General features: G+C 67.6%; 40 protein-coding genes and 1 tRNA gene (1 of these 41 running past the window's edge). 25 read left to right on the top strand and 16 right to left on the bottom strand.

The features are described 5' to 3' along the window. Nucleotides 1-159 precede the first annotated feature (159 nt). From HXX10_RS00005 to HXX10_RS00020, 4 genes are all read left to right on the top strand, one after another. Nucleotides 160-236 (top strand) — tRNA-Met (locus tag HXX10_RS00005). A 516-nt stretch (nucleotides 237-752) separates the two neighbouring features. Then, nucleotides 753-2,960 (top strand): DNA methyltransferase, encoded by a 2,208-nt coding sequence (locus tag HXX10_RS00010; protein ID WP_296519286.1) that lies wholly within the window; start codon nucleotides 753-755, stop codon nucleotides 2,958-2,960. Continuing rightward, entirely contained in the window at nucleotides 2,957-5,431 is a 2,475-nt protein-coding gene (locus tag HXX10_RS00015; RefSeq protein WP_296519287.1) for a DEAD/DEAH box helicase family protein, read from the top strand. Before HXX10_RS00010 ends, HXX10_RS00015 begins: the two co-directional genes overlap by 4 nt. Before the next feature lie 241 nt (nucleotides 5,432-5,672). Continuing rightward, nucleotides 5,673-6,035 carry a hypothetical protein gene (locus tag HXX10_RS00020; RefSeq protein ID WP_296519288.1) on the top strand — a complete coding sequence of 121 codons (363 nt, stop codon included), beginning with the start codon at nucleotides 5,673-5,675 and terminating at the stop codon, nucleotides 6,033-6,035. 408 nt (nucleotides 6,036-6,443) lie between these two features. On the opposite strand, the gene HXX10_RS00025 is transcribed toward HXX10_RS00020, so the two are convergent. Both HXX10_RS00025 and HXX10_RS00030 read right to left on the bottom strand, forming a co-directional pair. Continuing rightward, a complete protein-coding gene (locus tag HXX10_RS00025; protein ID WP_296519289.1) occupies nucleotides 6,444-7,310 on the bottom strand; it encodes a class I SAM-dependent methyltransferase in 867 nt (288 codons plus the stop codon). 33 nt (nucleotides 7,311-7,343) lie between these two features. Then, on the bottom strand, nucleotides 7,344-8,291 hold the full coding sequence (locus HXX10_RS00030; RefSeq protein WP_296519290.1) for a cytochrome c: 948 nt from the start codon (nucleotides 8,289-8,291) through the stop codon (nucleotides 7,344-7,346). Nucleotides 8,292-8,398: 107 nt separating this feature from the next. On the opposite strand from HXX10_RS00030, the gene HXX10_RS00035 reads away from it, so the two are divergent. Further along, complete coding sequence (locus tag HXX10_RS00035; protein WP_296519291.1) at nucleotides 8,399-9,277, top strand: LysR family transcriptional regulator; 879 nt, start codon at nucleotides 8,399-8,401, stop codon at nucleotides 9,275-9,277. A gap of 195 nt (nucleotides 9,278-9,472) precedes the next feature. On the opposite strand, the gene HXX10_RS00040 is transcribed toward HXX10_RS00035, so the two are convergent. From HXX10_RS00040 to HXX10_RS00050, 3 genes are all read right to left on the bottom strand, one after another. Then, nucleotides 9,473-10,432 (bottom strand): DUF2778 domain-containing protein, encoded by a 960-nt coding sequence (locus HXX10_RS00040; RefSeq protein ID WP_296519292.1) that lies wholly within the window; start codon nucleotides 10,430-10,432, stop codon nucleotides 9,473-9,475. 244 nt (nucleotides 10,433-10,676) lie between these two features. Next, nucleotides 10,677-12,230 (bottom strand): UxaA family hydrolase, encoded by a 1,554-nt coding sequence (locus tag HXX10_RS00045; protein ID WP_296519293.1) that lies wholly within the window; start codon nucleotides 12,228-12,230, stop codon nucleotides 10,677-10,679. Between the two features lie 68 nt (nucleotides 12,231-12,298). After that, nucleotides 12,299-12,973: a GntR family transcriptional regulator gene (locus HXX10_RS00050; protein WP_296519294.1), complete on the bottom strand. Its 675-nt coding sequence runs from the start codon at nucleotides 12,971-12,973 to the stop codon at nucleotides 12,299-12,301. 365 nt (nucleotides 12,974-13,338) lie between these two features. On the opposite strand from HXX10_RS00050, the gene HXX10_RS00055 reads away from it, so the two are divergent. Continuing rightward, complete coding sequence (locus HXX10_RS00055) at nucleotides 13,339-14,280, top strand: tripartite tricarboxylate transporter substrate-binding protein (RefSeq protein WP_296519295.1); 942 nt, start codon at nucleotides 13,339-13,341, stop codon at nucleotides 14,278-14,280. Between the two features lie 327 nt (nucleotides 14,281-14,607). Further along, a complete protein-coding gene (locus HXX10_RS00060) occupies nucleotides 14,608-15,408 on the top strand; it encodes an outer membrane beta-barrel protein (RefSeq protein WP_296519296.1) in 801 nt (266 codons plus the stop codon). Between the two features lie 129 nt (nucleotides 15,409-15,537). Here the strand turns inward: HXX10_RS00060 and HXX10_RS00065 are convergent, their stop codons facing one another. The 8 genes from HXX10_RS00065 to HXX10_RS00100 form a co-directional block, all read right to left on the bottom strand. Continuing rightward, nucleotides 15,538-16,995 (bottom strand): AMP-binding protein, encoded by a 1,458-nt coding sequence (locus tag HXX10_RS00065; RefSeq protein ID WP_296519297.1) that lies wholly within the window; start codon nucleotides 16,993-16,995, stop codon nucleotides 15,538-15,540. 30 nt (nucleotides 16,996-17,025) lie between these two features. Beyond that, nucleotides 17,026-17,826 (bottom strand): hypothetical protein, encoded by an 801-nt coding sequence (locus tag HXX10_RS00070; protein WP_296519298.1) that lies wholly within the window; start codon nucleotides 17,824-17,826, stop codon nucleotides 17,026-17,028. 20 nt (nucleotides 17,827-17,846) lie between these two features. Continuing rightward, on the bottom strand, nucleotides 17,847-19,154 hold the full coding sequence (locus tag HXX10_RS00075) for a hypothetical protein (RefSeq protein ID WP_296519299.1): 1,308 nt from the start codon (nucleotides 19,152-19,154) through the stop codon (nucleotides 17,847-17,849). After that, a complete protein-coding gene (locus HXX10_RS00080; protein WP_296519300.1) occupies nucleotides 19,151-20,242 on the bottom strand; it encodes a DUF3419 family protein in 1,092 nt (363 codons plus the stop codon). Before HXX10_RS00080 ends, HXX10_RS00075 begins: the two co-directional genes overlap by 4 nt. Continuing rightward, nucleotides 20,235-22,841 (bottom strand): PEP/pyruvate-binding domain-containing protein, encoded by a 2,607-nt coding sequence (locus tag HXX10_RS00085; RefSeq protein ID WP_296519301.1) that lies wholly within the window; start codon nucleotides 22,839-22,841, stop codon nucleotides 20,235-20,237. The genes HXX10_RS00080 and HXX10_RS00085 overlap by 8 nt, the downstream gene beginning before the upstream one ends. A gap of 2 nt (nucleotides 22,842-22,843) precedes the next feature. Further along, nucleotides 22,844-23,779: a UbiA family prenyltransferase gene (locus HXX10_RS00090; protein ID WP_296519302.1), complete on the bottom strand. Its 936-nt coding sequence runs from the start codon at nucleotides 23,777-23,779 to the stop codon at nucleotides 22,844-22,846. Continuing rightward, nucleotides 23,779-25,050: a hypothetical protein gene (locus HXX10_RS00095; RefSeq protein WP_296519303.1), complete on the bottom strand. Its 1,272-nt coding sequence runs from the start codon at nucleotides 25,048-25,050 to the stop codon at nucleotides 23,779-23,781. The genes HXX10_RS00090 and HXX10_RS00095 overlap by 1 nt, the downstream gene beginning before the upstream one ends. A 141-nt stretch (nucleotides 25,051-25,191) precedes the next feature. Further along, the gene (locus tag HXX10_RS00100) at nucleotides 25,192-26,073 is read right to left on the bottom strand and encodes a GntR family transcriptional regulator (RefSeq protein ID WP_296519304.1); all 882 of its coding nucleotides are present in this window, start codon (nucleotides 26,071-26,073) and stop codon (nucleotides 25,192-25,194) included. 231 nt (nucleotides 26,074-26,304) lie between these two features. On the opposite strand from HXX10_RS00100, the gene HXX10_RS00105 reads away from it, so the two are divergent. After that, nucleotides 26,305-27,375 (top strand): isocitrate/isopropylmalate dehydrogenase family protein, encoded by a 1,071-nt coding sequence (locus HXX10_RS00105; protein WP_296519305.1) that lies wholly within the window; start codon nucleotides 26,305-26,307, stop codon nucleotides 27,373-27,375. Between the two features lie 13 nt (nucleotides 27,376-27,388). Here the strand turns inward: HXX10_RS00105 and HXX10_RS00110 are convergent, their stop codons facing one another. Then, entirely contained in the window at nucleotides 27,389-28,024 is a 636-nt protein-coding gene (locus tag HXX10_RS00110; protein ID WP_296519306.1) for an NrsF family protein, read from the bottom strand. A 523-nt stretch (nucleotides 28,025-28,547) separates the two neighbouring features. Between HXX10_RS00110 and HXX10_RS00115 the strand changes: the two genes are divergently transcribed. The 6 genes from HXX10_RS00115 to HXX10_RS00140 all read left to right on the top strand — a co-directional run bounded on the left by HXX10_RS00115 (nucleotide 28,548) and on the right by HXX10_RS00140 (nucleotide 36,841). After that, complete coding sequence (locus HXX10_RS00115) at nucleotides 28,548-29,300, top strand: chlorite dismutase family protein (protein ID WP_296519307.1); 753 nt, start codon at nucleotides 28,548-28,550, stop codon at nucleotides 29,298-29,300. Nucleotides 29,301-29,657: 357 nt separating this feature from the next. Next, on the top strand, nucleotides 29,658-32,459 hold the full coding sequence (locus tag HXX10_RS00120; protein WP_296519308.1) for a molybdopterin-dependent oxidoreductase: 2,802 nt from the start codon (nucleotides 29,658-29,660) through the stop codon (nucleotides 32,457-32,459). Between the two features lie 77 nt (nucleotides 32,460-32,536). Then, nucleotides 32,537-33,559 (top strand): 4Fe-4S dicluster domain-containing protein, encoded by a 1,023-nt coding sequence (locus HXX10_RS00125; RefSeq protein ID WP_296519309.1) that lies wholly within the window; start codon nucleotides 32,537-32,539, stop codon nucleotides 33,557-33,559. 52 nt (nucleotides 33,560-33,611) lie between these two features. After that, nucleotides 33,612-34,316, top strand: a complete 705-nt coding sequence (locus tag HXX10_RS00130) for a cytochrome c family protein (RefSeq protein WP_296519310.1) — start codon at nucleotides 33,612-33,614, stop codon at nucleotides 34,314-34,316. Nucleotides 34,317-34,341: 25 nt separating this feature from the next. Continuing rightward, on the top strand, nucleotides 34,342-34,998 hold the full coding sequence (locus tag HXX10_RS00135) for a molecular chaperone TorD family protein (RefSeq protein ID WP_296519311.1): 657 nt from the start codon (nucleotides 34,342-34,344) through the stop codon (nucleotides 34,996-34,998). A 28-nt stretch (nucleotides 34,999-35,026) separates the two neighbouring features. Then, entirely contained in the window at nucleotides 35,027-36,841 is a 1,815-nt protein-coding gene (locus tag HXX10_RS00140; RefSeq protein WP_296519312.1) for a NapC/NirT family cytochrome c, read from the top strand. Between the two features lie 6 nt (nucleotides 36,842-36,847). Here HXX10_RS00140 and HXX10_RS00145 read toward each other — a convergent pair whose 3' ends face one another. After that, nucleotides 36,848-37,954 carry a helix-turn-helix domain-containing protein gene (locus tag HXX10_RS00145; RefSeq protein ID WP_367141913.1) on the bottom strand — a complete coding sequence of 369 codons (1,107 nt, stop codon included), beginning with the start codon at nucleotides 37,952-37,954 and terminating at the stop codon, nucleotides 36,848-36,850. A gap of 264 nt (nucleotides 37,955-38,218) precedes the next feature. Here HXX10_RS00145 and HXX10_RS00150 point away from each other — a divergent pair, with 264 nt between their 5' ends. Both HXX10_RS00150 and HXX10_RS00155 read left to right on the top strand, forming a co-directional pair. After that, entirely contained in the window at nucleotides 38,219-42,379 is a 4,161-nt protein-coding gene (locus HXX10_RS00150) for an autotransporter domain-containing protein (RefSeq protein WP_296519314.1), read from the top strand. A gap of 219 nt (nucleotides 42,380-42,598) precedes the next feature. Next, complete coding sequence (locus HXX10_RS00155) at nucleotides 42,599-44,650, top strand: autotransporter domain-containing protein (RefSeq protein ID WP_296519315.1); 2,052 nt, start codon at nucleotides 42,599-42,601, stop codon at nucleotides 44,648-44,650. Between the two features lie 395 nt (nucleotides 44,651-45,045). Here the strand turns inward: HXX10_RS00155 and HXX10_RS00160 are convergent, their stop codons facing one another. Continuing rightward, nucleotides 45,046-45,576, bottom strand: coding sequence for a hypothetical protein (locus HXX10_RS00160; protein ID WP_296519316.1), 531 nt, complete (start codon nucleotides 45,574-45,576; stop codon nucleotides 45,046-45,048). Between the two features lie 697 nt (nucleotides 45,577-46,273). On the opposite strand from HXX10_RS00160, the gene HXX10_RS00165 reads away from it, so the two are divergent. The 9 genes from HXX10_RS00165 to HXX10_RS00205 form a co-directional block, all read left to right on the top strand. After that, on the top strand, nucleotides 46,274-50,473 hold the full coding sequence (locus tag HXX10_RS00165; RefSeq protein WP_296519317.1) for a Pls/PosA family non-ribosomal peptide synthetase: 4,200 nt from the start codon (nucleotides 46,274-46,276) through the stop codon (nucleotides 50,471-50,473). Between the two features lie 4 nt (nucleotides 50,474-50,477). Continuing rightward, on the top strand, nucleotides 50,478-50,972 hold the full coding sequence (locus HXX10_RS00170; protein ID WP_296519318.1) for a GNAT family N-acetyltransferase: 495 nt from the start codon (nucleotides 50,478-50,480) through the stop codon (nucleotides 50,970-50,972). A 16-nt stretch (nucleotides 50,973-50,988) separates the two neighbouring features. After that, on the top strand, nucleotides 50,989-51,639 hold the full coding sequence (locus tag HXX10_RS00175; RefSeq protein WP_296519319.1) for a 4'-phosphopantetheinyl transferase: 651 nt from the start codon (nucleotides 50,989-50,991) through the stop codon (nucleotides 51,637-51,639). Next, entirely contained in the window at nucleotides 51,636-52,667 is a 1,032-nt protein-coding gene (locus HXX10_RS00180; protein WP_296519320.1) for a histone deacetylase family protein, read from the top strand. Before HXX10_RS00175 ends, HXX10_RS00180 begins: the two co-directional genes overlap by 4 nt. Nucleotides 52,668-52,727: 60 nt before the next feature. Then, nucleotides 52,728-53,312: an ANTAR domain-containing response regulator gene (locus HXX10_RS00185; protein WP_296519321.1), complete on the top strand. Its 585-nt coding sequence runs from the start codon at nucleotides 52,728-52,730 to the stop codon at nucleotides 53,310-53,312. Continuing rightward, the gene (locus HXX10_RS00190; protein WP_296519322.1) at nucleotides 53,312-54,346 is read left to right on the top strand and encodes a CmpA/NrtA family ABC transporter substrate-binding protein; all 1,035 of its coding nucleotides are present in this window, start codon (nucleotides 53,312-53,314) and stop codon (nucleotides 54,344-54,346) included. The genes HXX10_RS00185 and HXX10_RS00190 overlap by 1 nt, the downstream gene beginning before the upstream one ends. 315 nt (nucleotides 54,347-54,661) lie before the next feature. After that, a complete protein-coding gene (locus HXX10_RS00195; protein WP_296519323.1) occupies nucleotides 54,662-55,969 on the top strand; it encodes a CmpA/NrtA family ABC transporter substrate-binding protein in 1,308 nt (435 codons plus the stop codon). A gap of 164 nt (nucleotides 55,970-56,133) precedes the next feature. Beyond that, the gene (gene ntrB, locus HXX10_RS00200; protein ID WP_296519676.1) at nucleotides 56,134-57,030 is read left to right on the top strand and encodes a nitrate ABC transporter permease; all 897 of its coding nucleotides are present in this window, start codon (nucleotides 56,134-56,136) and stop codon (nucleotides 57,028-57,030) included. Nucleotides 57,031-57,040: 10 nt separating this feature from the next. Then, nucleotides 57,041-57,671: the 5' portion of an ABC transporter ATP-binding protein gene (locus tag HXX10_RS00205; protein WP_296519324.1), read on the top strand. It continues 164 nt past the right edge of the window; only the first 631 of its 795 coding nucleotides appear in the window; its start codon is at nucleotides 57,041-57,043; its stop codon lies beyond the right edge, outside the window.

Consider the following 57,671-nt stretch of genomic DNA (forward strand, 5'->3'; position numbering starts at 1 on the left):
GCCGCGGTCCACATCGCCGCGACCGTCTGCTACTGGTTATGAGTCCGGACCCTAAATCATTGCCCGACCGGGGCTGGCGTCCGGTCCGGACGATGTGCTATGGAGCCGTCCCCGATGCCTCGCACGAGGCGCGGGACGGCCGGCCATATCGGCTGTCGGGGCGGAGTAGCTCAGCTGGTTAGAGCAGCGGAATCATAATCCGCGTGTCGGGGGTTCGAGTCCCTCCTCCGCTACCATTAACGAAATCAATGACTTAGCCAGTTTCGACCCGCTACCATCGATCCCCCACGCTGAAGTGCGCATGACCGATTGGCTAATCCTGCGGGAGCCTCGAGATAGAATAGCCCCGCGGCTGGCGGCTCGGCGACTGGCTTCGGGAGACCTCCGGCATCGCGATCGAAACGAGGGCGACGGCGGCGAGTTTGTGCATTAAATGCACTGTCACCGTAATCCCTTGGAGTCCTTTCGGTTAGGATCATCCGCGATATCGAAGGCGACCTGAAATGCTGCGTGCGCATGCGAACCAGGTTATATCGTTCGGCAGCGTCGATCTCGACCTGTCTGCGCGTGAACCCACAACACACATGGCAACGAGGGCTGCGGTGTCAAGGTGATAGAATAGATCCGTGACGACACAGCGGGGGCTTGTGATCAAAATGCACAATAAAAGCCAATAAAAACGCGACGTGTACCGAGTATAAAGTAGTTAAGCACAACCAGTCGACATCCCGCTCAACGAGTCAATAAACCCTATGGCCAGAATTGAAGAGCTCGTGGCTCAAATCGGCAACGAGCATCTCCGCAAGGAGATCGCTGCTGAGGTTCGCGAGCTAAAGCGATCCAAGAAGTTCGGTCTCGTTTTCGAGGAACATCTCCCCGAGACCGTCCGCCTCCCGAACCTTCCAATTGGCGAGGGCGATCTCGTTGCCCGAAAGCGGGAGCGCGGGAACCAGCTCTGGCACATCAAGGGCATCCGGCGCGGTATTGCCACACTGGAAAGCGCCGTCGAAGGTCCATCACCCGTCACGCAGGAAGCCCCGGTTTCCGACCTCGTTGCGGTTCGCCGGTTCGGCGATCCGATCTATCCGATGCTGACGCCCATTGATCGCGTGGGACGTGGCGGACCCGAGAAGCCGTGGCACACACTGATCAACGCGGAAAATTACCACGCGTTACAGCTTCTCCTCTACTGCTACGAGCGCCAAGTCGATGTCATCTACATCGACCCGCCCTATAATTCCGGTGCGCGCGACTGGAAATACAACAACGATTATGTCGATCAGGCAGACTCGTTCCGCCATTCTAAATGGCTCGCAATGATGAAAAAAAGGCTGCTTTTGGCGAAGCGGCTTCTGAAATCGGACGGCGTTCTAATAATCACGATCGACGAAAATGAGCTTCACCATCTAGGCATGCTTCTTGAAGACGTCATTGGAAGCCACCTTCGGCGAATGGTGACGATAGTTATTAATCCAAAGGGGGCGGGCCGCTATAACTTCGCCCGGATGGAAGAGCATGCGGTCTTTTGCATTCCGAGTAGCAATCAGTCGGTCGTCAACGCCAATTTTCTTCGGGACCTGGCCCGGATCGGTGTCACCGAGGAAGTGATCGCTGAGGAGCAAGACGAGGACCAGGAGGAGGAGGAAGACGAGGACGAGGACGAGGGGACGAGCGAGGCCGACGACAAGAGCACGGAAGTCGAGATCTCGGCTTTGCGTGCCGATCTTCCCTTCCCTCCCGAGGACATCGAACTCTGGACCCTTCGCCACGCGCGTCGACGTGGCAATCAGTCGAGTTACCGGCATCAGCGTTGGCGGCAATTCTACCCGATCTTCATCGACCCTGAGACTAGGACGGTGAAGGATGTTGGAGATCCGATACCCCTTGGCCAAGATCCTAGCTTCGCCAACAGGAATGGCTACACCGCGATTTGGCCAATTGATGCTGATGGAAATCAACGGTGCTGGCGGTTTAGTTCGCCTTCAATGCGAGCGGCGCTTTCTGAAAAGCGCGTAGCTGTTGGTCGGAAAAACCAGGTTACGGGAAGTTGGACGATAAATGTTTGGTATAGAAAAACCAACACTAAGCTGGTGAAAACAGTCTGGTGGCATTCGCGCCATGACGCAGGCACACATGGCACATCAATGCTTCACCAACTTCTTGGTCGACGCGACGCCTTTCCCTTTGCCAAGTCCCTATATGCCGTTCGCGACACGTTGTTGACCGTGATCGGCGACCGGCCGAACGCTCTAGTGCTGGATTTCTTTGCCGGCTCCGGCACCACCTTGCACGCGACCGCTCTCATTAATGCGCAGCTTGGCGGCTTCCGCCGCTGTATCCTGGTATCAAACAACGAGCCCGGCGAGGTAGTCGCGACGCGACTCATGAAGCAGGGTCACTTCCCTGGAGATCCGGAGTTTGAACGGGTCGGCATTTGCCAGAGTGTCACTTGGCCTCGATGCAAAGCGGCTGTTACCGGCACCCGGCCAGACGGTACAGCTCTGCCGGGTGCTTATCTCGATATTGAGGGCCACGCCAAGCAGCTTCGCATTGTGGGCGGCTTCGAGGAGAACGTCGAATACTTCCGGCTCGATTTCATCAATCCGGACGACGTGGCGCGCGGGGAAGCGTTCAAGGCAATCCTTCCGATCTTGTGGATGATGGCTGGGGCGACAGGGGAACGCGCGGATTCCAAGGGCACCAGCTCATGGTTTATCCCGAAGCACTCCCCCTTTGCCGTGCTCATCAAGGAGAAGAAATTCCGGGAGTTCAGGGAGAAGCTCCGAGAGAGGCCCGACATCAACATGGTGTTCCTGGTGACAGACAGCGACGAGAACTTTGCGCTGATGCGGCGAGCCATCGGCGTGCGCTACACATGTTTTCAGCTATACAAGAGCTATCTCGAAAACTTCCGCCTCAACAGCCAAAACTCCTTCGCACCTGAGGCGCCGAAGTCATGAGATACGAACTCAAGACGTTCCAGACCGAGGCCGCCCGAAGCATCCTCAACAAACTTGCCCAGGCCCGTCCGGGTGTGACGGAAGGCGAGTTGGAGGCGATCACTCTCAGCGCGCCTACAGGCTCTGGGAAAACCATAACTGTAGCGGCCGTGATCGATTGGTTGTTCGGCGGTGCTGACGGCATCGTAGCGCGCCCTCAAACAACCTTCCTGTGGCTATCGGACTCGCCCGAACTCAACGCGCAGAGCAAGGCCAAGCTCATGGCCGCGTGCGACAATGTCCCGTTCCACAAACTCATCACAGTGGACAGCGAGAGCTTCAACGAACTCCGCTTGCAGCCGGGGCATGTGTATTTCATCAATACGCAGTTGCTCGGCCGCGACAAGATTTTGACCAAGCAGGGAGACCGCAAAAACGTCACTTTCTGGCAAACGATCGCCAACACTGTCGCCGCCGCTCCCCAGGATTTCGTGGTGATCATCGACGAGGCGCATCGCGGCGCCGGCGTTGCCGAGCGTCAGCGAAAGCCGATCATGCAGAAATTCATCACTGGGTCCGACGAGGACGGGTTGCTGCCAGTTCCCCTGGTTCTCGGCATGAGTGCCACTCCGCAGCGGTTCACCGAGCTTCTCGGGAATACCAGCCGCACGCAGCGGCCCGTCTCGATCCCGCCGGATGCCGTGCAGCGGAGCGGGTTACTAAAGGATCTGATCGTCGTAACTTCCCCTGCAGCGGCGGCGCAAAGCGACCTGACGCTTCTTGAAAATGCGGCGGCACGCTGGAAGGATTTTCGTAACAGGTGGGCTGCCTATTGCACGCGGGAACGCGAGAAGGAACTAGTAAGTCCGGTTTTGGTTGTTCAGGTGGTAGATGGGGGCGACAATATTCTCACCCGCACCCCGCTGGATGACGTGGTGCGGGTCATTGAGCGTCAGATCGGCCAACTCGGGCCGCATGAAATTGTACACTGCTTCCAAAACCGAGAGGATATCCAGTATAGCGGCCGGATCATCCGCCGGATGGATGCCTCCCGGATTCAGGGTGCCGCAGACGTTAAGGTGGTCTTCTTCAAGACGGCTCTGACGACGGGCTGGGACTGCCCACGCGCTGAAGTGATGATGAGCTTTCGCCGCGCGCAGGACCCGACCAGCATTGCCCAGCTTGTCGGACGCATGATTCGCACGCCTCTCGCGCGGCGAATCGAAAGCGATGAGGTTCTCAACACGGTTGAGCTCTTCCTCCCGCATTACGATTCCCAGACACTTGAGGATGTCCTTGCCCGGTTGCGCAGTCCGGATGAGCACGACGGCACGCCGAGCAATGTCACAACGAAGGCCGTGGAGTATCCCCGCAATCCGGCGTTCGAGGCCGTGTTCAGCCATCTGGCGATGCTCAAGAACTACAGCATCGCCCGTGCCCCAAAAATGAGCGAGATCAAGCGCGCCCTTCGCCTTGCTGGATTACTGGTTCACGATGGTCTCGACGAGGACGCGGATGAGCGGCTTCGTTCCGAGTTCGCTGAGGCACTGAAGAGCCTCAGGGATGATTACGCCACAAGTGATCCGGGTTGGGATCGGACGGTCCGCGAGGGCGGCGAGATTGACGTGGACGTGACTGCCGTCGAGATCGGCGCGATGAACGTGACCGGTCACCGAACGGCCAGAATGGTTCTGTCCGCCGAGAACATCGAGCAGCTTTTCGACGAAGCGGGCCGCGTTCTGGCGGCTGGCGAGGGACTGCATCGGACCTATTGGAAGCGATATCACGACCGGGCGAAGCCTAACGAGGCTAAGCTTGAGCTCTTTGCCATACTCCAGAAAGAGCAGACCGATGGGACCATGAAACGCCTTGCACGGATGGCTTTCGATACGATGTGGGAGGCCAATAAGCAGGCTATCAACAGGCTGCCAGCCTCGCAGCGCGCTCGCTATAAACATCTCATTCAGACAAGCGGGAAAGCGGAAGCGCAGGACTGGGAATTGCCGGATGTCATCGTCGAGATGCCGGGCTCGGCCGTGTGGACCAAGCACCTCTTCGCGGACGGCAAGGGTGAGTTTTCCGCGACCCTAAACACGTGGGAGGCCGGTTTTCTGGCATGGGCGATGAGGCAAGAGGGGTTTGTCTGCTGGCTTCGGAACCTGCCGCGCCGGGATTGGGCTTTTTGTGTGCCGTATGAGCATGGCGGCGAGAAGCCCTTCTATCCGGATTTCGTCATCGTTCGTCAGATTGGAGCTTCCTATCTGGTCGATTTGCTCGAGCCGCACGACGACAGCCGTTTGGACACATGGGCCAAGACAAAGGGGTTGGCGAAATTTGCCGAGGAGCATCACCTCGAATTTGGGCGCCTCATGGTCGGCCGCAAAAAAGATGGCACGATTCAGTTGGTAGATGTCTCAAACGCTAGAACGCGGGCACAGGCTTTGCGAATGGCATCGCCTGCGGATCTGGAGGCACTATTTAGCGCAGCATGACGTTATTCAATCGTAGACATAGTCTATGCGGGCACGCTGCGACATTGCCGCGACCTTGCTGACGGCGCCGGTTGCCGAGGCCCTCGCCCTGCAGCACCCGCTGGCCGACGACGCGCTCCGGATCGTCGCGACGCGGGCGAACAGAAGGACGAGGCACCGGCGCCGTGATCGGAGCGCGACGACGTTGGCTAGCCCGGCGCGGCGGCCTAGGATCGACGCCCGCAACTCCGAGTCGACCGCAATGGGTGTCCGCGACCGCATCCCGCGCATGAAAGCGCGTGCCTTCGACCTCGCCGAGGACCGGGCGCGGCAAGAGTGGGCGCGCGCCGTCGTCGGCCGCTGGAACGCCGGGCTCGCCAGTGACGAGTTGCCGCTGTGGTCGCCTAGCCTCCGGGCCGCGCTGCTCGCCGGCATGCCCTTCCTCGAAGTGCTGTGCCCAGCCTGCGTCACCATCGGCGCCGTCGACCTCCGGCGCGTCGACCGACACCCCGAGGCGGCGGTCGCCAGCCTCGTCTTCGGCCTCACCTGTTCGCGGTGCGGACCGTCCGCCCCGATGCCGCGGCTGGTCGGCCTGCATGCGCTGCCGGCTTCGCGGCGGGCTTGAGGGGCTGGTGGCTAGATTCTGACGCTTGATACACGTTTCGCGGTCCCGCAGCCCGAGAGGCCAGGCCCGTTTCGGTTTAGGCGACCCTGCAACAGAATGGGAACGGACGGTGGGGGGATCGGATGTAGCGGACCTCCGCTACCATCAATAAATCAATCACTTGGCGGATTCTTGGGCCCACTGCCGTCGATCCGGCTGCTTGCCGCCCTTGGCCCGCCACGCCACTGAGCGCCGGCGGCGCGTTCCGAGCCGCTGTTGTGCGGCGACCGAGCGGCGAGGGACCGCACCGAAGCGGGGCAGCCGCACCCGACGGGCGTGCCGCCCTGACGGCCTGCCGCCGGACCGGGGTGAAAAGAGCCCCGTGAAGCAAGCTGCAGTCCGGGTCTGCCCCGAAGCGGATCTCCGCGGCTACGGTCGGCGCCCGATTGTCAGCAGCAATTCGTTCGGACCCTCCCATCCGTCGGGTGTGGCGAAGGCGTCGAGCCTGTCCTCGATCTCCGCCCAGGCGGCCCGTTTGCGGGACTCGTCCAGCCGGTCGAGGATTTGCAGGATTGGGCTGGCCGACATGCGGATGAAATCGAGATAGTCGCCGACGCACGGCAGCCGGAACGGGGCATTGAGCCGCGTGGTGGCAACCAGGGAAAATCCGGCTTGACGAAACAGCGCGTCAGTCAGTCCCGCCTTGCCGAGGCTGAGCAGACCGCCGGGCTGGTCGGGGTCGCGCAATGGCAGGCCGGCATGCGCGAGAGCGACGGCCATGAGGATACTCACGCACGGGTTTTTCTCGGGAGTCGAGAACACCACGGTGCAGGCCCGGCCGCCCGGCTTCAGCAGGCGGAACATCTCGCCGAGTCCGCGCGCCGGATCCGGGAAGAACATCAGACCCAGTCGGCAGATCGCCGCATCGAAGTGGGCCGGCAGGCCGCCCAGATCTTCTCCATCGGCGGCCCGAGCCTCGACATTGCGGATGCCCGCGCGCCGCAGTCGATCGTCAGCCAGTGCCAGGATGGCCGGCGAGAGGTCGGTGGCCAGCACGAACCCGGTCGGGCCGACGCGCTCTGCAATGTCGAGCGTCTGATCGCCGGCACCGGCGGCCACGTCGAGCACGCGCATTCCCGGTCCGACCTCGGCCATGGCCAGCATGGCGTCCGTCGCGCCGCGCAGCCAGCCGCGGATGATGTTGCTCTGATCGCTCCACCCCTGGGCGGACCTGTCCCAATGCCCGCGCGTCGCGTCCTTGAACTGCCGTGGATCAAATGGTGATGCCGTATTCATGATGTTTTGCTCGGCCGGAGTGTCGGGTGGGCGCTATTCTGCGGGCGGTACCGTGCGAAGCCACGCCACGATCGCCTGCACGTCCTCTTCGTGAAGGCCGGCATACCAGGCGTACCCCATCGGAGGTTTCAGCACCCGTCCGTCCCATCCGAGTCCCTGGGTCATCGCGCGCTTGATGTCGGCATCGCTCCGCCCACCGATACCCTTGCTCGTGTGCGACGTGATGTTCGGAGCCGTCGACCCCTGCCAGTCGGCGGCGAAGCCCTGAACGAGGTCCGGCCCGAACTTGCGCCCGCCCTTGCCGAGGCCTGTCGCATAGTCGGAGATGCCGCGCGCCCAGGCGGAATGGCACTCCATGCAATGCCCGATGGTGACGAGATAGGCGCCGCGCTTCACCGGATCTCGCAGGCTGTCCTCGGAGAATCCAGCCTCGGCGTCCGGATAGGCGTCGCGGTGCACCGGAGCTTTGTATTCAGGGACACGCACGGCGTTGCGCACCGGCTTCACGGTGCGCAAATACGCGACGATGGCGTCGAGATCGCGGGGCAGCAGGGCCTTGTAAAAGCCTGCAGGCATCACGGCCGCAAGCGGTGCGCCCGGCAGCCGCGCATGCGCAGGGCGTGCTCCTGCCGTGAGCGCCTGCTTGATGTCGTCGTCGCTCCAGGCGCCGATGCCGGTCTCGGGATCGGGCGTGATGTTCGACGCGGTGACATTGAACGCCGGCGTCGTGAACGACAGCCCGCCACCGGCCAGTTCCTTCTCCTCGACGGCGCGGCCGTCGGCGGTCTTGGGCGTGTGGCAATTGGCGCAGGCCAGGATCGTGTTGACCAGATAGCTGCCGCGCTCGAGAAGCGTCTCGGCGCGACCGGGTCCGGGGCATGCGGCCGTCGCGGCGATGACCACCGCGACGAGCATCGACGCTGCCCGGGGCTGGCCGCCTGTGGGCGACTCGAGGGCAATGGTCTCGATTGCTCGTTGCATGGGGGTGACGGCTCCTCGCCTTGCCTGTCGCGACGTGTACGCGACGGCGAGGGCATGCGGCAGCAGCGAGATTGCGGTCGGGGGCCTCGGAATTGCATAATCCCCGAATGTTGGATTGGGACGATCTCAAATACTTGCTCGCGGTCGCTCGCCATGGCAGCACGATCGCCGCCGGAAAGGCGCTTCGCACCAGCCAGTCGACGGTGTCACGCCGGCTGGCCGATCTGGAGAAGACGATCGGGCACAAGCTGGTGATGCGGACGGCCACCGGATATCGCCTGACCGACACCGGACAGCAGTTGCGGCCGTTCGCGGAACGGGTCGAAGCCGCGGTCGAGGATTTCCAGCGGCAGATCGGCCAGCGCGATCGGCCCGGGATCATCCGGGTGACCTGCCCCGAACCGATCGTGCAGCGCATGATGCCGCTGATCGATCGATTCCACGCGCGTCACCCGATGCTTCGCGTCGAGTTTGTCATGAGCGACCGCTATCTCGACTTGGCCAAGGGCGAAGCCGACGTGTCCTTTCGGTCCGGCGATACGGATGACGAACTGGTCGGCCGGAAGATCGCCGATTCGATCTGGGCCGTTTATGCGAGCCGCGAATACATCCTTCGTCACGGCAGACCGGAGAGTGTCGCCGAGATGTCGCGCCATGCGCTCGTATGTCTGGACGAGACGATGAGCAAGCATCGGGTGGCGCAGTGGCTGACACAGGTTGCGCCGGATGCGCGCATCGCGGCCCGCAACAACAGCGTTCTCGGACTGATGTACGGGGTGAAGTCGGGTGTCGGCATCGGTCCGCTGCCGACCGCAATCGCGGACGGAGAGCCGGATCTCGTCCGGGTGCTCGGGCCGATCCCGGAATTGGCCAGGAGCTGGCGTCTGCTCACGCATCCCGATCTGCGCCGGACGCCGCCTGTTGCCGCGTTCTTCGATTTCATGGCGACCGAGCGCGATGCGCTCAAGTCGATCCTCACAGGTTGAGGGAAATCGGGCGAGTGTCCGGGCTCGGCCCTGATCACGTCCCGTGGGGTGGTGTAGCCGGCGGCCTGTCACCGCTGGTGCCGGCGTTGGCCGGGCAGGTCAGGCTGCGGCGCGCACGCCTGCCGCCCAATGCTCGCGATCAGGGGCGTCCCGAGACACCGAAAGCCTGAGAGCCGTCGCCCGAACCGGCGTGCCTCACTGCCCGGCGGAGGCGTAACGATCGCTGCCGTCGTCGCGCGCGAACAGCTTCTTGACCGTGTCGGTCAGCCACCCCGAACCGGAAGCGACCTTGGGGCCGGGCGGGCTGTCGAGGCGATCGACCACCACCATGCGGGTGACCTCGCCCCTCTGGAACGCCGCCAGGAAGGCCGGATAGTCGTTGAACGACACGCAGCCGTTCGAATCGCCGTTCGGGCCGAGCATGTAGGAGTGCGCCAGGATGCCGGCGCGGCCGTGCATCTTGCTGTGGTCGACCGGGTTGAGGCGGATGGCGCGAACCCCGTGAAAAAGCTGCTCGCGCATCGTGAGCTTGTAGACGTTCGGCGGCGTTGCACCATGCATCCGCACATGCACATGGCGCGGATCGTCCATCAGGCTGCCGAGGCCGGAATGGGCCTCGAGCTTGCGCCCGTTCGGCAGATACACGACGCGGGCCGAGATGTCGTAGATCGCGGTGCGGCCGTCGTCCTCCTCCGGGACGGCGACGGGGTCCGGGCGCGCCTGTCCAGGACGGATGTGCTTCTTGGGCGCCGCCGCGGTCGTGGCTGGTGCTGCGTCCGGCAGCCGGCCCATCGGACGGGCGGCCTTCTGGACGTTTCGATCCGACGGCAGCCTGACGCTGCCGGTGATGCCCCGTGGGCGGGATCCGAAACGGTCTTCGAAGCCGGCCGCGGGCTCGTCGAGCGAGCCGAAGCGTTCATGGAAGGATGCGGTCTGCCAGGTGGCCGGGGAGTCGCCCTGGAGATCCTGCGTCTCGAGCCCGATCTGCGGGTCGAGGCTCGCCACGCGGACACCGAGCGGGGATGCGCCGATCGGCGCGCGCAGCCGGAAGATGTCCGGGTGGATGGTCCCGAAAACCGAGAGGCGCGGCTCGGCGCCCAACCCGGCGTCGGCCGGAGTCGCCTGCGTCACCACCGATTTGAGGACGAACCCCATGGCCAGCGCCGCGATCCCGATGGGAATCGCGCGAACTCCAACACGAACCAATGCTTCCCCCACCCGTATTCGCCACCCGTGGTGAGGTCTCCACCGGCGACACGCGTCCCCCGACGCACCGTCACACTAAGCCTGCCGAATGCGGCAAGGTTGAGTCGTCCGGAGGGTCGTTTGCGGACCTTGGGGTTCCTGCGTATCAACCAAAGGTTGCCGCGCCGCTTCTTCGCCCCGTCAGTTCAGGTTCTCAGTTGAAGACCCCGGCCTGCCAGGGCACGAACTCGTTGTCGCCGACACCCAGCAGCTCGCTTTTGGTCCTCTGGCCCGAGGCGACCCGCAGGAACTGCTCGAAGATCGTCCGGCCCATCGACTCGATGGACTCCGAGCCGTCCAGGATCGTGCCGCAGTTGATGTCCATGTCGTCCGCGAGACGCGTGAACATCGGCGTGTTGGTGGCGAGCTTGACGGTCGGGGCCGGCACCGAGCCGAAGCACGAGCCGCGGCCGGTCGTGAAGGCGATCAGGTTGGCGCCGCCCGCCACCTGGCCGGTCACCGAGATCGGATCGAAGCTCGGCGTGTCCATGAAGACCAGTCCGCTGGCCCGCACCGGCTCGGCATAGCGATAGACCGCCATCAGCGGACCGGTGCCGCCCTTCATCGACGAGCCGAGCGACTTCTCCAGGATGTTGGCGAGGCCGCCGGCGGCATTGCCCTGGGTCACCCGCCCGTTGATCTGGGTGTCGCGCCCGACCGAGTACTCCTCCTTCCACCACCGGATCCGATCGATGAGCTGCTCGCCGATCTCCCGCGAGGCGGCCCGCCGGGTCAGGATGTGCTCGACGCCGTAGATCTCGGCCGTCTCCGACAGGATGCCGGTGCCGCCGTGGCGCGCCAGGATGTCCACCGCGGCCCCGAGCGCCGGGTTTGCCGTGATCGACGAGAAGCCGTCCGATCCGCCACACTGCAGGCCGACGACGATGTGGCTGGCCGACACGGGCCGGCGGGTGATGCTGTTCACCTCGGGCAGCATCTCGCGGACCGCGGCAATGCCGGCCTCGATCGATTTTTTCGTGCCGCCCTGGTCCTGCATCACCAGGGCGTGCAGCAGCGGGCCTTCGGTGAGCCGCTCGTCGGCGAACAATTCGACGATCGGATTGCGCTCGCAGCCGAGCCCTACCACCACGGCGGCCGCCATGTTGGGATGGCGGATGTAGCCGCCGAGCGTCCGGCGGAGAATCGCCATCGGCTCGCCGGTCATTTCCATCGAGCAGCCGAGGCCGTGGGTGAGCGCGACGACGCCGTCGATGTTGGGGAACGCCGCCAGCCGCTCCGGCGTGAACCAGTCGGCGACCCGCTTGGCCACGGTGGCCGAGCAGTTCACCGTGGAGACGACCCCGATATAGTTGCGGGTGGCGACGCGGCCGTCCGGGCGGATAATCCCCTGGAAGGTCGCGCGCTCGGCCTCCGGCACCATGTCGACCGGGCAATAGTCGCGCCCATGCGCGTAGTCGCGTGAAAACTCCCGGAACGCGATGTTGTGGCTGTGGACATAGGTGCCGGCCGGGATGTCGGCGGCGGCGAAGCCGATCACCACATTGTACTTGAGGAACGGCTCGCCGGCCCGCACCGCGCGCAACGCGACCTTGTGGCCGGCCGGAACGTCGCTTGCCGTCACCGCATCGCCGGCTCCGATCGGCGTGCCGGCCGGAACGGCGCTGCGGGCGACCGCCACGTTGTCATCGGGGTGAAGCCGGATGAAGGGGCCGAACGTCTGCTTCTGCGACGTCTCGATGCGCGCCATGTCATGGGTCTCCGATCAGGGTGGCGCGCGGCGCGCCGCGGCTCGCGGCCGTGCAGAGAACGGCCTGCTCACGCGAGGCCCCGCCGCTTCAGCGCCGCGACATAGGCGGTCCGGGCCGGGATCAGGTGCCTGCGGCAGAGCGCGACCAGGCCGTCGCGGTCGCCGGCGCGCAGCGCCGCGATCATGGCCAGATGCTCGTCGCGTGCCTGGGCGAGCAGCGCCGGATCGGCCGCCGTGATGGAGCGGATGCCGTGCACCTTCTGCTCGAAGCCGCGAATGGCATCGGCGAGATGCGGATTGCCGCAGCTCGCGAACAGCATGTCGTGGAAGGCGATGTTGGCACGGAACGCTTTTCGCGGGTCGCCGGCCGCGACGGCGGCGGAATGCTGCGTCTGGATGTCCATCAGGCGCGCGATCAGGTCGGGCGCGGCCGGCAGCGGAATCTGCTCCGCGGCGAGCGTCTCCAGCACCTCCCGCACCGAATAGATCTGCTCGACATCGGCGGCGCCGAGCATGCGCACGACCGCGCCCTTGTTGGGCACACGATCCACCAGCCCGATGCGCTCGAGGGTCAGGATGGCGTCGCGGGCGACGTGCCGCTTGACGCTCCAGCGAAGCGCCACCTCCTCCTCGACGAGCCGTTCGCGGGGCAGCAGATAGCCCAGCACGATCTCCTCTTCGAGGATGTCCGCAAGGGGACGCTGCTGGTCCTTCTCGGCCGTCGCGGCAGGGGTGGACGTCATCAGAATCTCCGTCACCAAGATTGTTGACAATATTGGTGGGAAGTCAATACTGACCTCGCTGGGGGTTGCAGCATGGCTACGTCCTTCGGACGCAGGCGCATTCGCGCGGGGGCTGGCGACGCGATCGTCGGCGGCCTCGCCGAGGATGTCGCCGCTGCGCGCCGTGAGGCCGGCGGCCCTTTGGCTCGTTCCACCATCGGCATCGTCGATACCGACATCACGGCGTCGCGGACATAAGTCGCGGAACAGCGGCGCCTCGCTCGCGATCTCGACACGACCGGAGACCACCCCCAGGCACAGCGTTCCTGCAATTGCGCGAACAGTCGGAGGCTTTGATGTCCAGGCTTGCTTTCGCAGTACTTTGCATGTTGGCAGCGACGACCGCCACGGCGTTCGGCCAGGCCTATCCGTCGCGTCCGATCACCATCGTGGTTCCGTTCTCGGCCGGCGGACCGACCGACACCATCGCCCGCATCTTCGCCGAGCGCATGCGGGTGACGCTCGGCCAGCCCGTGATCGTCGAGAACACCACCGGGGCCGGCGGCTCGATCGGTGTCACCCGCGTGGTGCGGGCGACCGGCGACGGCTACACGTTCGGCATCGGCCATGTCGGCACGCATGTGATCAACGGGGCGATCTACAATCTGCCCTTCGATCTGGTGAAGGACCTCGAGCCGATCGCCGTCATCGCCTCCAACCCGCAGATCCTGGTCGGGCGAAAGACGCTGCCGGCCCAGAACCTGGCCGAGCTGCTGGTGTGGATGAAGGCCAACTCGGGCAAGATCACCTTCGGTACCTCGGGCGCCGGCACACCGTCGCATGTCAGCAGCCTGGCCCTGCAGAGCCGGCTCGGCGTGCAGGGGCAGATCATTCCGTATCGCGGCAGCGGGCCGGCCTTGCAGGACGTGATGGCCGGGCAGATCGACGTGCTGTTCGAGCAGGCGGCCAACGCCGTGCCGCAGGTGATGGGCGGCACCGTCCGGGCCTTCGCCGTGACCTCCAACGAGCGGCTGCCGGCGACCCCGCAGGTTCCGACCACCGACGAGGCCGGCCTGCCGGGCTTCTACATGTCGATCTGGCACGCCTTCTGGGCCCCGAAGGGCACCCCCAAGGAGGCGATCGCCAAGCTCGCCGCCGCCGTGCAGGCCGCCTTGAAGGAGCCGGAGACGAAGAGGCGTCTCGGCGAGCTCGGCCAGGCGATTCCGGACGCCTCGCTGCAGACCGCGGAGGGCCTCGGCGCCTACCACAAGGCGGAGATCGACAAGTGGTGGCCGCTGGTCAAGGCCGCCGACATCAAGATGGACTGACCAAGCACTTAGACGACGGTCGCGGCGTCCGACGGGGCCGCCGGTTTGCGGGCCTTGCGCCCGGCCGTCTCGTCTCTCGATTCGATGGTCGGGTGGCATGGGGCGGCCGGCTCGGGCGCATTGCGGGCGGCGCGTGCGCCGGCGGATCTGTCGCGGGCCTCGGTCGGGAGTAGGCCAATCGCCAAAGCGGAATAGTAGGGTTGGGTGGAGGGTTGGTGGCCCTGCAACCCGGGATCTTGGCGAGTGTGGCAAAAATACAACCAAAAGTTTGGCGGCTCGATTACATTAGGCCACACTTGGACGTGGGGAAATTCACAGGGGGGTCCCATGAAGAAGCTGCTGTTGGGAAGTGTGGCGTTACTGGCCTGTGCGACGGCGGCTTCGGCTGCGGACATGCCCGTGAAAGCGCCGCCCGTTGTCGTGCCGGTTCCGGTTGCGACCTGGACGGGCTGCTTTATCGGTGGCCACTTCGGCGGCGGTATCGCTCGCGCCGAGTCGACCAATGTGGGCGTGCTGAACAGCACCAGCTTCCCGTATGGCTCCTCGTACACCGAGGACAAGCTCGGCGTGATCGGCGGCGGCCAGATCGGTTGCGACTACCAGTTCGCGCCGAACTGGGTCATCGGCGCGGCGGCCGATTTCTCGTGGAGCGGCGTCGACGGTGACGCCACCGTCCTGAGCCCGATCGCCCCGGCCCGCATCGTGGCCTATCACACCGATCGTCTCGACTGGTTCACCACGGCGACGGCCCGCCTCGGCTGGACGTCGAACGACTTCATGCTCTACGTGAAGGGCGGCGCGGCCTGGACCCGAGACGTTACCTCGAGCGCGACCTATGTGGGAAACACGCTGTCGACGGCCTCCGGGTTCACCGAGAACCGTCAGGGCTGGGTGGTCGGCGCCGGTATCGAGCAGCGGTTCCTGCAGAACTGGTCGTTCACGCTCGAGTACAACTACCTCGACTTCGGCACCAAGACCGCAGATTCGTTGGTCTCCTTCAGCACCAGCACCCAGATTCCGGTCGGCAGCGTCCTGCAGCGCGACGTGGATCTGACGGCTCACCTCGTCAAGGTCGGTGTGAACTACCGCTTCAACTTCTTCGGCGCTCCGGTCGTGGCGCGGTACTGATCGGCCGCACCGACTACGAATGCCCCTCTGACATGGCCCCGGAGCTCGTCTCCGGGGCCATGGTTGTTTCGCTGTGCGGGTTTGCGACTCGCGAGGACCGGCCATCGGGTCCGTCGCGAACACCTTCGGCTACGCGTCCATCAGTCTGGTGAGGGCGGCGTAGTCCGGCTTCGACCGGTGTCGGCGGTCGAGCGGGATCGCGGCGAGCGGCCGCACCGCGATGCCGAGCGTCGCGAGCCGGTTCGCAAAATCGTCGCCGAGCCGCGGCGCCGCCCCCTCGACGAACAGCACGACGCGATCCTGCACTGCCACCACGGCGGCGCCCGTGACGCCCGGCTGCAGGCGCGCCGCCGTCTCGATGGCGAAGGGGTGCAGGCCGGGACGTGACGCCGCCAGCCGCCCGAGCAGCCAGAGACGGCCTTGCTGGTCGAGCCGCCCGGCGTCGCCGGTGCGATGGAAGATGCGGCCGTCGCGGCGCAGCTTGGTGACGGCGTCCTGCGCGCGATCCATGTAGGTCTCGTTGACGTGCGGACCGGCGACCAGGATCTCGCCGTCCTCGATCAGCACGGTCGCCTCCGGCACCGGCGCGCCGACCGGCAGGCCGCCGCCGCGCGCCGCCTCCTGCCAGTCTGTTTCGGACAGCGCCTCGGCCTCGACGTGGCTGATCGGCTCCGCCTCGGTCGAGCCGTACACGATGGTGAGACCGGTACCGGGGTTTCTTGTCAGGAACGCGCGGGCGACGTCGGGATAGACCGGTCCGCCGCCGGTGAGCACGCGCCGCACCGGCGTGGTGAGTCCGTCTTGCGCAAGGCGTGCCGTGATCACGGGCGGCACCAGCAGGCGGGTGACGCCCATGGCCCGCGCCTGACGGGAGATGGTCTCGCCGCTCACCCTGTCGTGCCGGCGCAGGTCCCAGCCCGGCATCACCACCGTGGTGCCGTGGCCCAGGCAGGTGAGCACGAAGGCCGGGAAGGCGACCAGGTCGGTCTCGTGTTCGTCCTGCGGCGCGATCAGCGAGGCCAGCGCCTCGTGCTGGGCCAGCAGCAGGCCGTGGCTGCGCACCATGCCCTTGGGCTTGCCGGTCGTACCACTGGTGAACGAGATCAGCGCCGGATCGGCTGCCGCCACGGTGGGAGAGGGCGCCGCGTCGGCGTCACCGACCGAGCGGGGAGACAGGCCGAGCGGAATTTTTCGCGTTTCAGGAAACAGCCATGACAGCAGCCGGATCGGCCGGTCGGCCAGCAGCGCCTTCGGCGCGGCCGCGGCCGCGGCATGGCGGAACCCGGCGAGACCCATGGCCGCCTCGGGCAGCACTGCGACGGCGCCGAGTCGCCAAAGTGCCGCGAGCGATGCGTAGAGCGCGATGCCGGGCCACACGGCGACCAGCACGTGGTCGCCTTTGCCGATCCCCTTCGCCGCCCATGCGGCGGCGAGTTCTTCGGCGCGCTTCGATAGACCGGAATAGGTGATCGTGCTGCCGTCGCGCTCGACGATGGCAGTTCGGTCCGGATGCTCCGCCGTTCGCTGCGAAAAGTGGTCGAGCAGCGTCACGTTTCGGCATCCCGGCTCGTGTTTGATTGGCGTCATGGCGAGAATCGCTTCAAACCGAGCACGGTTTCAGAGACGCCTTCCCATCAGGGCGTAGCGGCGGATCGGCCGTCCGCCGAACTTCTTGCTCTGCGACGCCGAGGCGATGCCGTCGCGCATCAGCGCGTGAACGACCTCGGAGAAACCCGCCTCGGCCGCGGTGGCGTGGACGATGTCGGCCATCCGCCGGCCGATGCCCGGCAGCAGCCCCGCATAGGTCTTCAGCACCACGGCGCCTTGGCGGAGTGGATCCGGGAACGCCAGCGTGAAGCCGACCGGGCGGCCGCCGGCATCGCGTGCCGCCAGCACGAAGCGCGGATCCGCCTTGGCGAGGGCCGGCCGATAGGCGGCGACGAAATGCTCGCGTGGGATCGGCCGGAAGAAGGCCGTCCTGGCGAAGGCCGCCATGACGACCCCATGCGCGTCGGCGAGCAACATTTCAGAATCGCGGCCGTCCCACGCCGTCACGGTGACGTCCTGCGGGCCGACGGTCGTAAAACCGCGCGAGCCGGGCGCGGCGACGGCGGACGAATGCGTCTCGGCGATGTCGAAACCGGCCGCGAGATAGGCCTCGAGATCATACGGCCCGGTCTTCGGTTCACCGAAAAAGGCCGGGCTGCCGTCGCTCCAGATCACGACGCGATAGGAGCCCCAGGTGTCGCCCGCCATCGGCCCGACGATCGCCTCGAAGCCGCGGTGCCGGGCCTCGGCTTTCGCCTCGCTCAGATAGGCTTCCCCGGCGGCGGCGTCGGCAAAGACAGGGCTGGCGATCGCCGCGGTTCGGCGGCTGTTCCACGGCAGGGTTTCCGAGATCGCGATGTCCTGTGTCATCACCAAGACTCCTGACTGCGTCATCCGCCCCGACAGGCGATTGCGTAGGCGACTGCGGGAATCGCAAGCGCCAGCGCCGTGAACAGCGGGCCGCGGCGATAGGGCAGGATCGGCCGCCAGGCGGCGCCGAACGCACAGGCCGCGATGGTCAGCGCCGCCGTCACGGCCGCTTCGGCCCGCCCGGCCCACAGGATGTCGGCGCCGTCGCCCGAAATGATCCAGCGTTGCACCAGAAAGGTCGCCACCGAGATTGCGGCGGCGGCGGCGAGCCGTCGGTCGAGCGCCCTGGTCTGCAGGCACAGCACGGCGAGGCCGGCGAGCACGCCCGCAAACGTGATGGTGTAGAACTCGGTGCCGAGCTTTCCGGTGATGCCGGCCACCGTCAGCCAGAACACGCCGATCAGGCAGACGACGGCGACGAAGTCGAGATCGTCGAGCTCGGGGTTCTGGGCGTCGCGGCGCGAGAAGACGTGCGCGACGAAGGCGGCGACCGGCAGGATGGCGTGGCGTGGCGCCGTCATGCCGGCGGTGAGAAACAGGCACACGGCGGTCGAGCGCAGCGCATGCGGCGTCATGCCGACGAAGCGTGCGGAAAGCTGCGCCACCGCCATGGATCCGACGAAGGCGGCGGCGAGCAGCGCCAGCAGCAGCGGGTCGGCGTCGCCGTTGAAGGTGAGGAGCGCGTGGATGCCGAGCGGCACGAAGATGTTGTCGAGCCCCTTCCACGACTCCGCCTCGACCTGCGCCGCGAAGGCCGCCACCACGGTCGCCAGCAGCACGGTGTTGAGGCGCGGTACGTCGGTCGCCGTGATCAGGATCGTCACCGCCACCATCCAGGTGACGACGAAGAAGACGGCCGTGCCCTCGATGCTCTTGATGCGGTCGCCGGAGCCAAAGCGGCGCCGGCCATAGGCGGTGCCGATCACGGCGGCGGCGGCGTCCGACAGCGTCAGCACGGCGATCGGCAGCACGTAGAGGGCAGGGCTCCCGGGTGCGCGCACGAACAGCACGGCGACCGACAGCAGGAACAAGAGGTCGCCCCACGAGCGCCGCTCGACCGAATGCACCGAGGCGCCGGCGCCGCGGCTGCCCCAGGGCGAGCGCAGGATCATGAGCGCGACCAGCGCCAGCGCGGCGAAGATGAAGAAAGAGGCGCGGTCGAGCACCAGCGGCAGCAGCATCGCGTGCACGCCGACGCCGACATGCACGAGCTTGCGCTGCGCCTCCGCCGGCCAGCCGAACTTGAGCCCGGCGATGCGCACGCCGTAGGCCATGCCGAACAGCGCTGCGACCGAGGCGATGGCAATCAGGATGCCGAGCGTCGTCACGTCACGTCCTCGATGACCAGATCGGCGTAGAAGAACGCCTTGTCGGCGGCGGCGAGCCGCGCTTCGAGCTCGGCGTTCCGGCGCACTGCGCTCGCGTGAACGGCCGGCACCCTGCGCGGTGCCATCATGTTCCAGTAGACCAGCCGCGCGCCGGGATTCGAAAGGCTCAGCAGCCGCCCGTAGCAGGCCGAAAACTCGTCCGCCGCCATATACTCGAACACATCCGACAGATTGAAACCGTCGAATTTTTGCGCCGCTTGGTCGTCGACGCGGCCGAGGCCGACGTCGAGACGATCGAGCCGCGCCCGGATGGTGGCAAAATGCTCCTCGCGCCAGGCGAGCGGCAGCGCGCCCGCGTGACGGCCGATCAGGATCCACTGCATGTACGGATTTTTCGACGGATCCTGGTCGACCGCGGCCTGCCGCACCTTTCGCCGCACCTGCGCCGGCAGGCTCCCCTCTGCATGAGCGAAGAAGGCGGGATCGCGGCCGAGCCGCCCCATCACAAAACGCGAGAAGAAAAGATTTGTTGCGAGCCGCCAGCGCCAGTTGTTCCAGTGCTCGGTGAAGAAGTTTTCGCGGTCTTCGCGAGAGCGCGGCACGAACACGCCCTCGACCGTCGCGGCGCCATGAATCAGTGGCAGGATGCGGCGCCGGAACACCGCAAAATAGTGCTCGAATTTTCCGACTCCGGCGAGACCGAGTATTTCGACCGCATCGAGCCGCGTCTGCCAGAACTCGCGCGCGGCGGGCGAGAGCGCCGGCAGCACGCGCTGCATCAGGGCGGTGCGGTCGATCGCGGGCGTCGGCTCCATCAGGGCGACGAACTCGGCCCAGGCCAGCGTGCGCATCGCCGCGATACGGACCGCGAGGCAGTGGAGCTGCGCCTCCGACAGGTCGCGCACCACGACGGTGCGGGGATCGAGCAGCAGCAGCGCCAGCGCGTTGTCGCCGGCCGAGCACACCGACAGGAAGGTGCGTCCGGGCGGGCCGGCGAGCGCGTCCACGAGAATATCGGCGTCCTCCCACACCTGCGCGTAGCGCACGATGTCGAAGCGCGCCTTTGATGCGATCCCTGTTTCAGGCATCGATCCGCCTCACGGTTCCGATCGAGCCGTCGACCTCGACCTCCTCGCCGGTGGTGAGCCAGGCGCAGGCGCCGGCGAGCGCGACCACGCATGGGATGCCGAGCTCGCGCGACACGATGGCAGAGTGCGACAGCACGCTGCCGCGCTCGACCACCACGGCGGCGGCGTTGACGAAATGCTGAATCCAGCCCGGATCGGTGTGGCGGGCGACCAGGATTTCGCCCGGCTGGAGCTGATCGGTCACCGGATCGCGGATGACGCGGACTTTTCCCCTCGCGCGACCGGACCCGCAAGGCGTGCCGCGGCGCTCTTTTTGCGCATCGATGCCGGGGGACACCGTGGCCGTCGTGCCGGCACGAATGCGCGCCGAGCGATCCCCCACGGCGCCGCGCAGAAGAATGCGCTCGGGTGGATCGGGCAGGGCGGCGTCGCGGGTGCGCTCAGCCTTGCGCAGCGCCACCAGCCCAGCGAGGTCGTGAGTCACGGCATGGCCCTCGGCGGCGCCCAAGACCTCGTCGACGGTGAGGCAGAACACGTCCGCGGCGTTTTCCACACGCCCTGTCGCGGCAAGCGCCGCGCCCATGGCGAGGAAGACGCGCCGGGCACGCCCGAAAATCCGGGTGCGCTCGAACCGCAAATTCTCGCGGTCGCGCACCCGCGCCTTGGTGTAGGCGAGCAGCGCCGAAGCGACGCGGCGCTTCACGGGCTTGTCGTGGAACAGAGCCGAGAGGGTGGTGTCCGGGGCCGGCGCCGTTCCCCCCACCCCCGACCCCTCCCCGCCACTCGCTTCGCTCGCGGGGGGAGGGGAGTCGAGGCGCTTCGGCTCCCCTCCCCCCATTCGCGTCAGCGAATGGCGGGGAGGGGTCGGGGGTGGGGGGCTCTTTCGGAAGCCCGTATCGTTCTTACGCGACGCCGCCAGCACGGCGGCGAGCAGGGGGGCGGGGTCGTCCGAGAGGGTGGGGGATTCGAGCTTCAGCTCGCCGATGCGGCGGTCGCCGAAGCGGTCGATGTAGGCGCGCAGTTGCGGCCCGAGCGCCGGATGCGCGAAGGCGGCAGCGACGTCGCCGGCCGTGATCTGATCACGCAGCGCCGGCCCGGCCTGCGCCAGCGCCTCGCCGGCGGCGCGGATCAGGCGTGCCGGCTCGGCCGAGACGATGTCGCCCTGGCCGATCATCACGTCGTTGTGGAGGGCGAGGCCGTTTGGGCCGGCCCAGCGCTCCATCAGGCGGCGGGAGCCGCCATAGGCCATCATGCACAGGAAGTCGTTGACGATCGGCGCGTCCCAGCGGTCGAGCAGCGCCGCCTCGATGCGGCGATACTCGGCGGCGAGCGCCGACAGCGGCTTTTGGGCGAGGTCGTCGGCGCTGCGGCCGGGCGGGACGCAGGCCGCCATGCGGCTCATGAAGCGCGCCCGCGTGACCGGCAGCAGCAGCGCCCCGCGAAAAAGGCCGAGGATCATGCGCAACGCCGCAAGAACGCCCGGCCGCGCCGTGTCGCCCACCGCCTCGTCGGGCAGCGGCTGCGACACGCCCATCATGGTCTCCATGCTGGCGCGGTTTTTTGTAAACAGCGGCAGCAGCGACAGGAGCCGGTACCAGCTCCCGAGATTGTAATACATGCGGCCGTCGACCAGCGTCAGCATCCCGGCGAGGTCGGCCGCGTGCGCATCGATGACGGTGCGCCGCACGCCGATCATCCCTAAGAACGCGCGGTAGACGCGGTCGTAGGCCATGGCGGCAAAGCTGAAGGTGAGCGGCGAGACGAGGCCCGGATAGCTCTCGACGATGTTGGAGTTGTCGAGCACGGTCAGCTTGGTCTCGGGCGTCCAGGCGGGCAGCAGCCGGCTGGTGATCGGCCGGTCCTGCAGGTGAAAGGGCCCGGCGCCGTCGGGACCAAAAGCCCATTCGATGTCCTGCGGCCGGGCTTTTCGCGCCTCGGCGCGCACGCACAGGGCGGCGACGGCCTTGGCCTGCGCATCGGTCAGGATCGCGTCGTCGGGGCTGTCCAGAATCTCCAGCGTCGCCTTGTCGAGCCGCCAGGTCTCGCCGTCCTGCTCGCCGGCGACCAGCCGGTCGCCGAGGCCTTGCACGGCCGAAATCACCACCCTGTCGGTGCGGCCCGACACCGGGTCGGCCCCGAAGGCGACACCCGCCGCGGACGCCGCCACCATGCCCTGGACGACCACGGCCGGCAGCTCGGCGCCGGTGAGCCCCTTGGCGGTGCGATAGTCGGCGACGCTGCCGGCGAGGCCGGATCTGATCACATGCACCACGGCCGTCGGCACGTCGTCCGCCGTCACGTCGAGCACGGTGAGAAACTGGCCGGCATGGGAGTCGGCGGCGCCGTCCTCCGAGCGCGCCGAGGAGCGCACGGCGAACCGCGTCAGCTTTTCGCGCACGAGGCCGGCGAGGCGCGTCTCGATCTCGGCGACCGCCTCCGGCGGCAGCGAGCCGTCCTCGCCCAGCGCCTCGGGGACGACGACGAAGAAGCCCGGCATCGGCACGCCGGCCGAAGAAGACTGCGCGAGGGCAAACCCCTTGCCGCCGGCGACGCCCGCGCCGGCCGCGATGATGTCCTGGATCGCCAGCGTAAAGGCCATGGTCAGATCCGGATGACGAACGGCAGCGTCGCGGCGAGCACGTAGCAGAGCAGGATCCAGATCCCCGACAGGGTCTCCAGCCGCTTCTGCGCCGCCGGCGTCGGGCTCGCCAGTAACGTGATCATGCTGCCGGCGATCGGCAGCGAGGCCGCCGCGCCGGCGATCACGAACCATTTGGTCATCGCCAGCACGTGCCCGTAGGCGATGAGCGCGAAGAATCCCAGAAGCCAGGCGCCGGCGAGCGCGGCGACGGCGGCCGAAATTCCCCAGGCCGACGTGTAGGTGTCGACGCCCGGCCGCTCGTTCACCGGCGCCCAGATTTTTCGGCTGAACTCGGCGACGCAGCCATTGGCGAGGCTCATCAGCAGGAAGGTCCACAGGCCGGTGGGCAGGCCGTGGCCGGCCGGCAGCCACTCGCAGCCGGTCAAAAACACGTCGATCAGCGGCATGATCGCCATGTGGGTGGCGAGATAGAGCGCCGGTGAGGCATGCAACAGCTTTGGGGCGAAGAACTCGACCGTCATCAGGCCGAGCCAAGCCCACACCATCAGCACCAGCAGCACCAGCCACGGATCGAACGCGAAGGCCGCTGCGAGGGCGACGAAGGACGACGCGATGCCGAGCCCGACGATCAGGCGCAGCGAGACCAGGCCGCGCGGGATCGGCCGCTCGGGCCGCCAGCGGGCGTCGGTGTCGGCGTCCTTCACCTCGTCGGCGACCCGCATCTGCCAGAAGAACACCAGCACGACGACAAAGGCCGTCGCGTAGGCCCAAAACTCCGGTACCGGCCGCCCGGCGAGATGCGCCGACGCCGTCACCGAGGAGGCCGAGAAGGCGAGCAGCAGGGGAATGGTGCGAGCGAGGGGGAAGCGCTCCGCCTGATAGATCCACAGCCGGCCGGCCAGGCTTTTCGGATCGGCTCCGGCGAGATCGGACATCAGTGTCTCCCGCGGGCGAGGCGCTTGTGGGCGGAGCCGAACTGGCCGCCCGCGACTGCCGCCGTGAGCGACAGCTCGCCGCACAGGCAGAGCGCGGCCGCGACCTCGGCGAGCGCCGGTGCGTGCCCGGTGCCGGCGAGCCCCATCACATCGAGTGCGGCGCGTTGCGACGGCAGGCCGGTGCCGCCGCCGACGGTGCCGACCAGAAGGTTCGGCAGCGTCACCGTCACCTTGAGGCCGATGTCGGAGGGCTCCATGCGGGTGTAGCCGACGGCGGATTCGGCCACGCAGGCCGCGTCCTGGCCGGTGGCCAGATAGAGCGCCGCGAGCGCGTTGGCATAGTGGGCCTGCGCGCCGATCTGGCCGGACAACAGCGAGCCCAGATTGGCGATGCGGCCGTATTCGAGAATGCGCGCAATGCCGACGCCGAGCACATCCTCGACCACGGCCGTCGGCAGGTCGACCTGGGCCGTCACCTTGCGGCCGCGCCCCTGCATGACGCCGAGGAACGAGGCTTTCTTGTCGCCCGAGTAGTTTCCTTCGAGGAACCAGGAGAGCGGCGCGATCGGGCACTGCGCCAGCGCGGCGCGGCAGAGCGCGTCGGTCGCGAACGTCACCATGTTCTGGCCGGCGGCGTCGCCGGTAAAATAGGTGCACAGCAGGAACACGACCTCGCCGTCGATCACCGGGTCGATCGAGACGAGCGCGCCGTGCCGGGTGGTTTCGTTCGCGGCCGCGGTGAGCAGCTCTGGATTGCCCGCCACCCAGTCGACGAAGCGGCCGGCATCGGCGATCGAGGCGAAGCGGAAGGCGGGCGTGCGCAGCACGCCGTCGGAGAGCGTCGTCGCGGCGATGCCGCCGGCCCGGTTGGCGGCGGTCGCGCCGCGCGCATAGGAGGCGACCAGCGCCGCCTCGGTGGTCGCCATCGGGATCAGAAAGTCGCCATGCGCGTTGAGGCCGTTCACCCGCAGCGGCCCGACGATGCCGACCGGCACCTTCACGGTGCCGATCATGCTCTCGATATTGGCGGAAAAGCTCTCGGCTGCGGCGATGGTCGCGTCGTCGGCGAGCGCCGCCTGGGCGGAGGGCGGAACGCCGGCGGCCACGAGCCGCGACCACAGCCGCGCGATCGTGCCGGCGGTCGTGCGCGGCACGATGCGGAACGGCGTCGGTGCGCCCGGACGGGAGTCCAGCCGTCCGGCCGCCTCGGCGACCGACATCATGGCGCGGATGCGCGCGATGAAGCGGGCGGTCTTTGGAGCGATCAGCACGCGGGTCCCCTTCTCGCGCCTGGCATCAGGATAGGGACGGGCGTCTTCTGGTCAATGCGATCCGGGGGACGTGGTTTATCCGCCGTCAAAACCCGAAAGGTTTTCAAATCGTGTATGCCGCCGGACCGGAAAGTTTCCAAGTCAACGATCCGGCTTCGGCAAAACCTTCTCGCGGCCGACCGAGTCCAGGTGACGCCGCATCAGCGCGGACGCCTCCTCGCGGTTATTCGCGAGCAGCAGGTCGACCAGCACGACATGCTCGCGGCAGCGCACCACGGCGTTCTTGCGATCGAGCGACTGCTTGTACTCGATCAGCCGTCGCAGCGTGTCGACCCGCTTCAGCGCATCGATGAAGAAGGTGTTGCGGCTGCAGGTGACGATGGCCTCGTGCAGGCGGCTGTTGAGATCGAACAAGGTGGCGTTCGAGACGGTCCAGATGTCGCCGTCGAGCAGGCGCTGCTGCTCGGCCCGGCAGGCGACGAGGGCGTCGCGGTCGAGCACGAAGCCCGGCTCGAGGATCGCGGCCGGCTCGATAGTCTGGCGGAACCGGTAGCTGTCCTCGTAGGCCTGCATCGAGGTCAGCACGGGCAGGAACTCCCAGCCGTGGCCGGGCAGCCGCGCGATCCAACCCTCGCCGGCGATGCGCCGGAGGATTTTGGTCAACTGAACACGCGTCAGTCGGTAGCGGCGGACCAGCGCGTTCTCGGTCACCCGCTCGGGCAGCGTGCCGTCCAGCCGGTCGCGGGCGATCCGGTAATAGGTCTCCTCGTCGCTCGGCGTCGGCGTCGCCCGCGGCTCCGAGGCGAGCTGCGGATCGAGCACCACGTAGCCGCCGCCGTCGGCGCCGCCGACCACGCCCTCGGCCTCCAACAGCCGCAGTGCATTGCGGACCGGCGACCGCGACACCCGGAGCTGCTCGGCGAGCTTGCGTTCCACCAGCCGCATGCCCTTCGGGACATTCGCGGTGCGGATGATGTCGGTGATCCGGGCCGCCAGTTGATGGGTGAGAACGGTCTGATTCATCGTCCGTTTCCGGTCGTGTGCGCCGCGATCCGCCGGCCCTCGATGCTAGCCGGGCCGGGTCGGCGCGTCATCACGGCATGGCGACCGCTTGCCGTGGTGGTTCAGTCTATATGGTATTTTGATGTTGTAAAATACCAATATGTCTGCTATGTGTGGTCGAAGCAAGATTGCAGGTGTGTTCGATCCAGCGCCCGCGCCGACAGTCCTCCGCTCCAGCAGAGAGAAGCCGCCATGGATATCCTGGTTCTTCCCGGCGACGGCATCGGTCCCGAGATCGCCGCCAGCACCGTGACGGTTCTGGAGACGGTCGGCCGCGCCCTCTCGCTCGACCTGCGCTTCGAAAGCCGGGACATCGGCTTCGCGTCGCTCGCGGCGCAAGGAACGACGCTGCCGCAGGCCGTGATAAGCCGGATCCCCGAGGTCGACGGCACCATACTCGGACCGGTGTCGCATCTCGACTATCCGCCCCGCCAGGAGGGCGGCATCAATCCGTCCGGCGCGCTGCGGGTGGCGTTCGATCTCTACGCCAATATCCGCCCGAGCCGCTCGCGGCCGGACCTGAGCATCCTGCGCAAGCCGATGGATCTGGTGATCGTGCGGGAGAACACCGAGGGCTTCTACGCCGATCGCAACATGGTGGCCGGCACGGGCGAGTTCATGCCGGATCACGACATGGCGCTGGCGGTGCGCAAGATCACGGCGAAGGGCTCGGCCCGGGTGGCGCGGGCGGCGTTCGAGCTGGCGCGCGGCCGCCGCCGCAAGGTGACGGCGGTCCACAAGGCGAACGTCATGAAGCTGACGGACGGGCTCTTTCTGCGCGAGGTCCGGCAGGTCGCAGCCGGCTTTCCGGACGTGACGCTCGACGAGCTGATCGTCGACGCCACCGCGGCCCTGCTGGTGCGCTCGCCGGATCGGTTCGACGTCATCGTCACCACCAACATGTTCGGCGACATCCTCTCCGACGAGGCGGCCGAGCTGTCCGGCAGCCTCGGCCTCGCCGGCTCGATCAATGCGGGCGACACGGTCTGCATTGCCCAGGCGCAGCACGGCTCGGCGCCCGACATCGCGGGGCAGAACATCGCCAATCCGACCTCACTGATCCTGTCGGCCGCCATGCTGCTCGATTGGCGCGGACGGCGCGATAAAAACGCCAGCCAGTGCGCCGCTGCGGCCGTGATCGAGCGCGCCGTCGAGGTCGTGCTCGACGATCCGGCGACCCGCACCCGCGACGTCGGCGGCACGCTCGGCACCGACGCGTTCACGCAGGCCGTCGTCGCCGCGATCGCCGCCGACCTCGCCTGAGGCGTCGCCGCCCTCACCAGCGCAGCAGCCGCACCGCGATGGTGCGGCCCGCGACCGCCACGGCCGCGATCGCCGGCGGATACCACGCGGCGACGAACAGCGGCGAGTCGTCCGGGCAGTGGCTGGCATAGAGGAAGGCGCCGAGACCGCCGGCCAGGAGGCCGACGAAGATGCCGGCGAGATCCGGCCGGGTCGGTGCGCCGCGCCGCAGGGCGATCAGCGTCACGGCGAGCACGGGGGCCGACAGCAGCGGAATGCACAGCATGCAGGCGACGGCGTTCTCGCCGATCAGGCGGGCGCGCCACGCCGACGGGTCGACCACGGCCATCTCGATCAGGACGCCGAAGCAGAGCAGGAGCGGCGCCGCCAGCAGGGCGAGCCAGGCCGTCCCGGCGCCGCCGTCGGGGCGCGCCATCCGGTTCACCAAAGGGGCCGCGGCCGCAGCGAGCAGCAGCGCCACCACGAGCTTGAAGACGAAGCGGGGGGCAAGCACGGCGGTGGCGAGATCCCGGGGGGCGAGCGTCGCCGCATAGATCAGGAGCGAGCCGGCGAGGCCGAGCGCCACGGCCCCGACCAGGGACGGCGCCATTGCGGTCTCGCTTGTGTCTCGGTCTGCCACCAGGGCCTGGATCAGCTCGTTGGTCTTCATCGCCTGTCCGCCGTCGCGGGCCTCTCTCACACGATAGCCGCCGGCCTCCAGCCGGACTGAGCGGACTCGCGTCGATTCACGTGCCCTCCGTGACATTGTTCGCGGCCGGAGCCGGACGCGTTACGCCTCGGCGAAAATAATCCGGAATCCCGTAGTGGTGGCGACGAATATGCAACACCCGTCCGAAACCCGTCATCGCCTCCAGGGCCGAGCTTGCGCCCCTAAGTACTAAACCCGAGGGCGATTTTCTCCGTAACGTCGAGCGCTTCCAAACGAAGAAACAGGACAGACGACGCCAGCCGTTCGCGCCCGCAAGAGGCGGATGGTCACCCCCGATGCGCCGCCAAAAAGGTCAATCGTGGAGGCAGACATGATTCCTACTCTCGTGCCGCATCGGCAATGGCTCACCTTTGGATTCGCCGCGGCGATCTCGCTCGCTCTCGCTGGCACGGCGCTTGCTCAACAGGGAGGCGGAATGCCGGCCCCCGGGCCGATGCCCCCCGCTCCAATGGCGTCTGCACCAATGGCGAAGGCCCCGATCGATCGCACGAAGATTCTCACCGAGCTCGGCGTGTTCGGCGACTTCTCGGTCTACAAGCTGCGGCCCGAATACGGCATGCTCCCTGCGGCCGACCGCAAGGCGGCTGCGGCCGAGGTGCTGGCCGTCGTCGAGAAGCACAAGGACAAGGTGATCGTCGACGCCTATCTGACCCGCGGCTTCGACGCCAAGAGCGACTATTTCCTGCGCGTGCATGCCTATGATCTGGCCGCCGCCCAGGCCTTCCTGACCGATTTCCGCGCCACCAAGTTCGGCTCCTATTCGGACGTGACCGAGAACCTGGTCGGCGTCACCAAGGCGCTCAACTACATCACCAAGGCCAAGTCCGAGACGCTCAATGCCGGCCTGTTCGCGGCGACCTACTCGGATCCGGCGCCGCGCTTCGCCATCATGATTCCGGTGAAGAAGAGCGCCGAATGGTGGAACATGACGGAGCCGCAGCGCCTGAAGGAGATCGAGACCCACACGGCGCCGACGCTGCAGTATCTCGTCAACGTCAAGCGCAAGCTCTATCACTCGACCGGGCTGTCCGACACCGACTTCATCACCTATTTCGAGACCAACGATCTCGGGGCGTTCAACAACCTGCTGATCGCGCTCGCCCAGGTGCCGGAGAACAAGTACCACACGCGCTGGGGCAGCCCGACCGTGCTGGGCACCATCCAATCGGTGGAGGGCGTCGTCAACACGCTCTCGAACACCAATCCGGCCATGTAGCCGATCGATCGGAGCGACAGCGGCGGCTGCAACTCGGCCGCCGCCGTGCTCCGTGACGAGGCGACGCCGTCATGCCGAGAACACGCTGCTCAGAGGTCTCGCCAACAGTCGCCGGTGCGGTGGCTGCACCTGATCAGCATGCGTACTCGCACCGATCCGTCCGATTGATCTTTGTCACAAACGGCATCCAATGCCGATCAGCTAAGCTGAGCTGCTCGGCTTTGGTGTCTCCCCGACGCCAGACTGTCCCCCGCGGTCTGCCCCTCGGCTTCTTCGGAATGCTTCCGTTCGATCGCCGCGACCTTCGTCGCGCGAGCCCATCAATCGATCAACGATCGTCCGCCGGGAGATCTCATCATGCAGAAAACGACCCGCAGGGACCTGCTGCAGTTGAGCGGTGCCGCCTATCTCGGCACGCTTTTCGGCGGACCGTTCCCCCTCAAGGCATTGGCGCAGACAGCGACGCAGAGCGCCGATGCGCAGCACGACTACAGCGGGTGGGAGCAGCTCTATCGTGACAAATGGAGCTGGGACAAGAAGACCCGCGGCGCCCACCTGATCAACTGCACGGGCGCCTGCCCGCACTGGGTCTACAGCAAGAACGGGATCGTCATCCGCGAGGAGGCGTCCAAGGACATGCCGGCGCTCGCCGGCGTGCCCGAGTACAATCCGCGCGGCTGCAACAAGGGCGCCTGCGGCACCGATTATCTTTACGGACCGCACCGGGTGAAGTACCCGCTGATCCGCACTGGCGCGCGCGGCGAGGGTAAGTGGCGGCGCGCGAGCTGGGACGAGGCGCTCGGCATCATCGCTACCAAGATCCTCGACACCATCCGGGACCATGCGGTCGATTGCATCAGCGTCTACTCGCCGGTTCCGGCGGTGGCGCCGGTGTCGTTCTCGGCCGGCCACCGCTTCGCCAACCTGACCGGCGCGCACGTCCATACCTTCTTCGACTGGTACGGCGACCACCCGACCGGCCAGACCCAGACCTGCGGCGTGCAGGGCGACACGGCCGAGACGGCCGACTGGTTCAACGCCAAGCTGGTCATGCTGTGGGGCTCGAGCCCGGCCGTGACCCGCATTCCCGACGCGCATTTCCTCAGCGAGGCGGCCCTGAACGGCACCCGGGTGGTCAGCATCACGCCCGACTACAACCCGTCCACCATCAAGGCCGACACCTGGATCCACCCGAAACCCGGCACCGACACGGCGCTGGCGCTCGGCTTCGCGCATGTGATCATTCGCGACAAGCTGGTCGACCTCGCCAACGTCAAGGAGCAGACCGACCTGCCGTATCTGGTACGCTCCGACAACAAGCGCTTCCTGCGCGAGGCCGACGTGGTCGAGGGCGGATCGCCCGCCAAGTTCTACATCTGGGACGCCAAGACCAAGAAGGCCGTGATCGCCAAGGGCTGCTGGGGCGAGGAACCGCCCGGCGGACGCCCGGCGCTGCAGCCGCCTTTCCTGGGCCGCAACACGCTCACCTTTCCGGACGGCACCATCGCGCTCGGCGACCTCGATCCGGCCCTCGAAGGCAGCTTCAAGGTCACGCTCAAGGACGGCAAGTCGGTCGACGTCAAGCCGGTCTACGCGCTCTATGCCGAGCGCATCCTGCGCGACTACACGCCGAAGAAAGTGTCGGAGATCACCGGCGTCGCCGAGAAGACCATCGTCGACGTCGCCAAGGCCTATGGCAGCGTGAAGCCGGCCATGATCGTCAGCGGCGGCGGCACCAATCACTGGTACTGGAGCGACATCGAGATCCGTGCCTTCCACCTGCTGTCGTCGCTGACCGGCAACGAGGGCAAGAACGGCGGCGGCGTCAACCACTATATCGGCCAATGGAAGCCGGTGGCGGCGCCCGGCGTGCTGGCGCTGTCCTTCCCGCTGACGCCGGCGCGGCAGCGCTTCGCCCAGACCACGATCTGGACCTACGTGCATGCCGACGCCTACGACGCCATGGAGACGGTGGGCATCGACACCCGCAAGTATCTCCGGGCCAGCCTCGAGCAGCGGATGATGCCGATCTTTCCGCGCGAGGGCCGCGATCCCAAGGTGTTCATCGTCTATCGCGGCAACTTCCTCAACCAGGCGAAGGGCCAGAAATACGTCCTGCAGAACCTGTGGCCGAAGCTCGACCTGATCGTCAATCTCAACCTGCGCATGGACTCGATGGCGCTCTACTCGGACATCGTGCTCCCGGCCGCGCATTGGTACGAGAAGCTCGATCTGAACATGACGGAGGAGCACACCTTCATCAACATGACCGAGCCGGCGACCCCGCCGATGCACGAGTCCAAGCACGATTGGGACGTGTTCGCGCTGCTCGCCAAGAAGGTGCAGGATCTCGCCGTCCAACGCGGCATGTCGCGGGTGTTCGACGAGCAGTTCAATCTCTCGCGCGATTTTTCGACTCTCTACGCCCAGCAGACCGACAACGGCAAGCTGGAGACCGCCGAGCAGGCCGCCCAGTTCATCCTGGACAACGCGCCCGCCACCAAGGGCATGACGCTCGACATGATCCGCGAGCGGCCGCAGCGCTTCAAGGCGAACTGGACCTCGCCGATCAAGGAGGGCGTGCCTTACGTTCCGTTCCAGTTCTACACGGCCAACAAGAAGCCGTGGCCGACCCTCACGGGCCGCCAGCAATTCTACATCGATCACGACTGGTTCCTCGAGATGGGCGTCGAGCTTCCGGTCTACAAGCCGCCGGTGGACGCCGACGCGTTCCCGCTGCGGTTCAACACGCCGCACAGCCGGCACGCCATCCACTCCACCTTCAAGGACAACGTGCTGATGCTGCGGCTGCAGCGCGGCGGTCCGGTGCTGGAGATGCCGCCCGGCGAGGCGAAGTCCCGCAGTCTGCGCGACAATGACTGGGCCGAGGTGTGGAACGACCACGGCCGCATGATCTGCCGCGTCAAGATCCACAACCGGGAGCCGGAAGGGCGGGTCACCATGACCCACACGCCGGAGCTCTACATGGATCTGATCGAGGGCTCGACCCAGAGCGTCTGCCCGATCCGCATCAACCCGACGAGTCTGGTCGGCAATTACGGTCATCTCGTCTTCCGGCCGAACTACTACGGACCCGGGGGAACCCAGCGCGACGCCCGCGTCCAGGTGCGCCGTTTCACCGGCGTGGTCCCGACCTGAGCGGACGCGATCGCGCGTCGGATCGCCGCCCGGTCGCGGCGGTCCGCCGAGAGACCCGGGTTTGAAGGATACCGATCATGGCCAAGCAGATCACCAAACCGCAGAAGCAGCTCTCCTTCGTCGTCGACCTCAACAAGTGCATCGGGTGCCAGACCTGCACGGTTGCGTGCAAGAAGCTGTGGACCAACCAGAAGGGCGAGGACCCCATCTACTGGCGCAATGTCGAGACCAAGCCGGGTCGCGGCTATCCGCGCGACTGGGAGGCCAAGGGCGGCGGCTTCAACGCCGCCGGCGAGGTCCAGCGTGCCCGCATGCCGACTGCCGGCGAGTACGGCGTGCCGTTCGAGTTCGACTACCAGGCCCGCCTGTTCGAGGGCGTGCCCGGCCGCGTGCGGCCACGGCCGGGGGCGACGAATGCGGGCTTCGGCTCGTGGGCGCCGAACTACGACGAGGACCAGGGCGCCGGCGCCTATCCGAACAACTACTATTTCTACCTGCCGCGCCACTGCAATCACTGCAGCAAGCCGGCCTGCCTGGAAGCCTGCCCGAACGACGCGATCTACAAGCGTGCCGCCGACGGCATCGTGCTGGTCGACCAGACCAAGTGCAAGGCAGCGCGCAACTGCGTGCAGGCCTGCCCCTACGACAAGACCTATTTCAACACGGCCACCCAGAAGGCCAGCAAGTGCATCGGCTGCTATCCGCGCATCGAGAAGGGCGTCGCGACCGCTTGCGTCGCCCAGTGCGTCGGCCGCGCCATGCATGTCGGCTTCATCGAGGACACCGCCAGCTCGGTGCACAAGCTCGCCCGCGTCTGGAAGGTGGCGCTGCCGCTCTATGCCGAGCGCGGCACCGAGCCGAACATGTTCTACGTGCCGCCGGTGCTCGGCCCGGTGAACGAGGACGCGCAGGGCAATCTGCGCACCGACCAAAAGATCCCGGTCGAGTACCTGGTCAAGCTGTTCGGCAACGAAGTGCCGCGCGTGCTGAAGACGCTGAACGACGAGCGCGCCAAGCGCATCGCCAACCAGCCGTCCGAGCTGATGGACATCATGATCGGCCGGCGCAGTGCCGACATGATGCTCGACCCGATGACCTGAGAGTTTCGTGGAACGAGCAGGATCGGAGCGTCGGCTCCGGCGAGGAGGACTTATGAGGAGCATCTTGCCGATCGGCGCCGCGTTCGCGATCCTGCTCGTTGCCGCGCCGTCGGCCGCCCAGGAGTTCGAGGGCGTCAGCGTCTGCCGCAAGTGCCACATCGACCAGGCAGAGAGCTGGGCGCAGACGTCCCATGCCAAGGCCTTCGAGTCGCTGAAGCCGAACGTCAAGGCGGCGGCGAAGCAGAAGGGCAAGCTCGATCCGGCCAAGGACTACACCACGGACGCGACCTGCCTCGGCTGCCACACCACCGGCTTCGGCAAGCCGGGCGGCTATTCGGCGGCGACGCCGGCGGTCGAGCTGAAGAACTTCGCCGTGGTCGGCTGCGAAACCTGCCACGGCGCCGGCAGCAAGTTTCGGGTCGAGCATGGCAGTGCCGAGGAGCGTTGGAAAACCGGCGGCGGCGAGACCGGGCGCGACGCACTCGTCAAGCTCGGCCAGAGCTTCGACTACAAGACCGCGTGCGCGACCTGCCACCTCAACTACGAGGGCTCGGGCTGGTCGGGTGCGCATCCGCCCTACAAGGTGTTCACCCCGGCGGTCGATCCCAAATACGCCTTCGACTTCGACAAGGAGGCGGTGCGCTCCGGCAAGGGCTCCGGCGTGCACGAGCACTTCAAGCTGAAGAACGTGTTCAAGGGCGAGCCGGTGCCGGCCATCCGGGCGCAGACCCAGGCCGATGCCAAGGACCCCGATTGACCAGACGGACCACGGAGCGATCGCCATGATGGACCCGGCACGCAACGCCATTCTCCGGAGCGCGATCTACGGCGAGCTCGCACGCGCCTTCGCCTATCCGGGCCCCGACCTGTTCGAGGACGTCAGCGTCGGCGATCTCGCTGGCGATCTGGTCGACATGATCACAGACGTCTACCCGGACGAGATCGGGCCACTCGCCGTGGCGCGGTCGGATCTCGACGTCACCGTCACGGATCTGGCGGAGCTGGAGGCGCAGTATCTCGCCACCTTCGAGACGGCGCTGCCGGCGACGCCGCTTTCGCTCTACGAGGGCAGCTATGTGACCGAACGGCCGCGCGCCGAGCTGCTGCTCGAGCTCGACGCCTTCTACCGGCATTTCGGCTTGGCGCCGAGCGCGGTGCAGCGCGACTTCGCCGACAATCTGACGGCCGAGCTGGAGTTCATGCAGTTTCTCGCCGCCAAGGAGGCGCAGGCTCTCGACCAGTCGCTCGACGCCGGCCCCTATCTGCGGGCGCAGCGCGATTTCCTCGACCGCCATCTCGCCCCGATGCTCGCCGCCATGGCGGGCTCCGCCGACAAGGTGGGCTCGCCGCTCTATCGCGGCCTGGTGCGGTGCGCAGGGCGCTATGTCGAGGCCGACCGCGTGACCGTGACAGAGCGTATCCCGGCCGCCGCGGCCTGACAGCCGTCACGGATTCCACGGAGTGATCATGTCGCAATCCACACCGGAGCCCGGCGGTCCGGGCCGCATCCGCCGTTTATGGGGCTGGCTGATGTCGCCGAGCGCGCGCTGGCCGCTCGCGGCGCTCGTCGCCGCGGGGTTCGTCGGCGGGGTGCTGTTCTGGGGCGCCTTCCACACCGCTGTCGAGGCGAGCAGCACGCTGGAGTTCTGCACCGGCTGCCATGTGATGCGCGACTTCGTCTACAAGGAGTATGCGACGACGATCCACTATCAGAACCGAACCGGCGTGAAGGCGGCCTGCGCGGATTGCCACGTCCCCAAGGAGTGGCTGCCGAAGATGCTGCGCAAGGTGCAGGCCACCAACGAGCTGTGGCACTGGATGCTCGGCACCATCGACACGAAGGAGAAGTTCGAAGCCAAGCGGCTCGAGCTCGCCACCCATGTCTGGGACCGGATGAAGCGGACCGACTCGCTCGAATGCCGCAACTGCCACACGCTGCAGTCGATGAACCCGGAATTCCAGAAGCCACGCGCTCGAAAAGTGCATCTCGACGCCTTCACGTCGGGACAGACCTGCATCGACTGCCACAAGGGTATCGCCCACCACAGTCCGCGCGATCAGCTCACGGCGGCGCAGATCGAGGCGCTGGAAAAGCCCGATCCTGCCTTCGTGCGGCCGATCCCGGCGACCTTCATGGAGGGGCTCGCCCGGGTGACGGCGCGGGAGGCCGAGGAGGCGAAGGCGCGCGAGGAGGAAACCCGCGCGGCCGAGCAGGCGTTGCGCGCCCGCATCCAGGCCGAGATTCTTCGCGCCGGTGCCGCGGACCCCGGCAAGGCCAGCGCAGCCGCCGGCGCGATCGACACTTTCGGGGTCGACTGGGCCGCCATTCCGCCGAAGACCGTGACGTTGTTCTATCCGGGCGTCAGCTCGTTCGAGTGGGTCCAGGTCACCAAGGACCATTCGGGTGCGCGCGGCTTCCTGCGCGCCGGCGAGCGCTGCGCCGAATGCCACGGCAAGGAGGTCAAGGAGATCGGCGCCAAGATCGTCTCCGGCGCCAAGAACGAGCCGACGCCGATCCCCGGCAAGCGGCCTTGGATCGACGTCGCCGTGCAGGCGGCGCAAGACGGCAAGACCCTGTTCCTGCGCTTCGAGTGGAGCGACACGCCGCACACGCCGGCGCCGTTCGTCGACGGCGGCAAGATGGATCCGCAGAACCCGTCGAAGCTGTCGATGATGATCGCCGGCAAGTCGGTGGACCGCGGCGAGCAGGCGGGCTGCTGGGTCACCTGCCATCACGACGCGCGTTCGATGCCGGATGCCAGGAAGGTCGACGCCAAGGCGGCGAACGGGTTGATGCCCAACGCCACCGACGCGGCGCTCACCGACGGTCTCACCAAGTATCTGGCCCAGTCGCGAACGGCGGTCGATCTGCAGGGCAAGGACGGTGCGCGTGGCGGTGGCATTGCGGTCAAGCCGGCCGACGAGCTCGCGGCACTGCGCGCGGCCGGCACCCGGATGGAGCTTTTGCGCGTGCGGCCCGGGCATCCGGCGGAGTCCGGCTCGGTGCTGGCGCAGCGCCTGATGGACGGCGGCCTGCCGATCTCCGGCTCGATCGACCGCATCGGCGACCGCTGGATCGCGACCATCCGTCGGCCGCTGGCGGCGGAACGTCCGGGCGACATCAGCCTGGTGCCGGGCGAGGTCTACACGGTGGGCTTCGCGGTCCACGACGATTTCGCCGATGCGCGCTTCCACCACGTATCGCTCGACCTGCGGCTCGCGCTCGACGATCCGGCCTCCGAGATCCCGGTGGCGAAGATCGCCGCGACGGCGCAGAAATAAGCGGGCCTAAAGCGTCGGGGGCGGGCCGTCCGCCGACCGTCGCGACACCGCCGGGCGCGGCGAGCGCGCCAGGCTGCGGAGGGGATGGTCCGGCCCCGCCGCGCCGTCGGCATCGCGCTGCCAGGCTTGCGACATGTCCCTGACCTCGCCCGGCGTCATGCCGAAGTGCCGGCGGAAGGCGCGGACGAAGGTGGAGTCGCTGCTGAATTGGAGATCGACGGCGAGATCGATCAGGCGCTTGTGCCGTGCTGCCGGCGCAGCGAGCAGTCTCAAGGCGCGATTGAGCCGCTGCTCTTGAACGTAGCGCGTGAGCCCGCCATCGGCTTCGAACAGGCGGTAGAGGCTGGCGCGGGACAGGCGAAACCGGCGGCAGAGATCCTGGGCGGTCAGCGACTCGGTCTCGAGATGGGCCTCGATGTGGCGCTTGATCATCGTGAGGAGCAGATGGCGATCGGCCCGGCCGGCCGCGTCCGCCGTGTCCGCGGCGCTGCCGGCCGCCGCGGCGACGATGTCGGCCATGGCCTCGACCGCGGCCGCATCGTCGCCCGCATCCGGCGAGCGGCGCCGCCGGAGTGCTGCGAGCTGGCTGGCCACGAGCCGCGCCCGGCGGTCGCTCCGCGGCAGCAACGACGCCGTCGCCGAATCCGGATTCGCGAGCCGCGGCGCCAGGACGGCACGGGGCAGGACGACCGTCGACATCCGCGAGTGCGCGCCGCCCGCCTCGGTCAACCATGTCCGGTTCGGCTGGGCCATGTCGATCAGACAGATGTCGCCCGCCCGTATCGTCACGTCCCGACGTCCGGAGACGAACCGCATCTCGCCCTCGAGGCAGAGTGAGACCAGGTAATGATCGAGGTCGCCGCGGGCGATGTGGGCGGGCGTGCGATCATAGGTGAGGCGGGTCGAGACCGACTCGATCAGCAGGGACGTTCCGATCGCCACCGCATGGGACGAGAATTGGAAGACGTCCGGCGCCGTCAGGGCCGCCACGTCGCAGAGGTCGGCCATTGCTTCACGCATCGCGGAGAGCGCCGGCGCTCCACGAAACTCGTTCGTCGGTGTGTCGTCCAATCGGCCTCTCGTCTGCACCGTGACTCGACGCGCAGGCCGCATGGCCTTCCTTCTCGATCGCCGGTCCAGGGCCGAGTTTACCACCGGCTCGGGCTAATCCAAAACTGCGAGGCGGCGGAAAATGGTGTCTTGACACCTCAAACCGTGGCCCTCGGCTCTATCATCGTACCGCGCGGGCGGCTCTCCCAGCCGCTGTGACGCGGCGGCAACAGCGTCCGGCCGAATCTGCGCCTGGGACGCTGGGCACATCGCGGGTCCGCAGGATCAGTACGGTCTGTGTCTCGACCCTGCTCAGAGGACCGCACCGTGGCCCCCCGACTCCCGCGCCTCCCCGTCTCCCTCGGCCGGTCCGACCGCCCCCTGCCTGTTGCCGCCCGCGATCTGCGGATCGCGGCGACACGGAGCGGCTCGCGCCCACTGCGGCGGCGCCGGCGCCGCCTGGCCATCGTGGTGGTGCCGCTCGGCTGGCTCGCGCTGTCGACGCCGGCGCGCGCCGGCATCGACAATTACGGCCTGCTCACCGGTGAAAACTTGGATCCGGGTGCCGTGGTCGAGTTCTCCACCCTGACCAACACGACCATCGGCTCGGTCATCACGGTCGGGGCCTATCCGAAAAACGCCGTGTTCTCGCCGGACGGCCGCTACGCTTACGTGGTGAATGCCGGGAGCAACTCCGTCACGGTGCTCGACGTGGCGGCGCGAACGATCGTCGCCACGATCGGGGTCGGAAATTATCCGAACGGCATCGCGATCAGCCCGGACGGCCAATATGTCTATGCGACGGGCAATGCGAGCGACTCGGTCTCGGTGATCTCCACCGCAACCAACCAGGTCGTCGGCGCCGCGATCCCGGTCGGCTCGCACCCTTACGGGGTCGCCGTCTCGTCGGACGGCAGCCGCATCTATGTGGCGAACCTCAGCGCCAACAGCGTGTCGGTCATCGATGCGGCGACCCGAACGGTTATTGCCACGGTTTCCGTGGGCATAGGCCCGAGCGGCATCTCAGTCTCGCCGGACGGCAGCAAGGTCTACGTCGCGAATCAAGCCGGTTCGGTCTCGGTCATCGACACGGCGACCCACACCGTGGTCGCCACCATCTCGCTCAGCGGTAACCCGTTGTGCATCGCCGTGTCTCCCGATGGAACGCGCGTCTATGTGACGGACCAGGCAAACACGCTGTTTGTCATCAACTCGGCAACCAATGCCGTCACCACGGTAACGATTCCGAACCTCAGCGTGGGCGTCACGGTGACGCCGGACGGGTCGCGGATCTATGTGTCGGGCTCGGGTGGCGCCACTGTCGTCGATGCGGCGACCAACACCGTTATCGACACCGTCAGCACGACTATCAACAGCGTCTTGAACGGCGGCACCGGCTGGATCGGGCCGAACGTCATCGTCGCGACCGGCGGTGCGGTGTCGGCCGGCAGCGACGCGGCGCTGACCACGCTCGGCTTCGACCAGTACGTCAATTTCAACGGCGGCACGCTGAAGCTCGATGCTTCGTTCTCCACGGCAAAGACGATCTCGCTCCTGGCGCTCGGCGGCGTCATCGACACCAACGGCTTCGATCTGACGCTGTCCGGCACCATCACCAACAACGGCATGCTGACCAAGGCCGGCGCCGGCATCCTGACGCTCACGGGCACCAACACCTACACGGGCGGCACCCTGATCACCGGCGGCCTGATCAACTTCAACGCCGCCGCCAATTTCGGCACCGGCCTGATCACGCTCGACGGCGGCGGCCTGCAATGGGCGACCGGTAACACCACCGACATCTCGGCGCGGCTCACGGCCCTCGGCAGCAACGGCGGCACCTTCGACACCAACGGCAACGACGTGACCTTCGCGTCCGGCCTCACCGGCACCGGCGGCGTGACCAAGGCCGGCGCCGGCACGCTGACGCTCGGCGCCGTCAACACCTACACGGGTGCGACGATCATCAGCGGCGGCACCCTGGCACTGACCGGAACCGGCAGCATCGCGGCGTCGCGCGGCGTGAGCATTTCTTCGGGCGCCACCTTCGACATCTCGGGCACCACGGCCGGCGCCACCATCACGACGCTGGCCGGCCTCGTGGGCAGCTCGGTCGCGCTCGGCGGCGAGACCCTCACGCTGTCCAACGCCTCGTCGACCTTCGCCGGCCAGATCACCGGCACGGGCGGCCTGGTCATCGCCGGCGGCACCGAGGCGCTCACCGGCGCCAGCACCTACACGGGCGGCACCACGGTCGCCAGCGGCACCCTGGTGATCGGCAATTCGGGGGCGATCGGCACCGGACCGCTGGTGCTCGCCGAGGGCACGACGCTCGGCTTCACCGGCGGCAGCTACACGATCGCCAACGCCATCTCGATCTCGGGCGACCCGGCGTTTGCGCCGGCCTCCGGCACGGTGCAGACCCTCACCGGCGTCATCGCCGACGGCACCTCGCCCGGAACCCTGGAGATGGTTGGTGCCGGCACCTTGGTGCTCGCCGGCACCAACACCTACACGGGCGCCACCATCGTCGCCGCCGGCACCCTGGCGCTGAGCGGGACGGGGACCATCGCGGCGTCGAGCGGCGTCAGCATCGGCACCGGCGCGACCTTCGACATCTCCGCCACCACGGCCGGTGCCACCATCACGACGCTGGCCGGCAGCGGCACGGTCGCGCTCGGCGACAAGATCCTGACGCTGTCGAACGCGTCCTCGACCTTCGCGGGCGTGCTCACCGGCACGGGCGGGCTGGCGCTCGCGGCCGGCGTGGAGACACTGACCGGCACCAGCACCTATACGGGCGCCACCACGATCGACGGCGGCCTTTTGGTCGTGAGCGGCGCGATCGCGAGCTCGGCCACCACGGTGAACCGCGGCGGTACGCTCACCGGCACCGGCACGGTCGGCAGCCTCACGGTGAACGCCGGCGGCGTGCTGGCGCCCGGCGCGGGCACGCCCGGATCCACCATGACGATCGCCGGCACGCTCGCCTTCGCGCCGGGCTCGATCTATCAGGTCATGCTCGACCCGACGACGGCGTCGCGGGCCGTCGTCGGCGGCGCGGCGACGCTGGCCGGCACCGTGCAGGCCTATTTCGCCAGCGGCAGCTATTTGAGCAAAAACTACACGATCCTCTCGGCCGCCAGCCGCACCGGCACTTTTGACGCCCTGGCGACCACCAATCTGCCGGCGGGGTTCCGGGCGAGCCTCGACTACTCGGTCGCCGGCAGCGTGATGCTCGACCTCTCCCTGAACCTGGACGCCGTCGCCGGCCTGTCCCTCAACCAGCGCAATGTCGCGGTCTCGCTCGGCCGGTATTTCAACGGCGGCGGCGCGCTGCCGCCCGGCTTCGTCTCGGTGCTGGGGCTGACCGGCCAAAACCTCGCCAATGCGCTGACCCTGCTCTCCGGCGAGCCGGCGACCGGCGCCCAGCAGGGCGCCTTCCAGATGATGACGGCGTTCCTGGGCCTGATGGTCGACCCGTTCGTCGACGGCCGTGGCGGGGCGGCCGGCATCGGCGCGGGTGGGGGCGGGGGCGCCCTCGGCTACGCCGACGCCGACGCGACGATGTCGCCTGCGCTCGCCTCCGCCTATGCGGCGGTGTTCAAGGCGCCCGCCAAGGCGCCGGCCGCGTCGCCGCTGCGCGAGCCACGCTGGACCGTGTGGGGCTCGGCCTATGGCGGCTACAACCGCACCGCGGGCGACCCCGCCGGGATCGGCAGCCACGACCTCTCGGCCCGGGCCGACGGGTTTGCGATCGGCGCCGACTACCGGGTCTCGGCCTCCACCCTGGTCGGCTTCGCGCTGGCCGGCGGCGGCACCGGCTGGAGCCTCGCGCAGGGGCTCGGCAGCGGCAAGAGCGATGCCTTCCAGGCCGGCGTCTACGGCAAGACGGTGGCCGGGCCGGCCTATCTGGCGGTCTCGCTCGCCTTCGCCGAGCACTGGATGTCGACCGACCGCATCTCGGTCGGCGCCGATCACCTCACGGCAGCCTTCGATGGGCAGAGCTATGGCGGCCGCATCGAGACCGGCTGGCGCATAGCCTCGCCGGTCGTGTCCGTCACGCCCTATGCGGCCGTGCAGGCGCAGGCCTTCACGACGCCGGGCTACCGCGAGAGCGACACGACCGGCGGCAGCTTCGGGCTCGCCTATGCGGGCCGCACCGCGACCGACACGCGCGGCGAGGTGGGCAGCCGCTTCGACCACGCGCTGGCGGTCGGCCCGAACGCCGTGCTGGCGCTGCGGGCAAAGCTCGCCTACGCGCACGACTGGGTGAGCGATCCGACGCTCGCCGCCACCTTCCTGGCGCTGCCCGGCGCGGGCTTCACGGTGACGGGCGCGACGCCTGCGCACGACTCCGCCCTCGCCTCGGCGGGCGCCGAGTTGCGCTTCGCCGGCGGATTCTCGATCGCGGCGAAGTTCGACGCCGAAGCCGCCGCCCACAGCCACACCTATGCCGGAACCGCGACGGCCCGATACACGTGGTGAGCCGGCGTTCCGCGGCCCGGCGCAGCCGACCGCCCGACGCCTGACCTGCTCGCCCTTGGTCCCGTCTCCCGCTGTGTCGCGGCCGCAACAGCGGCCGGCCGAATCTGCGCCTGGGACGCTGGGCACATCGCGCGGGAGAACGGGCTGCTAGGCCACCCTTGGACCTTGCGAAAAGTCCGACGCGCCGGCGAACCCGGCGCGACGAGCCGGGGGAATGCGATGCGGATCATTGGAAAGGTGCTGGTCGCGCTGGCGTGGTTGTGCGCGACGGCGGGGTTATGGGGCGTCGCATGGGCGTCGCCGGGTTGCAACACCATCGGCATCGCCTCCGACGGTTCGTTCGTCACCGACGGAACAGGATTCGTCAAAGGCGACACGATCACGGTCCACATCACGAACAACACCGGCAACAGCCATATCTTCCTCGCCGATGCCACAGCGGATTACACGACATTGGCCGGTCCGACGGGAACCGGGTTCACCTACGTCGTCCCAGCGGACACCTCCCATACGCTCTATTTCGGCGGCTCAACGTATCCTGGGGACACCGTCGTCAGCTCGTGCGTCAATGCGCCGGCGCCGACGGTGTCCTCGGTCGCCCCGAATGCCGGCGCGGCGACCGGCGGCTCGGCTGTCGTCATCACCGGCAGCGGCTTCACCTTCGCGACGGCCGTGACGTTCGGCGGCACGGCGGCGACCTCCTTCACGGTCAACAGCAGCACCCAGATCACCGCCGTCGCCCCGGCGCACGCCGCGGGTGCCGTCGACGTGGTCGTGACCAACAATGTCGGCAGCGGAACGCTCGCCGGCGGCTTTACGTTCAACAGCGTCGGGACGCCTAACAACGTCAGCACGACGGTGACGTTGAGCTCCTCGCTGAACCCGAGCCAAGTCGGCCAAGCCGTGACATTCACGGCGACGGTGGCCAGCGGCGGCGGTACGCCCACGGGGACGGTGACATTCAGCGATGGGGGCACTGTTCTCGGCACCGTCGCGCTCACCGGCGGCGCTGCCGCGCTGACGACGACGGGACTGAGTGCCGGCATGCACGGCATCACGGCCGCCTATGGTGGCGACTCCGGCTACGGCGCCGCCACGTCCGCGCCTCTCAGTCAGGTGGTGAACATACCGACCGACAGCAGCAGGCTGCGGGCCATGCAGATCGTCGCGACCAAGACCGTGTCGCAGATCTCGGGCCAGGCCGTTTCCGGCGCGATCGACGGCGCGATCTCGGACGGTTTTTCCGACAATCCGCAGCTTGTGACGCCGAGCGGCAATGGCCTGCGTTTCAACTTCGCGGTGGACGAAGGCGGCGACACGAGGACCGTGTCGCGATGGCCGGATCGGGACGGCGTGTCGGCCACGACGCTCGCGGCGAAGCCTCAGGCACAGGCGACCAACCGCGTCGACGACGCGTTCTCGGCTCTGGCCTATGCCGGCGGCGCGCAGGCGACAACAAAAGCACCAGCGCGTGTCACGCCGCGCGATTGGCAGCTCTGGATCGACGTTCGCGGCTCGGGGCTCAGCGGCCGCTCCGGCACGCAGAACGACCTCTCCGGCGATCAGGTCAACGTGACGGCCGGCCTGACGCGCAAGCTGACACCCGACTTTCTGCTGGGCGTGTTCGCCGGTTATGAGAACTTCCACTACACCTCGGACTACTTGACCGCGAAACTGCGCGGCGACGGCTGGACCGGCGGCGCATATTTGGGCTGGCGGTTCTGGGATCGCCTCCGCCTCGACATGGCCGTCGCCTATACGGGGTTGGATTACGCCTTGACGGCCGGGACCGCCGCGGCCTCGCTGCCGGGGCAACGCGTGCTCGTGTCCGGCGGCGTCACCGGCAATTACCGCGTGGCCAGCCTGGACCTCGAACCCTCTGTCCGCGTCTACGCGCTGTGGGAGCATCAGGACGGCTACACCGACACCCTCGGCACCACGCAGACCGAGCGCAACTTCTCCTCCGGTCGCGTCAGCGCCGGTTTCAAAGCGACACGGCCGTGGCTGATGACGCCTGATGTCTCCGTAGCGCCTTATGCCGGCATTTACGCCGATTATTACTTCAGCAAGGACGCGACCGACACCAGTGGCTTGACGGCCGTCGCAGCCGCGCCGCTCGTCGCCCTCGATGCCTGGTCGGCGCGCGCCATGTCCGGCGTGACCGTGAGCTTCGCGCGCGGGCCGCGCCTCACCCTCGGCGGCGAGCTCGGCGGCCTGGGTAGCGACTACACATTCTGGACCGCCAAAGCGCAGGCCAGTTTCGCATTCTGAGCTGGCGCCATACCGATTGTCTGCGATTTGGCGGCACCGTTTGCCCGGCATCGGCACACGGCGCCGCTCTTTGTCACGCTGACCTGGCTCGGGATGAGTACGCCATGCCAGGCAGGAATCGACAATTTCGGCGGGTGAGCGGCCCGACGCTCGCCGCCACCCTCCAGGCGCTGCCCGGTGCGAGCTTCACGGTCACGGGCGCGACCCCGGCGCACGACTCCGGCCTCGCATCGGCGGGGCCGAGCTGCGCTTCGCCAACGGCTTCGCGCTCGCGGCGAAGTTCGACGGCGAGGCCGCCGCCCACAGCCGCACCTACGCCGGAACCGCGACGGCGCGATACACGTGGTGAGCCCGGGAGCCGCCGACCTGCATCGATGTACAGGTCGGGCCGGCGTTCAGCCTTGCCCGCCGAGGCGCTCGCCGTGGTACGGGCCGACGGCTTCGCGACGACCGCCCCACACCGCGAGACCACCCATCACGGCGAACAGCACGAACACCGCCACCTGCATGGTGAGCAGCCGCGGCTCGGATCCGCTCGCCGCCCAAGCGGCGAGGGCTGGGATCTTCTGGAACGCCTGAACGATCGCGGCGATCGTGTTGAAATAGAGGGCCAGCAGCGCGGACGCGACGTAGACGGGTCGCCACACGCCCGCGAGCCGATAGGCATAGGCGGCGAGACACGCGATCGCCAGCAACGCGATCGAGGCGATGCCGACCATATGGCGGGTCCCGAAGCTCGCCGACGGATAGAGAAGGCCGGTGAGGCTGGTCAGTGCCGTGCTGGCGAGAAACACCAGCGTCACCGACGCCATCCGCTTGCCGACCAGCATGCCGGACATCGCGACGAGCCCGGAGACGACGCCGATCAGGCTGATGGCGACGTGCAGGGCCGTGAACGTCGTGAACGACAGTCCGAGAATCATCATGCGTCTCCAGTGCCGTTCGTTCGCACCGTGTCGCTGCAGACTTGTGACCGATCGGTGACTCGATCGACGCGCAGGGGCTGGCGGTCGGTAACCCGCAGGCTGCGACCGACCGGGGACGGTCGGGCGCGATTGGGGCGCATCGGCCCCGCCCCGGTCAAGTGCGAAAGCGACACCGGCGGCGGTGCGACGCATGGGCGGCGGCCGCATGTGCTGGTGTTCTCGATCCGTTTCGACCCGGTTGGCCCGGTGTGACGCTCCGGGGGCGGCGCCCGCGGGCATCGTCCGGCTCGATTCGAATCGCCGGGACGCGCTCACGGCCCTGGGTTGTGGCCCGCCATGGCGACCGCTTCGAGTGCTGAAATACCCGTTTTGTAACCGGCCGCTAACCACCCTCGCAGCGTACGTAATAACTCTGAGGAATCGCCGGAAAGCGCGCCGGATGTGGCTTTGCGACAACAACAAACATCGCGCTGTCCAAACCTGCACGGCCCATTCAGGCAGCATTCATGTGCCGGTTCACATGGTGGCGTCGCAAGAGGCTGGAAACGACCAAGAGCCTCGGGGGAATTCGCGAAGCTCTTCACACCGCGCCGCTGATCGATCTTGCCGGGGCCGCGAGGCACTGCGGACCCTGATCGGTCGCATCAGGCACCACGATCGACGAGCGCGCTGCGCCAGACAGAACCAGAGCAGAACAATGGCCCATCGAATCGATTTCGGCGACGCGCTCAACGGATCGTCCAGCGGCATCGGCCGTTCCGTCCGTTCGTTCGGGCAGTCCGACGGCCACGACCTGCTGGAAAGTCTCGGGCGGCGGCTCGCGGAGAGCGACGTTCTGTCCTGCGGCAGCCGTGACCCGTCGCCGCACTGGCAGCCGGGCGAGCGCCTGCATCATCTGTTCGAGGACGCCGCGGCGCGCTTCGGCCGCCACGCCGCCGTGCTGGCCGGCGACACGGCCCTCACCTATGCGGAGCTCGATCGTCGTGCCAACCAGGTGGCGCGTCACCTCGTTGCGCAGGGCGTGCGCCCGGGCGACCGCGTCGGCCTGCTGTTCGACAAGTCGATCGAGACCTATGTGGCGCTGGTCGCGGTGCTGAAGACCAACGCCGCCTATGTGCCGCTCGATCCCGGCCTGCCGGCCGACCGCATCCGCTTCATGCTGGCCGACGCCGGCATCAAGGCGATCGTGTCGATGTCGGCGTTCGCGTCGCGGCTCGCCGAGCAGGATGCCACGGCGATCTTGCTCGACGCCGCCCGGCACGAGATCGACGTCCGTTCGCCGGCCCGCTTGACCGAGGCCGAGGTTGCCGCGACCGACGATCAGGCCTGCTACATCATCTACACCTCGGGCACCACCGGAAACCCGAAGGGCGTGCTGGTCGAGCATCCGAGCATCTGCAACTTCGTCCGCGTCGCCGCCGAGACCTACGGGTACCGGCCGGGCGACCGCGTCTACCAGGGCATGACCATCGCGTTCGACTTCTCGATCGAGGAGACCTGGGTGCCGCTGATGGCGGGCTCGACCCTGGTGCCCGGACGCGCCGGCGGCGGCCTGGTCGGCGAGGAACTGGCCGACTTCCTGCACGCGCAGCGCGTCACCGCGATGTGCTGCTGCCCGACGCTCTTGTCGACCATCGAGCGCGACCTGCCGCATCTGCGCCTGCTGATGGTGGGCGGCGAGGCCTGCCCGCAGAATCTGGTGATGCGCTGGAGCCGCCGCGGCCGCACCATCCTCAACACCTACGGGCCGACCGAGGCGACCGTGACGGCGACCGTGACGGAGCTTCACCCGGAGAAGCCCGTCACCATCGGCATTCCGATGCCGACCTACTCGATCGTGATCCTCGATCCGGCCGAGGCGCGCGCCATGCCGCGCGGCGAGCTCGGCGAGATCGGCATCGCCGGCATCGGCGTCGCCGCCGGCTATCTCAACCGCGAGGAGCTGACGGCCCAGAAGTTCATCCCGGACTTCCTCGGCATCGCCAACAACGCCTCCAAGCGCATCTATCGCACCGGCGACCTCGGCCGCATCAACGACTCCGGCGAAATCGAGTATCTCGGCCGCATCGACACCCAGGTGAAGATCCGCGGCTACCGCATCGAGCTGGTCGAGATCGAGTCGGTCCTGATGGAGATGCCGCAGATCGCCCAGGCCGCGGTGTCGACCTTCGAGCCGGAGCCCGGCATGCCCGAGCTGGTCGGCTACTACGCCCTCAAGCAGGGCGCCGGCGAGCTGCCGCGCAGAGAAATCCTCCAGGCGCTCAAGCGCCGGCTGCCCGCCTACATGGTGCCGGCCTATCTGGAGGAGCTGCCGGCGATCCCGATGTCGGCGTCGAACAAGGCCGACCGCAAGAAGCTGCCGAAGCCGACCGGCTCGCGCTGCCAGGCCGCGGCGACCGGCAAGGTCGTCGCCGCCCGCACCGACAACGAGCGGCTGCTGGTCGAGGCGATCGCCGAGATCCTGACCGTCGAGCGCGTGTCGATCGACGACCATTTCTTCGACGACCTCGGCGCCAACTCGCTGCTGATGGCGCGCTTCTGCGCTCGCATCCGCCGCAATCCCGGCATGGCGGGCGTGTCGATGCGCGACATCTACACGAACCCGACCATCGCCAAGCTCGCCGCGACCTTCGAGGCGGGCGGTGCGGCGGAGCCGGTCCCGGCGGCGCCGGAGCCGTTCCACGTCCCGTCCGACTTTTCGTATTACACCTGCGGCGCCGCCCAGCTTCTCTTTTACGGGGCCTACAGCCTGCTCGGCCTGTGGGTGTTCGACACCAGCTTCGAATGGGCCTATGCGGCGGCCGGCGATCCGGTGCAGCTCTATCTGCGCAGCGCGTTCGCCGCGGTGGCCAGCTTCTTCGGCCTCACCGCGGTGTCGATCGTCGGCAAGTGGCTGCTGGTCGGCCGCTTCGAGGAAGAGCGCATCCCGATCTGGAGCGCCCGCTACTTCCGCTTCTGGGCGGCCAAGACGCTGATCCGCAACGCGCCGGTGGCGCTGTTCGGCGGCCACCCGATCTACAACGTCTATCTGCGCCTGCTCGGCGCCAAGGTCGGCCGCAACGCGGTGGTCAAGTGCCGCTTCGTGCCGGTCTGCACCGACCTGATCTCGATCGGCGACGACACCATCCTGCGCAAGGAGTCGATCGTGCTCGGCTACCGGGCGCAGTCGAACTTCATCCACACTGGCCGGGTGACGATCGGCGCCGGCGCCTTCGTCGGCGAGGCGAGCGTCCTCGACATCGACACCGCGATGGGCGACGACACCCAGCTCGGCCACGCCTCCTCGCTGCAGAGCGGCCAGCGTGTGCCGGACGGCAAGCGCTTCCACGGCTCGCCCGCCATCGAGACCACGGCCGACTATGTTCGGGTCGAGCCGCTGCCGTCGACGGCGCTGCGCCGCGGCCTCTCCGAGGTGGTGCAGTTCTCCCTGCTGTTCCTCCTCGTCGTGCCGGTCCCGATCGTCGCCATGGCGCTCTACGAGCACCACGCCGGCGCCGACACGGCCGCCGCCACCTTCTGGGGCTCGCTGCCGACCGTGCTGCTGGTGTCGCTCGCCTCCTTCTTCGGGTCGATCGTCACGGGGCTCGCGGGTGTCTATCTGGTGCCCCGGCTCGCCCGCCTGTTCCTGACCGAAGGCCGCACCTATTCGACCTTCGGCATCCATGCCTGGCTGCAGGGCCTCACCGAAAAATTCTCGAACTCGCTGTTCTTCAACGTGCTGTTCGGCGACTCGTCGGCCATCATCGGCTACATGCGCTTCGTCGGCTGGAACCTGAACAAGGTCGAGCAGACCGGCTCGAACATGGGCACCAACCAGAAGCACGACAATCCGTTCATGTGCGACATCGGCTCCGGCACGATGGTCTCGGACGGCCTGTCGATGATCAATCTGGAGATGTCGGCGACGTCGTTCCGCCTGTGCAAGACCCGCATCGGCGACAACAACTATCTCGGCAACAACATCCAGTATCCGCCCGGTGGCCGCACCGGTGCCAACGTGCTGCTCGGCACCAAGGTGATGATCCCGGTCGACGGCCCGGTGCGCGAGAACTGCGGCCTGCTCGGCTCGCCGCCCTTCGAGATCCCGCGCATGGTCGAGCGTGACAAGAGCATGCTCTCCGCGATCCCGGAGGACGAGCGGCTGCGCCGTCTCGCCGCCAAGAACCGCTACAATGCCGTCACGGCGGCGCTGTTCCTCGCCACCCGCTGGCTGCTGGTGTTCGCCTCGCTGGCCGTGTGGCAGGCCGCGCTGCTGGTCTATCCGACCTTCGGCGTGCTCGCCCTGTTCGCGGCCGGCGCCATCACCTCGGCCGGCGCCGTGCTCTACTTCACCATGATGGAGCGCGCCTCGCTCGGCTTCGGCGAGCTGAAGCCCGAGATGGTGACCATCTACGACCCCTATTTCTGGAGCCACGAGCGCCACTGGAAGCTCTCGGATTGGCCGCACGTGCAGCTCTTCGGCGGCACGCCGATCAAGAGCCTGATCCTGTGGCTGATGGGCGTGAAGGTCGGCCGCAAGGTCGTCGACCTCGGCTGCTCGATCACCGACCGCAGCCTCACCCAGGTCGGCGACTGGGCCAACCTCAACGAGGGCAGCGTCCTGCAGGCGCACTCGCTCGAGGAGGGCGTGTTCAAGTCCGACCACATCCGCATGGGCGCGGGTTGCACGCTCGGCCCGGCCGCCTTCGTCCACTACGGCGTCACGCTCGGCGACCACGTGGTGATCGATACCGACGCGTTCCTGATGAAGGGCGAGGTGGTCGACGCCCACACGACCTGGCGCGGCAATCCGGCGAAGCTCTGGCGCCGGCACGGCACCGCCGACGGTGCGCTCGGTGCCGCCGTCTACACGGTGCCCGAGACGGTCGAGCCCGAGTACCGCATCGCCGCGGAGTGACAGCGTGGCTCGTGCCCTGACGAACGACGTCGCAGCCGCCACTCTCGCCGAGGTGCGGCTCGCCGACGTGACGGCGGACAACTGGCGCGACGTGGCCGCGCTCGAGCTCGAGGCCGACCAGCGCGATCTCGTCGCCGGCAACCTGTACTCGATCGCCGAGTCGAAATTCGATCCACTGGCGCGGCCGCGCGCCATCTATGCCGGAGCCAATCTGGTCGGCTTCCTGATGTACGACGCCGACGGTGAGGGCGGCCGCCGCGCCGTCATCTACCGTTTCATGATCGATCGGCGCTGCCAGGGCCGCGGCTATGGCCGCGCCGCGCTCCAGCGGGCGCTCGATGAAATCCGCACGCTGCCGGGCATCGCCACCGTTTCGATCTGCTATGACCCGAGCAACCCGGCGAAACGCCTCTATGCGAGCGTCGGCTTCGTCGAGATCGGCTGCGACGAGGACGGCGAGGTCATCGCCGAGGTGCCGGTCGGGACGCTGTCCACGTGAGGCCAGCCGAAGGCTAATGTCCACCCGCACGGATCCGGCCCTGCAGCAGGCGCTCGACGCTTTGGCGCCTTGTATTTCCATCGGCCATCGCCTGATCGCGCCGGGCGACGAGGCGGCGCTCACCGACGACGAGGCCCGCTCGATCGCCACGACCGTGCTGGCCGTGCGGCGGGCGAGCGGCTCGGCCCGGCTGGTCGTGCGCGACCTCTTGGCACGGCTCGGCCATCCCGGCTGCGCGGTCCTCAAGACCGCGTCGGGTGCGCCGGCCTGGCCGGCCGGCATTGTCGGCTCGCTTGCCCATGACGACCAGGTCGCGGTCGCCGCCGTGGCGCGGCGCGGCGACGTCGCGGCGCTCGGCATCGACGTCGAGCCGGCCGAGCCGCTGCCGGACGACGTGCTCGATCTCGTCGCGACCGAGCCGGAGCGACCGGGCCTCGCGGGCGATCCCATCGCCGGCCGACTCCTGTTCGTGGCCAAGGAGGCCGTCTACAAGGCCGTCTATCCGCTCGACGGGGTCATTCTCGATTTTCACGACATCACGGTCGATCTCGCCGGCCGCGAGGCGGTCGTCCACAACGGGCGCGTCCTCGACCTGCGCATCTGTCGCGTGCCACGTCTCGTTGTGCTGGCCTTGGCACGTCCCGATCCACGCGAGTCGAGTCCATGATCACGGTCTACAGCGACGATCACGTCCTTCATGACGGCAAGGCCGAGCTGCACGACGGAAAGCTGGTCGAGAGCTTCGAGATGCCGCGCCGCGCCGCGCTGGTGCTGGCGCGAGTCCGCGAGGTCGGGCTCGGCCCGGTGGTGCCGCCCGACGCGCTCGGGCTCGACCCGGTGCGCCGCGTGCACGCCGACGACTTCGTCGATTTCCTCGGCGAAGCCTGGGACGCCTGGGTGGCCGAGCACGGCGAATACGACGCGCTGCCCTTCACCTGGCTCGCCCCCGGCATGCGCCGCATCAGGCCCGAGCACATCGACGGCCAACTCGGCTACTACGCATTCGATGCCGGCACGCCGATCACGGCCGGCACGTTTCGGGCAGCCACCGCGTCCGCCGCCGTGGCGGCGACCGGCGCCCGCCTGATCGCCGAGGGCGAGCGTGTCGCCTTCGCGCTGTGCCGCCCGCCCGGCCATCATGCGGGCCGCGCCTTCTATGGCGGCTACTGCTTCTTCAACAATGCCGCGGTCGCCGCGCAGGCGCTGCGCGACCGTGGCGCTGCACGCGTCGCCGTGCTCGACATCGACTATCATCACGGCAACGGCACCCAGGACATCTTCTACGACCGCGGCGACGTGCTGTTCGTGTCGCTGCATGCCGACCCGCTGCACGAATATCCTTACTTCCTCGGCCACGCCGACGAGACCGGCATGGGCGCGGGCGAGGGGGCGACCGCCAATTATCCGCTGCCCTTCGGCACCGGCTTCGCAGCGTGGGCGGAGGAGCTCGATCATGCGCTTCGGCGCGTCGCCGATTTCGGGGCCGAGGCGCTGGTCGTTTCGCTCGGGGTCGACACCTTCAAGGGCGACCCGATCTCGCGCTTCACGCTCGACAGTCCCGACTTCGTCGCGATCGGCCAAAAGCTGGCCGGACTGCGCCTGCCCACCCTGATCGTCATGGAGGGCGGCTATGCCGTCGAGGCGATCGGCCTCAACGCCGTCAACGTGCTGCAAGGCTTCGAGGCGACGCTCTGACGCCCAGGCCCGCCCGCGTCGGCGATTGCGTCGCGGCTCCGATCCGGCGAGAATGATGCAATGCAGGATGGGGTGGTCTCAGTCGCAGTGGTCGATGCTGATCGGGCGCGCGCGGCAATCATCGAGGAGGGATTGCGCGCCGCCGGGATTCCGCGGGTCGCGATCGTTCCCGACTCGCCGGACCTGCTCGACCGGCTGGTCGCGCTCGCCCCCGACGTGGTGGTGATCGCGCTCGACAGCCCCAGCCGCGACGTGCTCGAGCAGATGTTCAAGGTATCGCGGGTGGTCGAGCGCCCGGTCGCCGTGTTCGTCGACCGCTCCGACACCGCCACCATGCAGGCCGCGATCGACGCCGGCGTCTCGGCCTATGTGGTCGACGGGCTCAAGCCCGAACGGGTGCGCGCCATCGTCGACATGGCGGTGATGCGCTTCAACGCCTACAGCCGCATGCGGCGCGAGCTGGACGAGGCCAAGACCGCGCTCGCCGACCGCAGGACCATCGACAAGGCGAAGGGCCTGCTGATGACCCGCAAGGGCCTGAGCGAGGCCGATGCCTACGCGTTGCTGCGCCGGACCGCGATGAACGAGAAGAAGCGCCTGGTGGAGATCGCGCAGGCGATCATCACGGCCGCGGAGCTGTTCTGATGACGCGCCTGACCGCCGGATACGTGCCGCTGACCGATGCCGCCGTGCTGATCGCCGCGGCCGAGCGCGGCTTTGCGGAGGCGCAAGGGCTCGACCTCGTGCTGGTGCGCGAGACCTCCTGGGCGAACATCCGCGACAAGCTGGTGTTCGGTCATTTCGACGCCGCCCACATGCTGGCGCCGCTGGCCGTCGCGACCACGCTCGGCCTCGGCCATGTGGCGCTGCCGCTCGCCGCGCCCGTCGTGCTCAATCTCGGCGGCAACGCCGTCACGGTGTCGCGGCCGCTCGCCGACGCCTTGGCGGAGCATGGCGGCCTCGGCGGCGGGTTCGCGGCGGCCGCCGAGGCGCTCGGCGAGATCGCCCGCGCGCGCAGCGTGGAAGAGCCGCTCACGCTCGCCACCACGTTTCCGTTCTCCACCCACACCTATCTCTTGCACCGGCTGCTCGGCGCCGGCGGGCTCGATCCCGAGCACGACGTTCGCATCATCGTGGTGCCGCCGCCCTTCATGGTCGACGCACTGCGGCGCGGCCATGTCGACGGCTTCTGCGTCGGCAGCCCGTGGAACAGCGTTGCCGTCGACGACGGCGTCGGTACCATCCTGCTGCTCGGCAACCAGATCGTTCGGCTCGCGCCCGAGAAGGTCTTGGCCGTGCCGGCCGAGCGGGCCGATGACGCCGATATGGCGGCACTGATCCGCGCACTGGCCGCGGCGGCGGCATGGTGCGCCGTGCCGGAGAACCACGCCGACCTCGCCGCGCTGCTGGGCGAGCCGCGCCATCTCGATCTCCCGGCCGCGCTGGTGCAGCGGACGCTCGACGGCGCCCTGGTGGTGGACAGCGCCGGCGAAAAGCGTGTCGATCCCGAGTTCCTGGTGCTCGACGCCAGCCGCCCCGAGCCGACGCAGGCCGATTGGCTGTTCGACGCGATGCGCGCCGCCGGCCATGTGCCGGAGTCTTCGCGCGATGCGGTGCGGGCCGTCTACCGCAGCGATCTGTTCGATGCGGCGATGGCCGGGACGCCGGTCACGCGCTGATTCCTCTGCTCAGCATTTGGTCAGGTGCTCTCGCCGCGTGCTCTTCACAGGCGCATGAACGGTCACGGCGCGGCGTTCGACTTTGGTCGCAGATCCCTTCCTAGCTCCCGGGAACTAATTGATTTTCCGCAACGCGGCATGGTTGGCACGCCACTTGTATAACAAGTCTCGGCGGCCACCGCCGACGCTGACGGTGGTCGACCCGTAATCGCAGCAACGCCGCTGCTTCGAGCTGTCGTTACGCGCCTGGATCTCCGGGGCGCGTCGTGTCGGTTCGAAGCGGCGGCGTTTCTTTTTGCCGTGCGAGGAGACAGCATGACCACGACGATCCGGCCGTTGCGTTCCAGCCGCCGCCAGTTCCTGCGCAACGCCGCCAGCACGGCCGCCCTGCTGGCCGCCGCCAAGGCGGCGCTGCCGGCCGGCGCCTTCGCGCAAGCGGCGGGCCCCGAAGTGAAGGGCACCAAGCTCGGCTACATCGCGCTCACCGACGCCTCGCCGCTGATCATCGCCAAGGAGAAGGGCTTCTTCGACAAGCACGGCCTGCCCGACATGGACATCGCCAAGCAGGCCTCGTGGGGGGCGACGCGCGACAACATGGCGCTCGGCACCGAGCGTAACGGCATCGACGGCGGCCACATCCTGCGGCCGAAGACGCATCTCTACACCACCGGCAAGGTGATGCAGAACAATCAGCCGTTGCCGATGTACACGCTGCTCAATCTCAACGAGGACTGCCAGGCGATCTCGGTCTCCAACGAGTACAAGGATCTGGCGATCCAGAAGGACTCCTCGCCGCTCAAGGCCGCGTTCGAGCGCAAGAAACAGCAGGGGAAAGAGCTGACAGCCGCCATGACGTTCCCGGGCGGCACCCACGACCTGTGGATCCGCTACTGGCTCGCCGCCGGCGGCATCGACCCGGACACCGACATCAAGGTGATCACGGTGCCGCCGCCCCAGATGGTGGCGAACATGAAGGTCGGCAACATGGACTGCTTCTGCGTCGGCGAGCCGTGGAACGAGCAGCTCGTCAACCAGAACATCGGCTACACGGCGCTGACCACCGGCGAGCTGTGGTTCCGGCACCCTGAAAAGATCCTCGGCATGCGGGCCGACTGGGTCGACAAGAATCCGCGCGCCACGCAGGCCATCCTGATGGCCGTGATGGAGGCGCAGCAGTGGTGCGACAGGGCCGAGAACAAGGACGAGATGGCGACCATCATCGGCCGTCGGCAGTGGTTCAACGTGCCGGTGCCGGACATCATCGGGCGCCTCAAGGGCGACATCAATTACGGCCTCGGCCGCACCGTCAAGGGCACCAATCTCTACATGAAGTTCTGGGGCGAGGGCGGGTCGTCGTCCTATCCGTGGAAGAGCCTCGACACCTGGTTCGTCACCGAGAACATCCGCTGGGGCAAGTTCGAGCCGTCGATCGACATCAAGGCGCTGGTCGACAAGACCAACCGCTCCGACCTGTGGATCGAGGCCGCCAAGACGCTCGGCGTCGCCGGACATCCGACCTCCGACAGCCGCGGCGTCGAAACCTTCTTCGACGGCGTCAAGTTCGATCCCGCCGACCCGATGGCCTATCTGCGCGCCCAGCGCATCAAGCGCGTGACGGTGTGACGAGCGTATCGCAGCCGGTCATTCCGGGGCGCACCGAAGGTGCGAACCCGGAATCCAGCGACCGTCTCCGAGGGCGTGGCTGGATTCCGGGTCCGGCGCTCCGCGCCGTCCCGGAATGACGCCTCGTTCAACACTGACTTCTAGGAGCCCCCGTGGCGAATTCCATGCTGAAGTTGAAGACCGTCTCGGAAGGGGTTGCCGCCGCTGCGCCGGTGGCCACCGCGTCCGTCGTCCCGCTCGCGCGAAAACCGCCGCCGCTCTCCGCACGGCTCCTGCCGGTCGCGCAGAAGATCGCCGCCGCCACGGTGCCGCCGCTGATCATCGCGGCGCTGTTCCTGCTGGTGTGGGAGATGGCCTGCTGGAGCCCGACCTCGTCGCTGCCGCCGCCCTCGCGGGTGTGGAGCGAGGCGAAGGATCTGATCGTCGATCCGTTCTTCGTCGCCGGCACGCAGGACATCGGGCTCGGCTGGCGCGTGCTCACCTCGCTGCAGCGTGTCGCCATCGGCTTCGGCCTCGCCGCGGTCGTCGGCGTCGCCGTCGGCACCGTGGTGGGGCAGTCGGTGTGGGCGATGCGCGGCTTCGATCCGCTGTTCCAGGTGCTGCGCACCGTGCCGCCGCTCGCCTGGCTGCCGATCTCGCTCGCGGCGTTCCGCGACGCCAGTCCGAGCGCCATCTTCGTGATCTTCGTCACGTCGATCTGGCCGATCCTGATCAACACGGCGGTCGGCATCCGCAACATTCCGCAGGACTACCGCAACGTCGCGCGGGTGCTCCGGCTCAACCACCTCGAGTTCTTCGTCAAGATCATGGTGCCGTCGGCCGCTCCTTACATCTTCACCGGCCTGCGCATCGGTATCGGGCTCGCGTGGCTCGCCATCGTCGCGGCCGAGATGCTCACCGGCGGCGTCGGCATCGGCTTCTTCATCTGGGACGCGTGGAACTCGTCGCGGCTGCCCGACATCGTCGTCGCGCTCGCCTATATCGGCGGCGTCGGCTTCCTGCTCGACCGGCTGGTGGCGGGCGCCGCCGTGCTGGTCACTCGCGGCACCGCATCGAACTGAGGGCCGAGCCATGAATCCCTATCTCAAGATCGACCATGTCGGCATCAGCTTCTCGCGGGCCGGCGCCACCACGGAAGTCCTGCGCGACGTCACGCTCAAGATCCAGCAGGGCGAGTACGTCTCCATCATCGGCCATTCCGGCTGCGGGAAATCGACGCTCCTCAACATCGTCGCCGGCCTGCTGCGGGCCTCGACCGGCGGCGTGCTCCTGGAGGAGCACGAGGTCGACGAGCCGGGGCCCGACCGTGCGGTCGTGTTCCAGAACCACAGCCTGCTGCCCTGGCTCACCGTCTACGAGAATGTCGCGCTCGCCGTCGACAAGGTGTTCGGCGGCAAGCGCTCGCGGGCCGAGCGGCGCGAATGGATCATGGAGAACCTGGCGCTGGTCAACATGGCACACGCCAAGGACAAGCGGCCGGCCGAGATCTCGGGCGGCATGAAGCAGCGGGTCGGCATCGCCCGCGCGCTCGCCATGGAGCCGAAGATTCTTCTGCTCGACGAGCCGTTCGGCGCGCTCGATGCGCTCACCCGTGCGCATCTGCAGGATCAGGTGATGGAGATCCATGCGCGCCTGAACAACACCATGATCATGATCACGCACGACGTCGACGAGGCGGTGCTCTTGTCCGACCGCATCGTGA

Origin of the sequence: Rhodoplanes sp. (genome assembly GCF_013377085.1) — a bacterium.
Classification (GTDB): Bacteria; Pseudomonadota; Alphaproteobacteria; order Rhizobiales; family Xanthobacteraceae; genus Rhodoplanes.

Coding starts and splice junctions, on each gene's coding strand:
- HXX10_RS00010 (WP_296519286.1), top strand. CDS start 753: ATGGCCAGAATTGAAGAGCTCGTGGCTCAAATCGGCAACGAGCATCTC.
- HXX10_RS00015 (WP_296519287.1), top strand. CDS start 2,957: ATGAGATACGAACTCAAGACGTTCCAGACCGAGGCCGCCCGAAGCATC.
- HXX10_RS00020 (WP_296519288.1), top strand. CDS start 5,673: ATGGGTGTCCGCGACCGCATCCCGCGCATGAAAGCGCGTGCCTTCGAC.
- HXX10_RS00025 (WP_296519289.1), bottom strand. CDS start 7,310: ATGAATACGGCATCACCATTTGATCCACGGCAGTTCAAGGACGCGACG.
- HXX10_RS00030 (WP_296519290.1), bottom strand. CDS start 8,291: ATGCAACGAGCAATCGAGACCATTGCCCTCGAGTCGCCCACAGGCGGC.
- HXX10_RS00035 (WP_296519291.1), top strand. CDS start 8,399: ATGTTGGATTGGGACGATCTCAAATACTTGCTCGCGGTCGCTCGCCAT.
- HXX10_RS00040 (WP_296519292.1), bottom strand. CDS start 10,432: ATGGGGTTCGTCCTCAAATCGGTGGTGACGCAGGCGACTCCGGCCGAC.
- HXX10_RS00045 (WP_296519293.1), bottom strand. CDS start 12,230: ATGGCGCGCATCGAGACGTCGCAGAAGCAGACGTTCGGCCCCTTCATC.
- HXX10_RS00050 (WP_296519294.1), bottom strand. CDS start 12,973: ATGACGTCCACCCCTGCCGCGACGGCCGAGAAGGACCAGCAGCGTCCC.
- HXX10_RS00055 (WP_296519295.1), top strand. CDS start 13,339: ATGTTGGCAGCGACGACCGCCACGGCGTTCGGCCAGGCCTATCCGTCG.
- HXX10_RS00060 (WP_296519296.1), top strand. CDS start 14,608: ATGAAGAAGCTGCTGTTGGGAAGTGTGGCGTTACTGGCCTGTGCGACG.
- HXX10_RS00065 (WP_296519297.1), bottom strand. CDS start 16,995: ATGACGCCAATCAAACACGAGCCGGGATGCCGAAACGTGACGCTGCTC.
- HXX10_RS00070 (WP_296519298.1), bottom strand. CDS start 17,826: ATGACACAGGACATCGCGATCTCGGAAACCCTGCCGTGGAACAGCCGC.
- HXX10_RS00080 (WP_296519300.1), bottom strand. CDS start 20,242: ATGCCTGAAACAGGGATCGCATCAAAGGCGCGCTTCGACATCGTGCGC.
- HXX10_RS00085 (WP_296519301.1), bottom strand. CDS start 22,841: ATGGCCTTTACGCTGGCGATCCAGGACATCATCGCGGCCGGCGCGGGC.
- HXX10_RS00090 (WP_296519302.1), bottom strand. CDS start 23,779: ATGTCCGATCTCGCCGGAGCCGATCCGAAAAGCCTGGCCGGCCGGCTG.
- HXX10_RS00100 (WP_296519304.1), bottom strand. CDS start 26,073: ATGAATCAGACCGTTCTCACCCATCAACTGGCGGCCCGGATCACCGAC.
- HXX10_RS00105 (WP_296519305.1), top strand. CDS start 26,305: ATGGATATCCTGGTTCTTCCCGGCGACGGCATCGGTCCCGAGATCGCC.
- HXX10_RS00110 (WP_296519306.1), bottom strand. CDS start 28,024: ATGAAGACCAACGAGCTGATCCAGGCCCTGGTGGCAGACCGAGACACA.
- HXX10_RS00115 (WP_296519307.1), top strand. CDS start 28,548: ATGGCGAAGGCCCCGATCGATCGCACGAAGATTCTCACCGAGCTCGGC.
- HXX10_RS00120 (WP_296519308.1), top strand. CDS start 29,658: ATGCAGAAAACGACCCGCAGGGACCTGCTGCAGTTGAGCGGTGCCGCC.
- HXX10_RS00125 (WP_296519309.1), top strand. CDS start 32,537: ATGGCCAAGCAGATCACCAAACCGCAGAAGCAGCTCTCCTTCGTCGTC.
- HXX10_RS00130 (WP_296519310.1), top strand. CDS start 33,612: ATGAGGAGCATCTTGCCGATCGGCGCCGCGTTCGCGATCCTGCTCGTT.
- HXX10_RS00135 (WP_296519311.1), top strand. CDS start 34,342: ATGATGGACCCGGCACGCAACGCCATTCTCCGGAGCGCGATCTACGGC.
- HXX10_RS00140 (WP_296519312.1), top strand. CDS start 35,027: ATGTCGCAATCCACACCGGAGCCCGGCGGTCCGGGCCGCATCCGCCGT.
- HXX10_RS00145 (WP_367141913.1), bottom strand. CDS start 37,954: ATGCGGCCTGCGCGTCGAGTCACGGTGCAGACGAGAGGCCGATTGGAC.
- HXX10_RS00155 (WP_296519315.1), top strand. CDS start 42,599: ATGCGGATCATTGGAAAGGTGCTGGTCGCGCTGGCGTGGTTGTGCGCG.
- HXX10_RS00160 (WP_296519316.1), bottom strand. CDS start 45,576: ATGATGATTCTCGGACTGTCGTTCACGACGTTCACGGCCCTGCACGTC.
- HXX10_RS00165 (WP_296519317.1), top strand. CDS start 46,274: ATGGCCCATCGAATCGATTTCGGCGACGCGCTCAACGGATCGTCCAGC.
- HXX10_RS00175 (WP_296519319.1), top strand. CDS start 50,989: ATGTCCACCCGCACGGATCCGGCCCTGCAGCAGGCGCTCGACGCTTTG.
- HXX10_RS00180 (WP_296519320.1), top strand. CDS start 51,636: ATGATCACGGTCTACAGCGACGATCACGTCCTTCATGACGGCAAGGCC.
- HXX10_RS00185 (WP_296519321.1), top strand. CDS start 52,728: ATGCAGGATGGGGTGGTCTCAGTCGCAGTGGTCGATGCTGATCGGGCG.
- HXX10_RS00190 (WP_296519322.1), top strand. CDS start 53,312: ATGACGCGCCTGACCGCCGGATACGTGCCGCTGACCGATGCCGCCGTG.
- HXX10_RS00195 (WP_296519323.1), top strand. CDS start 54,662: ATGACCACGACGATCCGGCCGTTGCGTTCCAGCCGCCGCCAGTTCCTG.
- ntrB (WP_296519676.1), top strand. CDS start 56,134: ATGCTGAAGTTGAAGACCGTCTCGGAAGGGGTTGCCGCCGCTGCGCCG.